Genomic DNA, 53,860 nt, shown 5'->3' with positions numbered 1-53,860 from the left:
GGGACGCCGTCTCGCCGACGGCGAACTCCAAGCCCGCGCGGGATCGCCGATGAGGAGCCCGACGGGCGCGTCGAGGCAAAGCCATCTCAGCGCAAGCGACTGTTTAATCCGGACTGGAAAGTGGACGAGAAGTGAGGACCCCACGTGGATGAACTGAGCAGCGGCGGCGGACGGAGCCATGGCAGGAAGGCACTGGATTCCAACAACCAGCGTATCTTCGACCTCATGGCGAGCGTTCGCAGCACATACTTCAAGACGAAGAACGATGACGAGCTGCTGGTGAAGCTCCGGCGCCTAGAGCGTGGTATCCAAGACGAGCGCGCGCCCGGCCACGCCCTTATCATCATGGGCGAATCCGGCACTGGCAAGAGCGCGATCGTTGAGAAGGCGCTCAAGTCGCTCGACACCCTCCAGAACTATGACGACGGCTACGGCAATCTGATGCGCCCGATCCTCCACGTGATCGCGCCACCTGGATGCACCATGACCGACCTCGCGGTAGAGATCCTGGAGCGCCTCGGGTACGAGAGCACGGTTATCGGTCGGGGGGCTTCCGTGTACAACAAACTCCGCCGGAGCCTACAGAACTACGGCGTTCGGCTCCTCGTGATCGATGAATTCCAGCATGTTCTGGAGGCACCCAAGATCAAGGGTCCCGCCTTTGTGGCCAATTCAATGAAGAATATGCTGCAGGACAAATCATGGCCAGTTCACCTCGCTCTGGTCGGGCTCCCGGAAATTGAGGCCGTGATCGAACGGGATCCCGCAGAGCAGATGGAGCGGCGCACGGACCCCTTGGTGGTGGCAAATCCCACGTTCGAAGAAGATGCTGCTTACGTGGAGTGGATCGTGAACACTCTTGTCGAGGATCGCGCGGGGCTGAGGATGTCGTCCGATCAGCCCCACGAATTCATCGAGCGGCTCATGCACGGCGCCCGCAGCCGCTTTGGCATCATTATGCAGATTATCTACTATGCGATCGAAGATGCCCTCGAGATGGGACAGGACGAAGTCTGCACGGAGAACTGGATCGAAGCCTACGCGCGCATGGCGAAGAGCAAAGGAACCGATGACAACGTCTTCGCGGAACCCGCCTGGCGCAACATCATTCGTCCCGTCAATCGAGACGGCAGTCTCGGTCCAGTTGCGCCAGTCAAATCATCGAAGAAGGGACGGAGGTGATGCGGCTATTCAACGTCCCGTTGATGGAGGACGAAAGCCTGACGAGCTTCACTTCTCGCTTTGCCTGGGCAAACGCCAGGACCGCGATGGAGTTCTGCCAGGACTTCGGTTTTTCCTTCAGGTCGGTCATCGCAGGGAACGATGACGCTGTCACGAGGCTCTCCGAGCTTTCAGGCATCGAGCGTCAATTGCTCGATAGCGCCGCGGTAAAGCGCTGCGGCGAGAAGACAGTATGGGTCGCGGGTGAAGAGACCCCTTTCATGTTCTACATGCGCGGAGTGCTGAAATTCTGCCCGGCGTGCTTTGCCGAAGACGAGCTGCGCCATGACATCAAGCCCCGGTCGAGAAAGTACATCAGGAAGTCGTGGTATTCGCGCTTCATCCGAACCTGCCCTGTGCATTGTCAGTCCTTGGCATCCGCGGGAACGCACGGTCAGCCGGATCATATCCATGATCTGTGCTGGTCGCTCGACTACCTCAGGCGCGATGTTGCGATGGCGAGCAGGGAAATCCGGCAACAGCCGTTCACAGCATTTGAGGAGTACGTCAGAACAAGGTTGCATGGAGGAAGGCCAGGAAACGACCTGCTCGACCCGTTGCCTCTTTTCGTCGCCGGAGACGTCTGCGAGCTCGCGGGAATGGTCTTGCTCCACGGCAAAACCGTGACGATCTCGGATAAATCCGACCGTGATCGCTGGGAAGCAGGAGCGAAGGGATTCGACATGTTCAAGACCGGGACCGTCGGACTGCACCGCTTCATCGATGATCTCTTTCGTCAGCACGACAGCGTCCGAGCCAGTCACGGCGGCAACGAGCTGTTCGGCAAGTTTCATGAAGTTCTGGCGAACAATAAAGCCGACCCCGCCTACGAGCCTCTGAAGGATGCGATCAGATCCTATGCATTCGAAAACCTGCCGCTGACGGACACCACGGTCCTTTTCGGCAAAGGGGGCGAGGCAAAGTTCATCAGCTTGAATTCGGTTCAGAAGCGATATGGTGTTTCGGAACGGCTCCTTAAGAAATACCTGCAGACGGCCGGCGAACTCAGCACCCTGCCGGGGACCGACATACCAGTCGTTGCGGCCGCTGACGTCGAACGGCTAGTGACCTTTCTGAACGACCTTGTTCGAGCCACCGAGGCCGCGAAGATCATCGGCGTCACCATCACCGCATTCAACCTTCTCGTCGACAGTGGGCTCCTGTCAGCCGCTGTCCCCAAGGATGAGGAGGCCGAAATGTCGGAGAGATATTCCCGCCGTGCTCTGCATGAATTCCGAGACTCGCTGCTCGCGAAGGCGAACATCACAGACAGTGACGGTCTCATGTCCATCAAGGCCGTCAGCCGTTCGCTGCGTGCGAGACTAATCTCTATTCTCCACGTCCTCATCCGGGGAGAGCTGAAGTCCGTCGGGATCGACAGCACCCAGTCAGGGATCATGTCGTTGATGTTCGCCATAGACGAGGTCGAGACAGCGCTTATGCCAGCGAGGCCGACGGAACCAGAGCACGATCACCTCACGGTGACAGAAGTCAGCGATCGACTCCAAGTCTCCCAGAACTCGATCTACAAGTTCATCGCCAGAGGTCTGATCGAGGTCGAAACCGTTCGGAATGCCACGACGAATATTCCTCAGAGAGTGGTCGCGCCGATGGTGGTCGACGCGTTCCGCAGGCGCTACGTCAGTCTTGCAGAATGTTGTCACCGCTCGGGACTTCACTCTGCTTCCGTGAGGCACATTTGCACGGCAGCAGGATTGGAACGGGTCTTTCCTCGAGAAGAACTAAGGGAGGTACTTTACCTCAGGGCAGAGGCAGAGCTGGCCTTGAGAGAGGCCGTACCCGAGTGGAGTCGGATCGAAACCGTCGGCTCCGCCAAGCTAGAAGGAGAACTCGATTTGATGACTCGAGAGTGACGATTCCCGGCGCCATACCCAGGCATCGAACTGGCGGCGCGAAAGCGATAAGAGGTCGGCAGCGCAGCAGAATACGGACTTGAGAAAATCGTAGTCCTCGTTGATGACCCCTACCCTCCTTGCAAAGGTTCTGACGTGCCTATCGACGGCAACGGAATCCAACCCGACAAGGCAACCCATGTAGTCGACTGTCTTGGGGCCGACCCCTCGCACCTCCCGAAGGAGCTCGACGAATCGAGGCTGATTCAGCTCTTCTCCGAGATCCGATACCGTCTCGATAGCGTTGCAGTCCAAGAACCTGACGAGCGCCTCGAAGCGTCCGATCTTTTCCGAATGTGTCCAGTTGAGAAAAGTCGCGGCCTGCCCATCGATCACCACCGGGAGAAGCTCGCTTGTCCTGTCACACTCCGGGAACTGCGCGAGGATCGCTTCTACTCTGGGTCGGACGACGGAGTTGTAGTTCAAGCCAGCTTGCAGGACAGAGTCCGCCAGGAGAGCGCCCATGTGGTCGTAGACTGGTCGCGTCTCCTGTCTCTCGGTGTCAGCGCCCAGTTCTCTGGCGTAGTCGGCGACAAGACGTGCCGCAAGCAGCATTTGCACCGTCGTTGACTGCATCCTATCCAACCCTTGCATTGAGACCGGCGTCCTCTAGCGCATCGAGGCGATCAACACAATTGGGACAAGCGCCACAAGGAAACGTGCTGGCCGCCTGGCAGGAATAGGTCCTTCCGATCGGAACGCCCAGTCGAACCGCCTCGCGCACAACCTCAGTCTTCGTTGAAAAACGGAAGGGCGACGTGAAGCGGACCGGACCGATGTTATCGATCAGGTTGTCCAGGCCGTTCATGAACTCCGAGGTGCAGTCGATTTCCTTGGCGTGATTGCTGTTGATGAATCCGGTGTAGACCTCAAGGATACCCATCGTCTGCGCCCTCGCCGCGGCCGCGGCGAAGAACAGCATCGTTCTGTAAGGGACATACAGGTCCACGTCGCTCACCTCCTCCTCCCAGAGATCAGCCTCCTTTATGAGACGTGAAGGTGATCCCCGGAAGATGTCCGAAATGTCAAAGCGTTCCGGAGTGCGGACGGCAGACGGAAGGACCTCGTTGACACGGCTCCACTCCATTTCCACGCAATGCTGCCCGTAGTCGAAGAAGACCGGATGCACGTCGATGTTCTCGTTCGACAGCGAGTATGCGACGGTCGTTGAGTCCAACCCGCCCGATGCCAGCAAAATGACCTTCTTCATCGTGAAGCCATCCAGAGTTTCGATATTTCGATGAACAACCCATTGATGCAAATATCCAGATCATCAGAGTAGGCCGCGCTGCCGCCGGCCACCATCGTATTGTTGTTCTCCCGTCTGGGATCGAATGTGATGACCGGCTTTTTGCTTGCCATCGCGATCCCCATCTCGACCAAGGTTCCGGGATCACGTTCCAAAGGAACAGCAAAGATCACCCTGCAATCTTCAAGCAGCGCGATGTCCTTCGCGAACATTGCCCGCAACACGGATGGCGAACTTCCACGCGGAAGCTCGCCGTTCTCCTCGATCGGACGACGAACGGTGAAGTTATGGTACTGCAGGGCTTCGACGGCACGATCCACCTCCGGCTTGTCCACGTAGGAGAAATCCGGTGCCGCAAGATAGATATCGAAGCTGGGTCGGGCATGCCATGGAAGCGTGGTTCCACCCAGGTCCCGCATCTCCTCGAGCGATAGGGCGAGTTCACGCCGCACGTCCTCTCGGAAATCGTCGGGATACGTTGTGACCGCATACGAGGTCGCCGCCCTCGCGCCCCGCCAAGCCGCTTCCCTCCAGCCCCGTTGCCGAAACCCGACCATCACGGCCGAGTAGACATCCCCGACACCGACGGAGTTCGCGGTGGCGGACAGGATCGCGGGCACGCTCTCAACTTCATGCGTGCGCAGGTCGAAGAGGCGGCTGCCGCCGCGATTTTCCTTTAATAGAAAGACCTCTGCGCCCAGCGTGGTGGCGGCTTCGATCATTGGGTCGATATCGACCGCACCAACGCGGGCGAAAAGCGGCGACGACGTCGAGATGGCAACCGCTCCTACCCGACCCGCAAAGCATTCGATCGACGAGAAATCTTCGGTGTCGTAGGCGACGTCGAAGCTTACGCGCGCGCTCGCGGAAAGAAGCCTCGTGATCTCGGAAAGGTCGAACTTTCCCGGAAATATCAAGACCTCGGAGAATGACTTGAGCGCGCGCCCCACTTCCAGGAACTCGACAGACTTTTCCTCCCGAAGGAGATCTTCATATCCTTGATCGGAGACCTCGGTCGCATCACCGATTACGATGACGTTTGGACTGCCCTTCACTTCGCCTAGCCAGACGAATTCATTGCATCCATGGGCAGCGAGGAACCGCTGAGCTTGATCAACGATGTATCTCGGGCAAACAGCCGCGATGGAATAGGGTATGCCGCACGCCCACAATCCGCGCGCAGCATGCACGATCCCGCCGAGTCTGAGCTTGCACTCGGCGCCGGGTCTGGCGACCGTGAAATCGACGATAATCTCACCGACGATAAGGATCGGAGTAGCGCTGCTCGCGCTCATTTCGGTGTGAACACTGCTGACACGAAAGGCATCGGGGTCGAGCCCGACGCGGTGACGGCGCCAACGTACGAATAGCCTGCCTTGATGCATGCCGCGATGTAATTGTACGCCGTCGGAAGCGCGCCCACCTTCAAGCCGTCGGGAGCGACCGCAAAGATCCTGCGCTCAAGCACGAGTGTCAATTCAGTGCCCACAGGCGGTACGGTAGCATGCGTTGTGAAGTAGTCGCACTGCGCCACGTCTTCCAGCGAACAATCGAAGGACTGCCCGCAGCGATCGACCCCGCTGGTACCTCCGGTGCCGTTCGAGTTCTTCACGCCACTATAGTCCGTGAGACGGCCAGATGTCCTGCTGCCCATTGATCGAAATCCCCCCGATGCAGATTGCGTCTACGCAACCTGAGGTGATTCTCAGATCCCTGCAACCACCATCCGAGACATGCGCGAAACGTCCCACACCCGTTCCGGAAAACGTCCCTCGACAATTTGCCCCCGAAGATCGTCGCCTGACGGCGCGCAAGGCAGAACGAAGGAGTTCGAACGCCATACCAGCGAGGCATCGTAGGCACTCAATGACATCCATAATGGCGTAGTGACATTTCCAGTGGCGCGAGCGGGTTTTTGGGTGATTGATTTTAAATGCTTATTAGCATCGTTGAATGACAAACCTAGTGGCGCGGCACAACCAGTTGTCGCGTCCAAACAAGAAACCCGCCGGGAGGCGTTTACTCTGGATAATCCATTGAAAACGCCTCCCGCACGAAACTGAATACAACATTTCAGGCGGCCAGTCCGCCTGAAAGTAGTCAACAGAACAAAACACGAAACAAACGCACGGGTTGGAATCACCCACACAGTTCACGCGTGCTAGCGAGGTCGAAGTCATGAACGTGCATGTCAATACGATCGAAGCGTTTCTCGAAGCACTAATCGCTGAGCTGGAGATTCCTGAGCACCGCTACGAACAGGCGGACCGAAGCTTCAAGTCGTTCGGCGAATGGCTGCATCGCGAGGAGAGTTCGGTTCGCCTCTTCGACCCTCAAGTCTATTGCCAGGGATCCTTCAGGCTCGGAACGGCCATTCGTCCCCTTACCGAAGAAGAGGAATACGACGTCGACTCCGTCTGCGAATTTCGTCTCCTCACCAAGCAGCACTTGTCGCAGTTCGCACTGAAGCAAATGCTTGGCGCCGAGGTCAGGTCCTACCATGACGCCAAGGCCATGACGAAACCTGTCCGCGAGGGCAACCGTTGCTGGATTCTCGACTACGCGGATGGCGCCCAGTTCCACATGGACATCGTCCCGGCGCTGCCAAACTCCGCAGAGCAGAAACGCCTTCTCGACGCCATCATGCATGACGGCCGCTGGTCCGAGACCGCCATCTCGATCACGGACCGCCGTCTGCCGAACTACAAGGAGAAGACGGACTTCTGGCCAAGGTCGAACCCGAAAGGGTATTCGAACTGGTTTGCCTCTCGACAGGCCGAGGTTCTCGTTCGCCGCAAGCGGGCGAAGGCCGAAGCCCTCAATCGCCAGGGTTTCCGCGCGAGCGTGGAAGACATCCCCGACTTCAAGGTAAAGACACCTTTGCAGTCGGCGGTCATGATCCTGAAGCGGCACAGGGACAACATGTTCGCACGCGAGCCCGACATCCGGCCGATTTCCGTTATCATCACCACTCTGGCCGCACATGCCTACGAAGGTCAGGAGACGATTTCCGGCGCGCTGTTTGCGATTCTGCAGCGCATGGATCAGTTCATCCAGCACGATGGTCAAAAGTACGTAATCGCCAACCCTACCGACCCATATGAAAATTTTGCCGACAAGTGGCAGGCGGAGCCCGAAAAGGCGGACGCGTTCTTCAGATGGCTCCGCACCGCTCGAGCCGACTTCAACGCGGCAGCCCAGGCAGTTTCCTTCCAGGAGATGGCGGACGCTCTCACCCCTCGGATGGGCTACCGGCTGTCGACGAAGGCGGTGGACCGCCTGACCGGCGGCAATCGTCTTCTTCGCGCTGCAAGCGGAGCTTCGGCCGGCGCGGCGGCGGCGACAGCGCCAAGCTTCGCGAATGCCGCCCGACAGCCTACCAAGCCGCAGGGGTACGCATGATCTGGTGGCTGGCCGACGCGTCGCGGGCGCGCCTGGAAAAGGCTGCGCTCGTCGCTCTCCAAGAGGAGCACGACTGGCTGACAAGCGTGCGCGTTCGCTTTCTCGACAACCTTCAGCTCTGCGTCGACGTCGAGGTCGCGCACGGTGGGGAGAAGTTCCCGCTTGCCGTCATCTACCCGATCAACTTCCCGGACACTCCCCCGATCGTCATGCCCCACGGCGATCGTCGGCTCTCGGAACACCAGTACGGGGCCGGCGGCGAGCTTTGTCTCCAGTGGCGCCCGGACAATTGGGACGCGGCGGTCACCGGGGCGATGATGGTCGAAAGCGCGTTTGGGCTCATCGCCGCCGAGCGCGCGCCGGACGGAAGGACGGGTGCCGTACTTTCGGACCACCGGACTTCTCTTGCGGCGGAGCTTCGGTTCGAAACCTGGCGTCTCATGGTGCCGGAAGGCGCCTGGGCTTCGCTCGACGGACACCTTTCCGAGATGGTCGTCAAGATCTCTCTGTCGACGACCGCGAGGCGTGTAAACCGCGTGGCGCATCTGACGGCGATAGGGGCGCCTGGCAACGAACTTTGGATTTCGCCGCAACCGAAGCTCAAAAACGCAGGAACGCGGACGGGCTATCTGCTGCGGACAAGGCAGGACATGAGCGCTCTGGCACAGTATGGCGGCGGAGAGATCGACGATCTGGCGAAGCTCGTTCCAGATCTCGCGCCGCTTCTCGGCAAGCAGGAGCTTCCTTTTCTGATCGTCCTGGAAGAAAGCGGTCGCCACACGGCCTACGACGTCCAGTGGAGCATAAACAACCTGCCGCTTCTAATCCCTTATCGGATCATCGAGGAAGGCGAGCTCGCGGAACGGTCTGCCTCCAACAGGGACGCCATTTCAACCAGGTACGTGGCGATCGTCGGCTGCGGCTCGATCGGCTCCAAGATCGCGGCGTCGCTCGCCCGATCAGGCGTGCGCAAGTTCCTGCTCGTCGACGAAGACGTTTTCCTTGCGGGAAACCTTGTACGCAACGAACTCGACGCTCTGGCCATCGGATGGCACAAGGTCGACGCGCTCGCCGACAGGATTCAGCGGATCGTAGCGGATGCCGACGTCGTGACTCGCAAGGTCGCGCTTGGTGGCCAGACTTCCGCCATCGCTATGGATACCACCATCGAGCTGATCGGAGAGTGCGACCTTATTATCGATGCCACCGCGAATCCTACGTCGTTCAATCTTTGCGCCGGCACGTCGAAGCGAAATCGCAAGCCGATGGTCTGGGCCGAGGTGTTCGGCGGAGGCATTGGTGGAATCGTTGCTAGAGTCCGGCCCGACACCGATCCGCCGCCTCTGGAAGCTCGGAACCAGATTACGACGTGGTGCGAGGATCACAACAAGCCTTGGGAAGCCGCCCCGAAAGGTCGGTACGAGGCGAACCCGAAGGAAGGGCCGCCCTTCATCGCCGACGACGCCGACGTGGCCGTCATCGCGGCTCATGCTACGCGCTTCGCGATCGATATTCTTGAAGGCGGCGAGACGGCGTTTCCTTCCTCGGCCTATGCCATCGGCTTGAAGAAGGCGTGGATATTCGAAGCTCCGTTCGATACATGGCCTGTCGACCTTCGCGGCTCGGGGCCATGGGAGGTCGACACAGGCTTGGCATCGAGCGACGTCATCGGAGGACTGATGGCGGAGCTCGTCGGCGGAGACGCCCAGTGACAGTTCAACTGATGCTTCCTCGACCCATCCGCCTCAAGATGATGGGCGCCCTCGCCCGCGCGGAGCAGCGAGAAATCGGCGGCGTCCTGATGGCTCGCCAGATCGAACCGGGCATCTTCGAGATTGTCGATTTCTCGGTCGACGAGGTTTCCGGGGAGCGGGCTCATTTCGTTCGCGACCACGCCTATCACAACAAGTTCCTCGAGGCGTTCTTCGAGAAGACTGGACGAGACTACGAGACCTACAACTACGTCGGCGAATGGCATTCGCATCCGCGTCTTCCGATCCTTCCAAGCGTCACGGATCTCGAATCCATGGAAGGACTCGTGAACGGGGAGCGCGACATCCCTTTCGCCGTGCTTCTCATCGTCCGCTCCGACGTCCCGTCCGAGTTCATCGCAACATCGACCTTCCACCAACGCGGGGCGGCTCCGACACCCGTACAAATCAGAGCGGAGAACTGAGGAAGCATGTACCGAGAAACTGCGGATTGGGCCTTTCGCGAATTCATAAAATACCTCTTCAGACCGAAAGGATTCGAGGTCAGATTTGCAGGCTTTTGCGCTGCTGTTCTCGTGGCCTTGCTCGGCGGAAACTGGCTTGTGAAGGCGACACTTCGGGGCGAATATTCCTTCGAGATCGGCTCGACCAACATCATCCCCGAGTGGGCCCAATGGTCGTTGGCGGCGATCTTCAGCGTGATGTTTATCCTCTGCTTCGTGGTCGGCTGGGAGCGTTTCACCCGCGAGAACGAACTCCGGAACCGGAAGAAGGTCATCGTCATAGAAGGCCGCGGCCTACGCGAGGATGATGGCTCTCCGCTCACGGCGGCGGTCCCGTCCGACATCGTCGGCCATCGGCTTGGGGTCTCCCTGGATCTTCGTCAGAAGAGAGACGGCGTCATAATCGACCCAGATGCGCTTCTGCCCGAGGTCGATGCCGCGCGCCGGATGGTTCAGCAGTATGCACGACAGAATGACCGGCAGGACGTCACTCTGGTCTACGGCGGCCTAACGCCGGTGCCGATGACCTTCCTAACGGGCGTCGTGTTCGACGACGAAGGCAGCATCGTCGTGATGGACTGGGACAGGACCCGCGAGTCCTGGCGGGTCCTGGACGGCCATGACGACGGTCAGCGTTTCATTGTCACCGGCGTCGACGCCGTGAAAGATTCGCCAGAAGTCGTGCTTGCCGTTTCCGCCTCCTATCAGGTCAGGGACGAGAACATCGACACGACGTTCAAACTTCCGGTGGTCCGCATGTCGCTTCCGGCATTGGACTCATCCCACTGGTCCCAGGCGAAGCAGAGCGCGCTCGCGCAGCAGCTACTCGATACGGCGAAGGTTCTTGAGGCGAAGGGAGTCACCACCATCCATCTCCTTCTGGCCTGCCAGAACAGCGTCGCGTTCAATCTCGGTCGGCGATACGACAAGCGCAATCTGCCCGGCGTCGTCGTCTATCAGTATGAGGCGAACGGCGCGAAGAAGTTTCCTTGGGGCGTCCGCATGCCCGTTGCCGGCATTGCGGCGCCGTCGATCGTCGGGACGTAGGGGAACCGAATGAACAAGGTTCTGATTCGCGAATGATGCCTCAATGAAAATTCCCTCTGCAGTCCGCCACCATATGATCGCCAATGCCCGTGCGGCGATCGACCATGGCCTGGTACTCGGCAACCCCATGGGAGTTCGCGCTCCTAGGACCGAACCCGGACTGGTCGCCGCGGTGACGACGTACGCCATTCCGCGCATTGCGCGCGACTGGCGCCGTATTTTGAAGCCGTTGCGAACCCATATCGAAATCAGCGCTGTGTTCACGCATCAAGCGCCCAAGGTGCGGTTCGCGAGCGGGATCAAGGCGCGGGCAACGTGCGAACTCGCCGATCTTCTTATCGTCGTTGACGATGCCCGCACAGGTAGACGACAGGCGGCGCTGATCCAAGCGAAGATGGCAGCTCAACGCGGCACGGTCCAAATCTCTCGGCAGCAGGACAAGCTTCAACTTGAGTTATTTCAGAAATGGCCGAGGTTTGACTTCGAGGAGCCGATCTACAATCTGGCCAGCGTCGATTTCCATTCCGGCGGATCCGCGGCAGAGTGTGGTCGTTATGGAGTGATCGACCGTCACCTGATCACTCCGCCCATTTGGTCGCAGATGCGACCGTCCAAGGTTCCAGGAAAAACGCTCGCTTCGCCTATACTCGCCGACTTCATTGTCGGCCTCGTTTTGAACCGCGTCGGCAGAGAAGCCACTCCATCGCTCGGGTCGGATTGGAGCAAGACCGTCGAAACACTGATGAGGGTCACATATGGTCGGTTTTTTCACCAGAGACAATCGCTAGGTCCAGTCGCCTTCCCGAGGGGAAACACAACCCTCGCCTTTCTGCTGCAGGGAAGTGTGATCCAGACTTCCGTCTCGACCGACGGGCTACTGCCGATCGATGCAGAGCCAGAGCCGGTTTCCATCGACGAGGAGCCTCCGAACCGGGCGCTCAGCGTCATCCGCATTGGTCTAACTGAGTAGCTGGGGGCGCCATGAGATTCACACCGCACGGTCCATCGATCCCTGACGAACTGCTCCTCGCTCGTGACAGGGGCGAAGTCGTTTTCTTCTGTGGGGCCGGCGTTTCTCTTGCTCGTGCTGGTCTGTCGAACTTCACCGACCTTGCGCGTGAAGTTATTCGGAAACTGGGCGCCTCCACATCAAGCCCGGCTCGGAAGTTGCTTGAGGCTGCATCGACTCTGAAACCCATAGACGGCGTCGGTTCGTTCGTCGCGACCGATCGTGTCTTTTCGCTTCTTGAACGAGAGTTTGAAACGAAGGACATCCATGCTGCCGTCGCCGCAGCTTTGAAGCCCTCTCCGCAGGCTGACCTCTCTGCCCACAGGACCTTGCTCGATCTAGCGGGGGCGAAGTCGGGAAACGTCCGATTGGTAACTACCAATTTCGATCTCCTTTTCGAAGCCTGCGATCCAGACGTTCGATCAGTCGGACCTCTTCACCTTCCGGATCCGAAACGTGCAGATTTGAGCGGCGTAGTTCATCTGCACGGACGTGTCGACGCAGAATACGTCAGCTCGGATGAGGAGGGATTCGTGCTCTCGAGTGGCGACTTCGGTCGCGCCTACTTGGCCGACGGTTGGGCGACGACGTTCATTCAGTCGCTGCTCGGCAAGTTCATCATCGTTTTCATTGGATACTCGGCGGACGATCCGCCTGTACAATACCTTCTTGAAGCTTTGAAAGGTACGGACACTGCTGGGAAAATGTATGCCTTTCAGTCAGGAACGAGCGCGGCAGCAACGTCCCTGTGGGAGAACAAGGGCGTCCACGCCATCGCCTACTCCGACGCTGACCGTCATGAAGCGCTCTGGTCGACGCTTTCCAAATGGTCGCACCGCGCCACGGACGTTGACGGTTGGTACGAGACGGTTCTCGGCAAGGCAGAGGCCGGCCCGCAGTCGCTGGCACCCTTCGAACGGGGCCAGGTCACGCATATCCTGTCGTCGACAGAGGGAGTGCGCAGGGTATCGAACATGGTCGGCGCCCTTCCTTCTTCTTGGATACAGGTGATCGATCCAAGAGAGCGATATGGCGAGGCGCACACCGATCCTTCCAAAGGTCGCATTGACCCGTTCGATCAGTATGGGCTGGACGGCGACGCGCCGCCACCGCCTCCGAACCCGAAAGAGGACCCACTAGCCTATCTCGCTCGCCCTCGTGAAGTCCCTGAGGGAAGCTGGAACGGATTTGATTTCTACCCCGTCGATGGAGCTCGCCCGGAGCGCCGTCCCGCAATCTTCTACGGACCCGCGGCGGCATCTTCCGAAGCGCTCCCGGAAAGGATTCAACTCCTTGGGAGCTGGTTCGTGCAGACCGCCCACGAGAGCGAAGCGTTCCAATGGGCGCTCAAACAAGGCGATCTTCACCCGGCGATCAAGTCGCATCTGCAGTCGAGCCTCATGCAGGATGCCAATCGCTTCTCTGCTGAGATTGCGAAAGGCTGGCGGTATCTTCTCCGTACATGGAACGACAAGCGTCCGGACGCAAACCAGGTCGCGTTTTCCGTCTCTGCTGAAGTACAGGCAGCGGGATGGTCGGATGACCTGGTTCGAAGGCTTATCGGAACGAGACGGGCAAGGCTTGAAGTCGAGACGCCGATCCGAGGCCAGGAAGACAGAGAGGCGCGGGCATTCGCTTTAGGCGTCGAGTATCCGAGACCCCATATCGAAATTGAGATACCGACGGAGATGCTTCCCATCGCCGTCTCGCGCTGTCGCGATAACCTCGAATATGCGAGGTCTCTTGAAAGAGAGGTTCATGGAAACGACTGGATCTATCTCCCTACGACATACGAGACGGCCGATGCTCGCCTCAACTTGCAGGACCAGTACGGACTTGCCGGTCCCGTCCTCGAACTTCAAAGGCTGACTGGTCGGTTGGCCGCTCACGATCCGGCGGCCGCGCGGTCCGAGTTTTTATGCTGGCCGAAAGACGATGACGGTATCTTCGCGCGGCTTCGGATATGGGCTGTGGGTCAGACTGCCATCACTGATGGCGAGGAAGCCGCTGCGGTTGTTACAAGCTTGTCCGACAAGGCCTTCTGGAGCGACCTGCATCAACGCGACCTGCTGCTGACGATCCAGCGTCGATGGAATGAATTCCCCGCGGAAGGTCGCGCCGAGATCGAACGAAAGCTTCTCGAGACCTCTTACCCATGGACGAACAAAGAGCTCGCGGAAGAGCACAGCGCGCACTACCGACTTGAGCGGCTCCGCTGGTTCATGGCGGAGGGTCTTCCACTGTCCTTCGATGTTAATGCGATGGTCGAGTCACTTTCTGCCCGGCTGGGCCGAGACCTTCCCCCTGCCGATGTGGCGGTCGAAGACAACCAGCCGAAACTCTTTTCGATCGGAACCGACAACGACCCGACAACACTTCTGTCGCTCCCCATTCGGGATATCCTTACGACTGCGATCGCGCAGCCTGAAACAGACTATCGAGCTCGAATTCATCGAGACCCTTTCGCTGGTCTTATCGAATCTCGACCCGTACGCGCTTTCTCCGCCCTCTCGCATCTCTCGCGGGGTGGGATTGTCCACGCCGAGGGCTGGAGCTCATTTCTTCGTTCGAAGGCACGTGAGCAGGATTCGAGGCGAATGATGGCGTCGATCGCTGCCAGACTCGGCCAGATGACCGCTGCTCATTTGTCCGAAATACTCTACGCTGTCGCCGACTGGATGAAACGTCTCGCTTCACGGCTTCGAAAGGACGTATCTGACCGATTCGATGTTCTTTGGTGGAAGGCCGTCGAAGCGGCCAGAGCGCTGCCGGCGCCTGAAGAGCGGTACGCCGAGCGGAGTTGGGCTGACGAAGGCCTCAACTCCCCGGTGGGGAAACTTACGCAGATACTGTTGGAAGACGATGCGCTGAAGGGAGGCCGTGGCGTCGCGACGCTAAGCGCCGACTGGAAGCACAAGATGGGATCGCTCCTCGACTTGCCGGGAAATCTGCGGCGGCACGCACTGGTCTTGGTGTCCTATCAGTTCGTGTTCTTCTGCTCGATAGATCTGAAGTGGGCAGCCGCGAACATCATGCCAAGCATGGATTCAGACGGACAGGATGCCGATGCTTTTTGGGACGGTTTCCTCTGGGCCAACAAGGTGCCGTGTCCGCCGCTTTTCAGGAAGATGAGACCTTCCTTCCTGCGACGGATCGCTGAAGGATCAAGCCGTAAGCCGATCCGGGACGGCTTGGCGGACATTCTGCTCTACGCGTGGTTGGCTTGGTCCGATTGCCGGCTTCCTCCTCTCAGCAACGAGCACCTCCGCGAAGCCATCGTCGAGGGCGGCGCGGAATTCGCTGTTCAGGTCATCTGGAACCTGGGCAGGAAGCTGAAGGGAGGCCAGCTTGCCGACCACAAGATCGTTGAATTCTTCGGTGAAGTATGGCCGCTTCAGAAGGCGCTCAGGGTGCCGGAGACATCGCGCGCACTTAGCAGCTTCGCCTTCGACGCCGGGACGCTTTTCCCCGAGGTCGTCGAGCTGACCGGCCGGCACCTCGTGGCATGTGAAAATTTCGAGCTGTATTCCGTTCAATCCGCTGGACCCGGTGGAATCGTGGGAGCGTATCCGGAAGCTCTGCTCGAAATCCTTGTCCGTCTCCTTCCAGACGACGTCCGCAGGTGGCCCTATTACACCAGGGAGATACTCGACAAGCTCAAGAAGGATCCTCGCACCTGCAGCGATGAACGCCTGCTTCGTCTCAGAAGGCGACTTGGCCTCCCCTCGGCTCTTCAAGCTGAATAGTAGGGCTGATCAGCGATGGACGGAATATGCTGGTGGGCCAGCGGTTGAGCCTCTGAGCATTCGCGCTGCCATCTCCGCAGGCGCGCAGGCCATTACGATCTGAGGGTATCCACCGGCTTTTGACCCGGCCGGAGTAGTCCTAGTGTCCCTCGTTGGCCGAGACCTTGTATTGCCCGGATTGCGTGGCCGTAACGGTAATCGTCCCTTCCCAGCCGGTTCCATAGATTGCCCTACTGACAGGGAACTCTTTGGGCGGCTTCTTGGCCCCGGGAGATCCCCAAAAGGTCTGCGTCGTCGACCGCATGTCGCCGACGGTGACCGGGTCGTCCTGCAGGATCGAAAGGCTGTCCAGCCTGGGATGCCCATGCTTCCAGGCGGACTTGGATCCTGTCGACGCCTTGTCCCCCATCGAGAGGATCGCAATCCTGGGTGAGATAATGTTCAGCAGCTCGTCACTAACTCCGTTCTCGGCACCATGATGCGCGAGCTGGAGGACGTCAGCTGTGGCCCGTTCGAAAGCAACTGGATCTTGCCAACTGGCATAAACATGCTAATCTTCCGCCAAAAAGAGAGGATGCCATGCAACTTCAACCCATTGCTTCAACTCCCTTCAACCGAACCTCAACGGAAATCACCGATGAGGAAGCAGGGGCGCTTGCTCGTACCACCGTGAACCTCTTCAACGCCTGGAAGCTCACAGACGCGCAGGCTTGCACCTTGCTTGGCGGTTTGTCAGCTCGAACGTGGGCACGTTGGAAAGAAGGCAGCGTCGGACGTATTGATCGAGACCTGAAAATGCGGATGGCTCACCTGATGGGTATCCATAAGGGGGTGCGACATCTGTTTAAGGATCCGACAAGGGGATATGAGTGGATCAAAGCGCCAAATACGGCCTTTGGCGGCAAGTCGGCGCTGGACGTGATGCTGCAAGGCGAGCTTTCTGATCTTGCCGTGATGCGTGAATGGCTCGATGCGGAGCGCAGCGCTTGGTAAGTGGCCTTGCTGTCCGTTCCCATGTGCGCTGGCCAAAGACCTACCGCATCATTCGATCGATCTACCCACCCATCGATTTGTTCGAGGACATCGCCGATCCCCGCGACTGGGAGGCCCTTGCTGCCGTCGAGGCAAAAACCAATCCGCGGATTCGTTTTGAAGTAGGCGATCTAGGCAAGGTGCCCGCCAACCGTCGCGTTTCTGGCCCCGGCGCGAGTTACGTAATGGCCCCATTCGTCCATTGCTCAACAGGGCGGCCAGGACGCTTCACGGATGGAAGCTATGGCATCTACTATGCAGGCGAGAGTGAAGACGTCGCGCTGGCCGAGACAATCCATCACCAACAGAAATTCATGAGTTCGACGCCCCAGCCTCCAGGATGGACATCGGACTTTCGTGTCCTGGTGGGCAGCGTTGACCGGGCACTTGACGACGTGAACGCGGTGCCTGAGGTTCTGCATCCGGACGATTACACCGCTTCGCAAGTTGAGGGACGTAGACTTCGGGCGGCTGGAAGCGATGGCCTCCTGTGGAACAGCGTTCGAAAGCCTGGTCAACGCTGTATCGGCATCTTCTGGCCGGATACCATCCCTGTTCCCGTCCAAGGGCGGCACTACTGCTATCACTGGAACGGTACTCGGGTAGATTTCGTGCGTCAATACGACACTGGAGCGGTACTTGCAGTCACTTAGCTGGTGGCTTGTGGCGCTTGTTCCACAATACCGTGATACCTGCACTCGATCACTAACCGTTAGAGCGCGAGTTGAACACACGCAGGGAAAGTTATCTCTTCTTGCCCTCATTTAGGCTGTTGTTCGGGAGTTAAATTAGGAGTCTGCCATAAAGCGTAATAGGTAAACGCCGCATCAAAAGTCGCACCGCTCGCAGTCTCAACCTCAATGAGAAACCTGGGACTGTTGATTGCCACTGAGAACTGACCCGGCATTTCCACCGAGAATTCTCAATGGAAATATTGGGCTGCGACAGGTCAGTTCTCAGCGGCAATCAACACCGGCCAGAACAACCGAGATCGTAGCGGCGTTGCGGGTCGCCGATCCCGCAGTCGCCGGTGCGGCACTTATTGCCGCCAGAACGCCTGCATCTCCTCGGGCGTTACCTTGCCGTCCTTGTTCGCATCAACGCTGTCGAAAATCCGCTTGTGGACCGCCGTCACCTCCTCGAAGGACAGGGCACCGTCCCCGTCGGTGTCGGCGATTGCGAACATGATCTTCATCATCTGCCCGCGCATGCCCATCGGCGGCATGCCCCCCATCATGCCGGGCTGCATCATCATGCCCCGCCCCATCATTCCGCCCGGCATCATGTCGGAGCCCAGCGTCCCCTGCCCCTGTCCGGTCACGCCCTCTGTTCCCGAGGGCGAGGCCGCCTGCGACGAGTCCGCCGGATGATGCGGATCCGCTCCGCTTGTCTGCGCGAGGGCGAAGCCTGCACTTCCGACGGCGATTGCCGCGGCCAGCAGGACCGCGGCTGGAATTGTTGTCGTTCTCATCTCGTTTCTCCTTTGGCTTGGCTTGGTCCCTTCAAGGCCGATCTCAAGGTCATCGCGGTCAATCCGGAAGGCACGGCAAGAGCGTTGGCAATGGGCGCGGCTTAAAACAATCCCGCCGGCGACTGCATGCCCCACCCCTACTCCGGCAGGCAGCGTTTTTCGATGTCCTGTGCCGCAAATGCCCCGGCGCGCCGCCAGGCCTCATCGGTATCGCCCCGGTAGCTCAGAAACCGGTCGCAGGTCGGCTTGTTGCTGACCAGGTCGAGCACCGCGAATTTCACCCCGCCGACCAGCGTACTCATTTTCTGAACCTCTCCGACCAGCAGGTATCTTGCCCCGGCTTCTCTGGCCTGGACGGATAGCGCTTCCAGTCCGGCGGTTCTTGCCGTGCATTTGCCGCCCCCACAGGTCAGCGGGACAACATTCATCCTCGCGCTGGTGGAGAGACCTTCCTGCAGCGCAGTTCCCAGCACCTTCAGCCGCTTCGCGTGCTCGGCACGCTGGTCCCTGGCTTCTCCGGACGTGTCCCTGAAATCGAAACCGGATGTCGCCAGAGTGACCGGTTCCGCGGCATCGGCGAAACCGGATGCAGCACCTCCGACGATACCAGCGGACGCCATCAGAAGCGCGCAACATGCAGGAAGATACGAACTTGGCATGGGCAGGTGTCGCATTTTCTCCTCCGGCCGGAAAATGGCAGCCGGAATTATAACGCGAACATGCCGTCTCGTCATGCGTGCAGCGAACGGGAAGCGATCGGGCGGGCAGCAGGCTCGGCAACAGCCTGAGCGCCTCCCTGCGAAGACAGTCTCCGGACACCGCCGCCGACCTTCCTTTTGATGAGAGAGGCTTGGCAAAACCCCTCTCCCATCAGACCAAAGTCCTCCCGGGGCCCGACCTTGGTCCCGAGATCTGGATATTTGGTCCCATGCCCATGGATTTGTCCCGACCGCTGCGCCAGACTTACGTAACGGAATGGAGGCGCGAAGCGATGAGCGTCGATTCGTTTTCGCAAGGAGCGTGTGGAGGAAAGCGATGAAGCTGAAGAACTTCCTGAAGAACGGCATCGTGGCCATGGGGCTCGTGGCAGCTTCCGTCGGCGGAGGTGTGGCCGGATTTGCCGACATCGCATTCGCCAAAGGCGGTGACGGCGGTGGCGGTGGAAACGGTGGCGGCAATGGCGGCGGCAATGGCGGCGGAAACGGTGGTGGCAATGGTGGTGGCCATGGGGGCGATCGTGGCCACGGCGGAGGCCGTGACAATGCCTCGGACCGCAGCAATTCGGTCAAAAGCCGCTCGGCATCCGCCGATCGCGGTTCCGGCAAGGAACGGGTCAGGAAGGACACGCCCCGTCAGGCTTCGAAAACGGTGCCCGTGCCGACATCGAAGCCGGCAGCATCCACGCTCGCCGGTCTCAACTCGCTGCAGCGGAACTATCACGCCTATCTCAACACCAGCGATCCGCGCATGGCCTCGCTTTCAGCCTATGTGACGGCCTATGCGGAATATGAGCTCGCCAACGGCATAGATCCGGCCGTGACGGACCCCGCGCTTGGCGAACTGGCGCTGCGCGATGCGCTGGAAGATTTTTCCGGTGCGCCGGTGAGTGACGAAACATTGTCGTGGGCGCAGGATGTTCTGGGCGTCGGCCCTGCGGTCGGCAAGATTGACGAGGTCCGCGAGGATATGACCGTCCAAGCGGCCGCCGAAACAGTCATCGAGGACTGATCCACAAAACCAGCGGCGCTGCATCCCCGTTCAGGCATGCAGCGCCGTCATCTTCAATCCCCGAAATCTGCCTTCGATCCGGACCGGGACCGAAGGCCTCGGCTCAGAACCGGTAGTTCACGCCGGCCTTGAGCACCTGGTCGCGCACGTCGGTCTTCGAGCTGACGCCGCCGGTGGTGCTGCGGACATCGTTGGTCATGGTATAATTGTACTCGAACCGGGCCGAAAGATTGTCGGAAAGCTTCTGCTCGACGCCGGCGCCCACGATCCAGCCCGGCTTCCAGCCATCGGGACCATCGGTGCCCCGATGATCGCCAAAGCTGGTGAGCGCGACGCCTGCGGTGCCATAGACGAGCGTCTGGTTGATGCCGACACCGGCCTTGGCCTTCGCGGCCACGCGGCCCTGTTCCTTGATATTGCCGCCCGGAACGCGACTTTTTACGTTGCCCAGATGGGAAGCCTCGATTTCGCCGCCGATGACGCCGGAATCCAGGTCCATGTTGTAGCCGCCATGGACGCCGAGAACCAGGCCCTTGTCGCCGTCGAAGGGGTTGAGCTTGCGGGACGACATGCCGAGATCGCCGCCGACATAGGCACCGCCCCAGCCGGAGGACGGCGTGGCCGGCTCGTTATAGGCCGGCGGTTCGGAATAGGACGTCAGGTCGGCAGCCCAGACGGGCGTGGTGGAAAATGCGGCGATCAACGCCAGGGCGAAGGGCTTCGCGTTCATGGTATGCTTTACTCCGTACAGCGCCTGCGGATCAAAAAGCGCAAGCAAATTTACTCAGGTTACAAGCGCTGCGCGGCCGTCCCGCCCGTCCTCAGACTTCCCGTACAGCGACGCCGCATCAACGGCGGCTCCCTCTCATTTTCATGAATCTATAAACACTTCCTTAACCGGAGCCCCAGTTGGAGCAGGCAAGCGAAACTGCGAGAGTAACGATTGCGCGAGCACGCCTCACACCCTTTCTGACGGGCCGGGGAAGGCACTACCAGCGGCTATCGGAAGCATAAGCTCGCGGCAGCTGGAATTTCGCCTGCGCTGACAGGCTCCGCCGTTAAGCTGACGTGGGTGCTTGGATTACAAAGTTATGGTGGGGGATCAAAGAGGCCCGGTCGGTATCGGCTCGTGTCAGGGAATGCGACATCTCATGCCGCTTGGCGGACACGTCACGAAACGTCACATGCTTCGCTTTGCAACGTGTCAATCTTGCCGTAGCAAATCTCGCCCCCGCGCGCACTTTCTCGGCGCACGCTACGGCATTTTTACGAGGCGCTCTTCGCAGCTTATCCGGACGAGCGACTGCAGAACCTTTATGCGTTCGATCAGCCAGCGAAGTTCTTCCTCCGTGATTTCATAATGCGGCGAATACCTTGCATCGACGTAGGCCCGATCGAGCCGCTCGAAAGAACGACGCGCGAATTTGGTATCTCGTGGCCATGCCTCGATCAGGCGCGGGTCGATCCGCTCGGCCGAAGAGCGTAGGAATTTCAGGCGATGCGACTTTGGCGAGTAGAGGGTAAGGACGAGCAGGACGCAGTGATACGCTTCTTCCGTCGCCTGATGCAGCATAAAGGAGCCATGTCGCCATATATCCTTGGCGAGCGCAAGTTCAGCCACTTCAAGGGCTTGGTTAGAAAGCTTGAACCACTGCTCGAAATAACCCTCAGCCTCCTTCCTCGCGACTTCTTCGCTGAGCGGCTTCGGTGCCACGAATGGATGGCCTTCCTTCTCGTAGAGCATGATGCCGTCGCGGATGATGTCGATAAAAAACGGCCGTCCGCGTGCCAGCTGGTCGTTCACGTCCTGCAGCGTGTGAACGATGATGTTGACCGGCGTCTCGATTTCCTTGGTGATCGTCAATTCGCGCAGGAAATGATCGGACACGTCGTGCCAGAGATCATTGTCTTCCCCGACGCTCTTCAGGTTGACGACAACGAGAATGTCGTAGTCGGAGCGGTAACCGCTCTTGCGATCGTCCACCCAGTCGCCGCGGGCGTGCGAACCAAAGAGGATGACTTTCAATATCCGTCCGGCTTTCTTCTTTTCGGAAAGCTTCGACTGCTGCGCCGCCTCGAATTCCTCGAAGATGATTTTCAAGGCGCGCGAAAGCTCCCGCTGCTTGCGCTCCGGAAGATGGCCGAGGCCGTCATTGTTGTCCGTCACCAAAACACCCGTGTCCATGGTCTGCGTCGCACCTTCACTCGTAGCTGCAACTTACGCGCTCGGATCCGATTGGCATTCAACATTCACCTCGGACTATCCCCGCCGTCAAGGTCAGAAGAGCGGTAGGCAGCCGATCAACGCGGGCTTTGACCGTCGCGAGAGCCATGTCGCCCGCAAAATGTCCCACATTCACCGGAGCCGAAATTCCGATGAGACCAATCGAGAAAGAAAGATGGAAAACAGTGGCCGAAGACAAAATAGTAGGCTCGATGAGTCTCTAAAGGAAGGCTCATCTTCGTCCTACGGCCTGACTGCACGGATATGCAGGAAGATTGGCGCGACGCGGGTGTCGGCCACAATCGGTTCGGCCGCCGCCACCTCCTCTGAGGCCATCGGCTCGCCAAAGGCCTCGATGACAAGCCCGGCGCCGACGATCATCGATACCCAGGTTGACAGCGTGCGGTGGAAGCGGGGGATCGAAAATGGCGTCAGCCTCGCCCGCTCCTCGGCCGGAATGTCAGAAAACAGCCAGCGCTCTATGCGTCCCTCGGTCTCGTCGAAGTAATCGGCCACCTGAACGGCCACCGCCTCGCCCCGTTCGTCGCGGATATTCCTGCGTGTCGGCGGCACGAAACAGGGATGCAGGATCGAAAACTGCAGGAATCCGCCGGGTTTGAGCACCCGCGCCACCTCCTTCAGCACACCCTGCTGGTCGGCCATGTCCATCATCGACATGAAGGCGGTGACGAAATCGAAACTTGCATCCGGAAAACCGATCGTCTGGCCGTCGCCGAGCACATAATCGATACCGAGTGGATCCTGCTCCTCGGTCTCGCGACCGTAACGCAGAAAGGTCGGCGCAATGTCGAGGCCGGTCATCCTTGCGCCGAGCCTTGCGACGGCGCGGGTGTTCGTCCCCTCCCCGCAGCCGAGATCGAGCCCCTTCAGGCCTGCGACCGGCGGCAGCATTTCCAGAAAGGCCGGCGTGTTTAGCGCATCCCGGTACTTGTCGTGGCCTGCCCGCGAATAGATCGTCCAGGTCTCGGCATTGCCTTCCCAGTGGGCAGCGACAGTTTTCGCGTCCATGCTCGTGCTCCTCGCGCTGATGAAATGGGCGGCGAGCTATATCCGCGGTCGATGACAATGAAAAGACGAAAACACCTTCCGAAGGCAAAACCTCCGGAAGGTGCTGGTCGAAACGGCTCGGCGGGCCTAAAAACCCGGACGGCGGCTGCGGTGGAATCTGGAGACCTCTTCGCGGAAGCCGATATCGCGAAGAAGATGCTCGTCAAACAGGAAGCGGTTGCGGAGTTTTGCCCGGGCGTGCTCACCATCGGTGGCATCCGTGTCATAGGGCGGATTCAGCCAGCGGCCGGAAACACCGAAGATTGCCGCCATTAAACCTCTCCTCAACATCGGCGCCCCTCCCCTTCAGGCCGCCGCGGCCGGAAGGCAGGCGTCGCATATCGCCTGGAGATGCCGGTGATCCGTGCCGCAGCAGCCTCCGAGCACCCGCATTCCCGGATAATTCTTCCGAAGCGTCCGGTAGCGGGCACCGAGGTCAAGCGGATCGCCGATGTCGAGTTCCGGCGCTTCATCGAGCTCCTGATGGCTTTTCACCGACGCGTTGGCGCGGATGCCGGCGATCCGCTTCACCCAGGCTTCACCGCGGGAAAGCGCATCTTCGAAATGGCTCGGATGGGCGCAGTTGACCATGTAATAGGCCGCATATCCGTCAGTTGCCGCGTCCGTCTCCTCGATCGCCGCCTGCAGCGTCTTGCCGTTGACGAGCCTGCCGTCCGTCTCCACGGTGAAGGAGACGACACAGGGCATTCCGACGCGTTTCGCGGCGCGGGTGATACCGACCGCCTCGCCGATATTGTTCATCGTAATCGCCGAGATCATGTCCGCCTGGCTTGCGGCAAAGGCCTCCGCCTGGAAGGCGTGATAGTCCTCGGCCGCCAGCGGGTCCATGTTGCCGTCCCTGTAGCCATCGCCGCGCGGACCGATGACACCGTTCAGGACGACCGGGGCGCCCGGCTTTTCCCAGGCCTTGCGCAGTTCCGCGATGAAGTCGACCGAGCGGATGTTGATCTCTCGGAGCGTCTCGATATCGTAGCCGAGCTGCGGTCCCCAGTCGGCATTCGCCCGCCAGGTGGGCGTATCGAGGATGAAGCCGAGGCCTCGCTCGCGGGCGATCGCAAGATAAGTCTCATAGTATTCCGTCAGTTCCTCACGGCCCTTTCTGTCATCCAGAAGTGGAAAGGCGGCGAATGCCGGAAGATCGATGCCGCGATGAAAGACAAGTGTCGTTTCAAGACCGCCATCGGTAAGGAAATCGCCGCTTTTTAGCTGCGGCAGGTTATGGCGATATTTGGCCATTGTCCGTCTCCTGTGGTAAAAGAAGATCATGGGCGGCCGAATATTGCTCCTGGCCTCCCGGGGAATGGCCGATTTTTCGCAGAAGAACGGGCATCTGCTCTAGTGAGCGCGTGGTACAGCCGCGCGATATTTCGGAAATGCCAAGCGATATCGGGAGGTTAGCATGTCTCCGAGAGAAGAGATGCTTGAGGAACCCGTTTCAGGACGGGGAGAAACTGTACCGGTGGTCAAGTTTTCTGAACCACGGGACACGCGCAAGGGAGCTGCGACCCGTGACCGCATCATGGAGATCGCCCAGGCCGCGGTCCTTGCCAAAGGTTTTGCCGCGACTTCGATCGAGGAAGTCATTGCCGAAGCCGGTATCACCAAGAGCGGTTTCTTCTACCATTTCCGGGACAAGAACGAGCTGGCGCGCGAAATGCTGCGCCGCTACGTGGCCGAAAACGACCGGATTTTCGACGAGATTTTCGGCCGCGCGCGCGAACTCAACGACGACCCGCTGCAAGCTTTCCTGCTGGGACTAAAGCTGCTCAGCGAACTGGCACGCGACCTGCCGGGCGGGCATCCGGGCTGCCTCATCGCCTCGATCTGCTATCAGGAACGGCTCTTCGATCGCGACATCCATGAAACGAACGCCAATTCGGTCAAGGCCTGGAACGCCCGTTTCCTCGGCTATATCGAAGAGATCGTCGCCGTTTATCCACCACGCGATCCGGTCAACCTCGAAGACGTGGCGAACATGCTCTCCTGCATCTTTGACGGCTCGATCATCATGTCGAAGGCGCTCAAGGATCCGGCGCAAATGGAGCGGCAGATTCTGGCCTACCGCTCCTACATCAAGCTGCTGTTTTCGAGTTAGCCGGGCCGCCTATTGCAGGGTGCGGTAGGCCGCCTGCGTGCCGGCCGGAACCTCCGGGGCGGCCGCGATCTCGCCGCCGTCGAGGCCGGTCGCCACGACCGAGACGCGGAACTTGCCGTCGAGATTGCGGTCGAAGATCGCGCCGACGACGATATCGGCATCATCCATGACCTCGTCGCGGATGCGGCTTGCCGCCTCGTCCACCTCGAACAGCGTCATGTCGGAGCCGCCGGAGATCGAGATCAGCACGCCTCTGGCGCCCTTCATGGAAATCTCGTCGAGCAGCGGATTGGCGATCGCCGCCTCCGCGGCGGTCAGCGCCCGCTGGTCGCCGGAAGCTTCGCCGGTGCCCATCATCGCCCGTCCCATGCCCTTCATCACCGATTTCACGTCGGCGAAATCGAGGTTGATCAAACCTTCCTTGACGATCAGGTCGGTAATGCAGCCGACACCGGAAAACAGAACCCGGTCAGCGGTCATGAAGGCGTCGGCGAACGTGGTTTTTGCGTCGGCGATGCGGAAGAGGTTCTGGTTCGGAATGACGATCACGGTATCGGCCGCCCGGCGCAGCTCCTCGATGCCGGTTTCGGCCGTCTTCATGCGGCGGTTGCCCTCGAAGGTGAAGGGCTTCGTCACCACGCCGACCGTCAGGATGCCGGCGTTGCGGGCAGCCTGGGCGATGATCGGCGCAGCACCCGTTCCCGTGCCACCGCCCATGCCTGCGGTCACGAAGCACATGTGCGAGCCGGAAAGATGGTCCATGATCTCGTCGATCGATTCCTCTGCCGCCGCGCGGCCGATCTCCGGCAGCGAACCGGCACCGAGGCCTTCCGTCACATGCGCTCCGAGCTGGATGCGGCGCGAGGCCTTCGATGTCGCGAGCACCTGCGCATCCGTATTGGCGGCGATGAAATCGACGCCTTCCAGGTTTTCGGCAATCATGTTGTTGATGGCGTTGCCGCCGCCGCCGCCAACGCCGATCACGGTGATCTTCGGCCGCATTTCGGTAATCTGGTGTCTATTGCCGTCCGTCATCGCAATCTCCTTGGCATCGGCTGTGCCGGCGGGGTCGCCCCATCGGCCCCCGAATCAGTTTGTATTTTAGCTGCGCAAGAAGGCAGAGGCTTGGCGAAAGAACAAGCTCCGCGCGGGTGTGGATCGGCAGGCGAGATTTTCCACAAGTAGCGAGGAACTTTTTTCGGGCACCACAATTGTAAAGAATCGATCAAAAAAGAGAGAGGAGCACTGCGTCCCATGCCCACGTCTGCCGCATCCACGTCCGTCGCATCGCCGGATGACCACATCCTCACGGCGCAGGAGGCACTCGAGCCGCTTTTCCTGGCGCTTGAAGAAGAAGCTGAAGTCAAGATGGTTGCCGCTGCGCTGCGTGCCGGATGGTCCGCCGAGGCCGCGGTCGCCGCCATCGATGAGCTGCGCCGTGCGGAGCTCGTGCCAGGCAACCGTGCCCGCCATTGATTCATCACAAAAACTCGTTCGCCTCATAGCGCCGGATGGCCTAAGTCTACCGCATTGCACAAAGCGCAGACGAGGAAGGTCATGACGATCAGGAATATTTGCATCTACGGCGCGGGCGCGCTTGGTGGAGCGTTTGCTGCAAGGATCGCAAGCGGGCTCGGTGAAGAGGTGAACGTGTCCGTCGTGGCACGCGGCGCGCATCTGGCGGCCATCCGTGAAAAGGGTTTGACCGTTGCGAAGGGCGGCAGCGACGCCCCACCGCTTCATGTGCGGGTCGCCGCCACCAGCGATCCTTCGGAGCTGCCCAAGCAGGACCTCGTCATTACCGGTCTCAAGGGCCATCAGCTTGCCGAAGCGGCGGAAGGCCTTGCCGGCCTGACCAAGGACGGCACGCGCGTGATCATGATTCTCAACGGCATTCCGTGGTGGTATTTTCACCGGGACGAGGAAAGCGGTCATGCGGAACGCCAGCTTCCCGAGCTCGATCCGGACGGCGAGCTCTGGCGGCTCGTCGGGCCGGAGCGGGTGCTCGGCTGTGTCGCCTATCAGGGCGCAGAAGTGATCGCGCCCGGCACCGTCCGGCTCAACGGCGACGGCCGCTTCTTCCTCGGAGAGCCCTCCGGCGATCTTTCCAGGGACCTCGTGACGATTGCCGACCTCTTCGGCCGCGCAGGCCTCACCATCATCCCGACCCAGCGCATCCGCGATGCGATCTGGACGAAGCTGATGGGCAATGCCGCCTACAACCCGATCAGCGCGCTCACCCGCGGCCTTATGAACTCCATCATGGAAAATCCGCCGCTGGTCGAACAGATCGGCAAGGTCATGGCGGAAACCAAGGCAGTCGGCGAAGCTCTCGGCGCGGTCTTCAGCAGTGGCGTTCAGGAGGAATTGGGGCGGTCGGGAGGGTTCGGCCCGGTCCGGACTTCAATGCTTCAGGACCTCATCGCCGGCAAGCCGCTGGAAATCGTGCCTCTCACCGGCATGGTGGTCGCGCTCGGTAAGCTCGCAGGCGTTCCAACTCCGACCTGCGAGACCGTGCTGGCGCTCACCGTCCAGCTCGATCGCGAAAACCTCAAAAAATGAATCAACCTCCTCTAATTTAGGATAAGGAAATTGGTGTAAGCATTTGAAGAATAACCAATGCCGATTTCCAACCGGCATTGGTTCCGATGAGGATCTTCACTTTTTCACCTGTTCCGCCCAGTTCGGCGCATTGCTCTTGCCATCCAGGAAGGGCAGCACGGTCGGAACCATAACCGGAGATGCGAAGGCCTCGTAGTGGGTGAGATCGGGCAGTATCGCCAGCCGGTTCTTCGACATGTTCTCGCGCATCCAGCCGGCGTCCTTCAACCCGCCGCCAAGTTTCTGGTAGAACTCGACGATATGTTCGGGACGGATCATGTCGCTGTCGCCATAGACCAGCATGACCGGCATGGTCAGCTTGGCAACCGCTTCCGAAAAGTCGTAGTCGCGACGCATCAGGTCACCCATGGCGTCGAGCAGCCGCGGGAACTCCGAAACGTCCGGCGCCACGGCCTTGTAGGAGAGGAACATCGGCGTGTTCTTCATCATCTCGGCCATTGCGGCGCTGACAGATTCCTGCTGCGGGATCATTTCCGGAAAGAAACCGTTTTTGGCGAAGGGAGCCGAAGCGATGACGAGCCGCCGCACCTTCTCCGGCGCCTGTGCCGCCATTTGCAGAGCGACACCACCGCCCATGGAATAGCCCAGCACATCGACCCGGCTGTAGCCGAGTTCTGAGACAATCTTGCCCATATCGGCGCCGATCGCTTCCAGCGTGATCGGCCGCTTGCCCAGAGGCGTGCGGCCATGACCCTGAAGGTCGACGCCGATCACCTGCCGGTGTTCGGTGAGCGCCGGCATGATCGGCGCAAACATGTCGATCGAGCCAAGACCGCCATGCAGCAGCAGCAGCGGTTCTCCCTCGCCACGGACCTCGTAATAGTAGCTGATGCCGCCTGCCTCGATATGTCCTTTCTTCGATGGCTCAACGACAATGGCCTGGGGCGCGGCAGGCTTGGATTCCTGCGCTATGGCAATAGCGGGAATCATCGATGCAGCAGCGACAGCGATAAGGGTCGCAAACATTCTGATTGGCATGACTTCCTCCTCAAAGGATCGGTTCGTGATGCCCCAAGGACGGTGAACCGGGAGTAAGGCCGACAAAGCCATCCAAAAATTCTTTTCACGAAAGAAAAATCCCGCCGCGAGAGACGGCGGGATATCAAGTCAGGAGGTCAAATATTATTATTGCTCGGCGGCTGCAGGGGACGAAAGCCGCCTGATTGAACTCCGGCACAGCACCTCTTTCGTGCCAGCGCAGAATTCGAAGTTCACAGGAACTAACCCTCAGGTAACCGTAAGGTTCCACCATTCGTTAACGACGTACCGCTAGCATTAATGAACTTCGATGCAGGCATGAATGAGGCAGGGATGGCCGCCCCGAATTTCCGCTTTACCCACTACGATCTGAAACCGCAGCGCGCGGGCACGACGATCGAGGTGACGCTGAGTGCGGTCAACAACGTGCGCCTGATGACGGCCACCAATTTCCAGCGCTTCACCGAACGGCTCGATTTCAAATATGTCGGCGGCGTCGCCAAGCGGTCACCGATCCGGCTGGTCATTCCGGAAAACGGCCATTGGCATCTGATCGTCGATATGGAAGGCCATAACGGACTTGCGGAATCCTCCGTCAAGCTGATTGCCGCCCCCGCCAATGCACTGAGCCAGAAGCAGGCATCGTGAGCGTTCCAAGCCGCGGCCGTGCGCGCACCCCTATTCCGCGTTCCGCTCCTTTCGCAGCTTGACCCACCAGTCGAGCCGCTTCCTGATCTCACGCTCGAAACCGCGTTCCGGCGGATCATAGAAGGTCTTCCGCCCCATCTTTTCGGGGAAATAATCCTGACCGGAGAAGGCGTCCGGCTCGTCATGGTCATAGCGATAGCCTTCGCCGTAGCCCTCGCCCTTCATCAACTTGGTCGGTGCGTTGAGAATGTGCTTCGGCGGCAGAAGCGAGCCGTTTTCCTTGGCGGCCCGTGTCGCTGCCTTGAAAGCGGTGTAAACCGCATTCGATTTCGGCGCGGTCGCCAGATAGACGCAGGCCTCGGCGAATGCCAGCTCACCCTCGGGTGATCCGAGATAATCGTAAGCATCCTTGGCGGCGTTGGCGATGACGAGCGCCTGCGGATCGGCAAGCCCGATATCCTCCACCGCCATGCGCACCAGCCGCCGGCCGAGATAAAGAGGATCCTCCCCGGCATCGAACATGCGCGCAAGGTAATACAGCGCCGCATCCGGATCGGAACCGCGCACCGACTTGTGCAGCGCGGAGATGAGATTGTAATGGCCGTCCTGCGCCTTGTCGTACACCGGCGCGCGGCGTTGGACGATCTCCGTGAGACCTGCCGTATCGAAGATTTCCCCTTCCCTCGCCGCACGCCAGACTTCTTCGGCAAGCGTCAGCACGGCGCGTCCGTCGCCATCCGCCATGCGGATCAAGCTCGCGCGTGCATCGCCATCAAGCGGCAGCGGCTTGCCCTCGGCATGCTCGGCACGCTTCAACAGCTCTTCCAGGCTCTCCTCGTCATGCGAGCGGAAGGTGAGCACCCGGGCGCGGGACAGAAGTGCGGCATTGAGTTCGAAGCTCGGATTTTCGGTCGTCGCACCGACCAGGATGACCGTCCCGTCCTCCATGACCGGCAGAAAGCTGTCCTGCTGGGCGCGGTTGAAGCGGTGGATCTCATCGACGAAAAGCAGCGTCTGGCGGCCGTCCATGCGGCGCATGCGAGCTGCCTCGAAGACCTTCTTCAGGTCCGCGACGCCGGAAAAGATCGCCGAGATCTGCTCGAAGGCAAGCCCCGCTTCGCCCGACAGGAGCCGCGCCACCGTGGTCTTGCCGGTGCCGGGCGGTCCCCAGAAGATCATCGATCCGAGCGAACCGGAAGCGATCATGCGCCGCAGAACGCCGTCCTCGCCGGTCAGATGCGGCTGGCCGGTGACGTCGGCGAGCGTCTTCGGGCGCAGCCGATCGGCGAGCGGCCGCCGGTTGGCGACCTCTTCCGGAACCTTTGGCGCGAAGAGATCACTGCTCATCGAAAAAATTGCCTTATACGCTGTCCGTCGCGTTCAATCTCGACCCGCCAGAAACCCGGATCATCATCCAGCATGGTTTCCAGTGCCTTCGTCGTCGTGACGGTCGTGCCGTTCAGAGAGATGACAATATCCCTCGGCGCAAAGCCGTAGCGGGCGGCCGGAGAGCCGCGCATCACATCCGTCACCACCACGCCCGCCTTTTCCGCCGGGATATGCAGTTCCGTTGCAAGCCTCGGCGAAAGATTGGCAACTCTCAGGCCGGCAAACGGATTGCGACCTTCGAGCAGCCGCTCATCCCTGGGGATCGTCTCCGGCGCCGTGTTGAGCGCAAGATCGATCTGCCGTTCGCCGTCGCTCGTCTGGACCGTCAGGGCGGCCTGCTTGCCGAGACCCGCAGTCGTCAGGCGGTAACCGAGCGCATCCGGGTGCTCGACCTGGACGCCGTTGACCGCCGTCACCACTTCCCCCGGCTTCAGCCCAGCCCTGTCGGCAGGCCCGCCTTCGACCACCCGGACGACCAGCGCGCCACGGGCAGCCTTGAGGCCCAGGGCCTCGGCAACGTCGGAGGTCACCGCATCGAACGTCGCCCCGACATACGGCCGTTCGAATGTCGTCCTGCCTTCGGCAGCCGCAGCCAGGAATACCTTTACCAGGTTCGCCGGAATGGCAAAACCAACACCGTTCGAACCGCCGCCGCGTGAGAAGATCGCGGTATTGATGCCGATCAGCTCGCCATTCATATTCATCAGCGCACCGCCGGAATTGCCAGGGTTGATCGATGCGTCGGTCTGGATGAAGAAACCGAAATCCCCGGTGGTTACCTGATTGCGGGCAAGTGCGGAGACGATGCCGCTTGTCACCGTCTGACCGACACCGAACGGGTTGCCGATCGCGAGCACCAGGTCGCCTACTTCGACGCGGTCAGAATCGCCGATGGTCAGGACCGGAAAATGCTCTTTCGCCTTGATCCGCAGCACCGCGAGGTCGACGCTTTCATCCTTCAAGACGACATCGCAGGGGAATTCGCGGCCGTCGGCCAACGCGATCTTGATGTCATCAGCGCCCTGGACGACATGATTGTTGGTGACCACCAATCCATCTTGCGAAAGGATGACGCCAGACCCCAGCGAAGACTGCTTTTCCGTGCGGTTCGGCATGCGCTGGCCGAAGAACTGCTCGAAGAAGGGATCACCCGCAAATGGATTGAGTCGCTGCACGACGCGCTCGGCATAGACATTCACGACCGCGCCCGCCGTCTGCTTGACCAGCGGCGCAAAGGAGAGCTGCATCTCCTGCCGGCTCTGCGGTACCGTCTTCTGCTCCTGGCCAAGGGCCGTGACGGGCATTACGAGAGTGAGGGCGAGAAGACCTGTCGACACGCGTTTCAGCACGCTCAGCATATGATTCCTCTTTGCTAAATCCGGAACGATTTGTAGCGCGGGACGCTAGAAAGGAAAGGTGGCGGAACCGCGGAAACTACGGCGAAAACCATCAGGATCACCGTGCTATATAGGTGCGATACGGGGAGTAAGCTATGGGATTTGTGGCAAAGGCGAAGGGCTGGGCGAAAAGCCTGAAGCGCGACATCGTGGCGCTGTGGCTTGCTGCCCGCGACGAGCGCGTTCCGCTCCGTGCCAAGCTCGTCGCGGGCGCGGTGGCAGCTTATGCGCTTTCGCCGATCGACCTCATCCCGGACTTCGTCCCAGTGCTCGGCTATCTCGACGACCTGCTGATCGTGCCAGTCGGCATCCTGCTGGCAATCCGGTTGGTTCCCGAAGAACTGATGGCGGAGTTCCGTGTGAAGGCGGCCCACCGGGTGGAGTGCCCCGTCAGTCGTGGCGGTCTCGCCTTCATCCTTGCCATCTGGCTGTTCTGCCTCATCTTGCTCCTTTGGAGCCTCCAAAGGCTGATCTGACCTGCCGGCTCCGCGCATCGAAATCGAGGATAAGCTGGCATGAAACATATCGTCACAACAGTCGCATTGAGCGGATTTCTGTTCGCAATGGCACTCCCGACGCTCCCCCGGAATGCTTCCGCCGCGAGTTTCGATTGCGATCGTCCGGACCTAGCCGCGGACGAAAAGGTCATCTGCGATACACGCGCGCTCAACGATGACGACGTGAAAATGGTGACCACTTTCGAGCTGCTTTCGGGCCTTCTTGCGATGGGATCGAGGGGCGCGATGCAGGACGAACAGGTGGAGTGGCTGAAAAGGCGCCATGCCTGCGGCGGGGATGCGGATTGCATCCGCGCTGCATATCAGGAGCGGTTAAAGCAGTTCGATGAGGTTTATAATAACCTTAACCGGCCGCTTTGAACAAAACCGTTACGGTGGGTTAAGCAGGCCGTCCTCTTTAAGAGCGCGTAATGCCTCCGACAGGGTCAATCCCTCATGGCGCTTCCACCACTGACCCGTATGCCTGTACCAATGCAGGTCAAAGCGATCTGGCCCCATACGATCGAGCCTCGCGAAAGGCGCGTCGAACTCTTCGCCCTTGTTGTGCTGCATGCCCGAGCGATAGCGCTGCACGAACCGGTAGCGGCCGCCCGACCAGCGGCCGGCAATGTCGACGACATAGTTCCATTGCGTCGGCCTGATCTCCGGCAGGAAACGCGGCTTCAAAAAAGTGTCGATAAAGTCTTCACATGCCGCGTCGATCCGCCGCTTTTCGGCGGCTTCGGGCTTTACGGGTCGGTCGGGACTTCGCACCCATATGCCTTTTCTACCCGCCATGATATCTCCCAACCAACAGTGCTCGCGAGTCCAGCGCATGAAACTGCAGCAACATCATATAAGCACTCTCTTCGATCAGCGGTATATCGATCGCGGCAAGGCCTATTTCGAGGAGGGCCTGGTCGAGATCATCTCGTTCCAGGCAGACAAGGTCACCTCGCGCTGCGCCGGAACGAGACTGTACAGGGTCGAGCTCGTCATGAAGGACAGCCAGTTGACCGGCCAATGTACCTGCCCCGCCTTTTCCGACTTCGGCCCCTGCAAGCATATGGCTGCGACCGCATTCGCGGCGACGGTCCATACCCGGGATACCTATCGCCCGAGCGCCGTTTATATCGCGCGCCGGGACAAGTTCGAGGCCCTAAAGCGACAGCTTCGACGCATGACCAAGGCCGAACTCATCGACATCATTGCCCAACATCTCGGTGATGACGAGGAACTGACGAATTCCATTCTAGCTTCCGAAGAGGAACGGGAGTAATCGCCGCCGCGTCTATTCCGGCAAAATCCTCACCGCGCCCTTGTCGGCACTGGCGGCGAAGGCTGCGTAGGCCTTCAGGGCTGTCGTGACGTTGCGCTTGCGGGGCTTTTCCGGCTTCCAGCCGAGCTTGTCCTGCTCAGCGCGACGCTCAGCCAGTTCGGCATCGGAGACCTTCAGGTTGATCGTGCGGTTCGGGATGTCGATCTCGATCGTATCGCCCTGGCGCACCAGGCCGATTGCGCCGCCCTGGGCCGCTTCCGGCGAGGCATGGCCGATCGACAGGCCCGACGTGCCGCCGGAGAAGCGGCCATCGGTGATGAGCGCGCAGGCCTTGCCGAGGCCCTTCGATTTCAGATAGCTGGTCGGATAGAGCATTTCTTGCATGCCCGGCCCGCCTTTCGGACCCTCGTAGCGGATGACGACGACATCGCCGGCCTTGACCTCATTGTTGAGGATGCCCTTCACGGCGGCGTCCTGGCTTTCGAAGACGACGGCGGGGCCGGAAAACTTCAGGATGGATTCGTCAACGCCGGCAGTCTTCACGATGCAGCCGTCGAGCGCGATATTGCCGTAGAGCACGGCAAGACCGCCATCCTTGGAGAATGGGTGGTCGACCGAGCGAATGATGCCCTTCTCGCCGTCGATGTCGAGTTCGTCCCAACGCGACGACTGGCTGAAGGCGACCTGGGTCGGCACGCCGCCGGGCGCCGCCTTGAAGAATTCGCGCACGGTCTCGGAATTGGTCCGGGTGATGTCCCAGCGGTCGATGGCATCGCCAAGCGTCGCCTCGTGCACCGTGTAGCAATCGCGGTTGATCAGGCCGCCGCGATCGAGCTCGCCGAGAATGCGCATGATGCCGCCGGCGCGGTGGACGTCCTCCATGTGCACGTCGCTCTTGGCCGGCGCGACCTTGGAGAGGCACGGGACCCTGCGCGACAGGCGATCGATATCGTCCATGGTGAAATCGACGCCGCCCTCATAGGCCGCCGCCAGGATGTGCAGCACGGTATTGGTGGAGCCGCCCATGGCAATATCGAGCGCCATGGCGTTTTCGAAAGCCTGCTTGGTGGCGATCGAACGCGGCAGGACGCTTTCGTCCTCCTGCTCGTAATAGCGGCGGGCGAGATCGACGATCAGGTGGCCGGCCTCGACAAACAGCCGCCTGCGGGCGGCATGGGTGGCGAGCGTCGACCCGTTGCCGGGCAGCGACAGGCCGAGCGCTTCCGTCAGACAGTTCATCGAATTGGCGGTAAACATGCCCGAGCACGAGCCGCAGGTCGGACAAGCGGAGCGCTCGATGACCTTGACGTCCTCGTCGGAAACCTGATCGTCGGCGGCCGCGACCATGGCGTCAACCAGGTCGAGTGCAACCTTCTTTCCGTGCAGGACGACCTTGCCGGCCTCCATCGGGCCACCGGAGACGAAGACGGCCGGAATGTTGAGCCGCATCGCCGCATTCAGCATGCCGGGAGTGATCTTGTCGCAATTGGAGATGCAGACCATGGCATCGGCGCAATGGGCATTGACCATATACTCGACGCTATCGGCGATGATCTCGCGCGAGGGCAGCGAATAGAGCATGCCGTCATGGCCCATGGCAATGCCGTCGTCGACCGCGATCGTGTTGAACTCCTTGGCGACGCCGCCGGCCGCTTCGATCTCGCGGGCGACAAGCTGGCCGAGATCCTTCAGATGCACGTGGCCGGGCACGAACTGCGTAAACGAATTGACGACGGCGATGATCGGCTTTCCGAAATCACCGTCCTTCATGCCGGTGGCACGCCACAGTCCGCGTGCGCCGGCCATGTTGCGGCCATGGGTCGTGGTTCTGGAGCGATAAGCAGGCATGGTGTCGTCCTCGATGTCCTTCGGGCCTGCAACAGTCTACCGCTTTCTCGGAGGCCGCGCAAAAAGCCCTTGTTTTGCGGCCTTCCTACCGCAAACGGCAGAGGGTGTCACTATCACGACAGGTCAAAGCGGTACGGTTGAACAGCTATCGCTCACGCAACTCGTCCGGATGAACACCAAAATGGTCAAGGATGATCTGCAGGTTCCGCCGGTGAGATTTGAAGAACAGGTCGAAGACGTCGCCTGCCAACGGGACGCTGCCGAGAACGGAGTCGACGGCGATATTGCCAAGCATCGGCACCAGCTTTGCCGACGGCAGACCGAGCCGGCGGGCTTCATTGACGATGTAAAGGCCGACCAGAGCACCGCCCGCATCGCCTATGACCGGAATCAGGCCGAAAACCGAATCTGCGCCGAACCGGATGCCGGTGCCCGGAATTCGCACCGCCGTATCCATCAGCCGCGCGATCGCCGCAAGACGGCGCAGGCGCCGCAACGCCTCAACCTTCTCGATCGGATCTGCAAAACGTTTATCCATCCATTCATTCCATATTCCTGCCGCATCCCCACGCCTGCGGCAGGGTTAAGCATTCCAGCCACGAAGAAATGTGTAGAGGGAAGTAGAGTTCCCCCTGCCGATTTATTCCATCAAGAGGACACACGATTTTTCACGCAAACGTGGCTTGCGGTAATCTTTGCGCCGCTGTGAAACCTTTTCGATCGGCATTACGTATAAAGAGGAGAGGCACATCTTGCCTCAGAGGAGATTTCGCCATGGCCGCCTATCGTCCGCTGCATATTCCCACGTCCGAAATCACACCGCGGGAGATCTATATGTCGCGCCGCAGCTTCCTGGGGACGGCGGCCGCGGGACTGATGCTCGCCGGCTCCGGCAACGCACTGGCAGCGCCGCTCACGGCCTCGCCCAGCGCCTTCAAGGTGGACGAGCCTCTGACGCCGAAGGAGGCGGTGACCACCTACAACAATTTCTACGAATTCGGCGTCAACAAGGAAGATCCGTCGCAAAATGCCGGAGCCTTCAAGCCGACACCGTGGTCAGTCAAGGTCGAGGGCATGGTCGGCAAGCCGAAAGAGTTCGGCCTTGACGAACTCATGAAGATGCAGCTTGAGGAGCGTACCTACCGGCTGCGCTGCGTCGAAGGCTGGTCCATGGTGATACCGTGGATCGGCTTTCCGCTCTCGGCCCTTTTGGATCAGGTCGAGCCGCTCGGCAGCGCCAAATACGTGGCCTTCGAAACGGTCGTGCGACCGGAGGAAATGCCGGGGCAAAGCGGCTTTTTCCAGCCGCTTTCCTGGCCCTATATCGAAGGGCTTCGCCTCGACGAGGCCCGGCATCCGCTGACCATTCTTGCCGTCGGTCTCTACGGGGAAACGCTGCCGAACCAGAACGGCGCACCGATCCGTCTCGTCGTTCCGTGGAAGTACGGCTTCAAGAGCATCAAGTCGATCGTGAAGATCTCGCTCGTAGAAAAACAGCCCGAAACCACGTGGAAGAATGCCAATGCCCGCGAATACGGCTTCTATTCCAACGTCAATCCCGCGGTCGATCACCCGCGCTGGAGCCAGGCGACGGAACAGCGGATCGGCGAAGGCGGCTTCTTCGGTGCGGCCAGGCGCCCCACATTGCCCTTCAACGGCTACGCGGACCAGGTGGCCAGCCTCTATTCCGGCATGGACCTGAAGGCGAATTATTGACCATGGTCGGTATTCCCGCCCTGCCCCGCCGCTACCATTCAGCCAGCATCTGGGCGCTCTATGGGATCGGCCTGTGCCCGGCTGTCTGGTATTTCTATCTGGCCGCGACCGGCGGGCTCGGGTTCAACCCGGTCAAGGAGTTCGAGCATCTTCTCGGCATCTGGGCGCTTCGCTTCATCATCGCGACGCTTGCCATTACCCCGTTGCGCGATCTGCTGGGCGTCAACTGGATCCGCTATCGCCGAGCGCTTGGGCTTCTCGCCTTCTATTACGTGCTGATGCACTTTACGGTCTATGCGCTGCTCGACCTCAGACTCGATCTCGGCGCGGTCGGAGGCGACATCGCCAAGCGGCCCTATATCACGATCGGCTTTGCCTGCCTGCTGCTGCTCATCCCCCTCGCGGTCACCTCCAACAACTGGTCGATCCGCAAGCTGCAGCAGGGATGGAACAGGCTCCACAAGCTCATCTATCTGATCGCCGCCGGCGGCGCATTCCACTATGTCCTTGCGGTCAAATCGGTCACCTTCGTACCGTTCATCCATGTGGCATTGATTGCGCTGCTCATTGCCTATCGCCCGCTACGCCGGCCGATCCTCAGCTGGAAACGCGGCAAACCTAAAATGGCGCAAGCAACACGCTGAAATCGGGCAAGATATGGAAAGACCGGGCACAAGGCCCGGTCTTCGTTGGACCGCGGGAAATCGGTCCTTCTGCGCCCTTGGGGAGGAAGCGCAGGTAGCTTGAGCGGCCGAAGCCGCACAGGAAACGACGTCAGCAGACCGCATTCCCTGAAAATCGTCGTTGATCCAAATCAAACAGTCCGGACCTTGCCGGGAGGCAAACGCAAAAAAGCCGGGCTCTTCCACCCGGCTTTCCGATCCGACGGCGCGGATGATCTTCAAGCGGCTTCGGCAGCTTCCGCTTCGGCGGCAACGCGAGCCTTGTCGGCTGCGCCCTTCGCGTCGACATCACGCTCGACGAACTCGATGACCGCCATGGCGGCGTTGTCACCCTGGCGGAAGCCAGCCTTCATGATACGCAGGTAGCCGCCATTGCGGTTGGCGTAACGCGAAGCGATCGAGTCGAACAGCTTGCGAACGGCATCCTGGTCCTGGATCTGCGAGATCGCCTGGCGACGAGCATGCAGGTCACCGCGCTTGCCGAGGGTGACGAGCTTCTCGACGATCGGACGGATTTCCTTCGCCTTCGGGAGCGTGGTTACGATCTGCTCATGGGTGATGAGCGAAGCAGCCATATTGGCAAACATTGCCTTGCGATGGCTTGCGGTGCGGTTGAGCTTGCGGCCGGCTTTTCCGTGGCGCATGTCTGGTCTCCTTCACTTGCAGGCATTCGCCTGCAGTCTGATTAGTTAGTATTGGTCTTCGTAGCGCTTGGCGAGGTCTTCGATATTTTCCGGCGGCCAGGCGGGAACTTCCATACCCAGATGGAGGCCCATGGATGCCAGAACTTCCTTGATCTCGTTCAGCGACTTGCGACCGAAATTCGGAGTGCGCAGCATTTCCGCCTCGGTCTTCTGGATAAGGTCGCCGATATAGACGATGTTGTCGTTCTTCAGGCAGTTGGCCGAACGGACGGAAAGTTCCAGTTCGTCCACCTTCTTGAGGAGCGCCGGGTTGAACGCCAGTTCGGTGACCGATTCCTCTTCGGTTTCCTTCTGCGGCTCGTCGAAGTTGACGAAAACGCCGAGCTGATCCTGAAGGATACGCGCTGCGAATGCGACCGCATCCTCGCCGGAAATGGAACCGTCGGTCTCGATCGTCATCGTCAGCTTGTCGTAATCGAGAACCTGTCCTTCACGGGTGTTCTCCACCTTGTAGGACACTTTCTTGACCGGCGAATACAGGCTGTCGACCGGAATCAGGCCGATCGGCGCGTCTTCTGCACGGTTACGCTCGGCAGGCACATAGCCCTTGCCGTTGTTGACCGTGAATTCCATGCGGATCTCCGCCCCCTCATCGAGCGTGCAGATCACGTGGTCGGGGTTCAGGATCTCGATGTCGCCAACCGTCTGGATGTCGCCAGCGGTGACCGAACCCGGACCCTGCTTGCGCACGACCATGCGCTTGGCATCGTCGCCATCCATCTTGATGGCGATTTCCTTGATGTTGAGCACGATATCCGTCACATCTTCCCGAACACCGGGGATGGAGGAGAACTCGTGCAGCACGCCGTCGATCTGCACGGCGGTGACGGCTGCACCCCGCAAAGACGACAGAAGCACGCGGCGAAGCGCGTTGCCGAGCGTCAGGCCAAAGCCGCGCTCAAGCGGTTCGGCAACCAGGGTTGCCTTGGTACGGCCGGAAGAGGTGAATTCCACCTTGTTCGGCTTGATCAGTTCCTGCCAGTTCTTCTGGATCATGTTCAAATACCTTCCGTTCGTTACCACCATCCAATCGTGGTAACCGAGCATGAGGAGCGCCGAGCGGATCATCCATTCCCATCGGGGACTGATGGCCATCGGCGATACGGGTAAAGCCGCCGAACCCCCATGGGAGGATCAGGCGGCCATGCCCGAGTTCACGACAGAGGCCGCCTTGCGGCAGCCTCCTGAATTCCGACGATCAGACGCGGCGCTTCTTGCGCGGGCGGCAACCATTGTGCGGGATCGGGGTCACGTCGCGGATCGAGGTGATCATGAAGCCGGCAGCCTGCAGCGCGCGCAGAGCCGATTCACGGCCGGAACCCGGACCGCAAACTTCGACTTCCAGCGACTTCATGCCGTGCTCCTGCGCCTTCTTGGCGCAGTCTTCAGCAGCGATCTGAGCGGCGAACGGGGTCGACTTGCGCGAACCCTTGAAACCCTTCGCACCGGCCGACGACCAGGCAATCGCATTGCCCTGCGCGTCGGTGATGGTGATCATCGTGTTGTTGAAGGTAGAATTGACGTGGGCAACGCCCGACGTAATATTCTTGCGCTCGCGACGGCGAACGCGGGTGGCTTCCTTGGCCATATTGTCCCTTTCGTTGATCTCTGCACCGCCGTAATTCCAGCGGCTCCACCTTGGAGTGGGCGACCCCAGCAGCGAGCAGAGCTACCCCTACTCAACCGCCATCACCCACCCAAAATTACTTCTTCTTACCGGCGATCGCCTTGGCCGGACCCTTGCGGGTGCGGGCATTGGTATGCGTGCGCTGACCGCGGACCGGCAGGCCGCGACGATGACGCAGACCGCGGTAGCAGCCGAGGTCCATCAGGCGCTTGATGTTCATCGCGGTTTCGCGACGAAGATCACCCTCGACCTGATAGTCACGGTCGATGGTTTCGCGGATCTGAAGGATCTCGGAGTCCGTCAGCTGATGGACGCGCTTGTCAGCCGGGAGACCGACCTTGTCCATGATCTCCTGAGCGAATTTCGAGCCGATCCCGTGAATGTAGGTCAGCGCGATGACAACGCGCTTCGCAGTCGGGATGTTGACGCCAGCGATACGTGCCACGCCTATTCTCCTTGGTTCCAGTTGCCATCCGGCAAGTGGTACTTTCTTCCATGAAAGCGGCTCACCAGCCGCCAGTTCAAACGTCATCCGGAACAGGTCAAAACGACCGGTCCCGGATGTCCTTTCGGGAAATCCGCGCCGATCGCTTAAAGCTGTCGCGAGTTGGCGCGGTGTTTAGCGGAATCGGCGCTGAAATGCAACCGCTCCGCCCAAGATTCTTTAACAGATCGATGACGGTCTGCTTTTGCGCATGTCTTTGTCCCAAAACCGGTTCCCGCTTTTGGGAGACATGCGCTAGAGCGCCGCCAGGATTTCTTCGATATCGGCAGTGACCTTGTCCATCTCTGCCATTCCGTCCACCACCTTGAGCTTGCCCTTGGCGTAGTAATAGCCGATCAGCGGCGAGGTTTCCTTGTAGTAGACCTCGAGGCGCTTGGTCATGGTCTCGGCATTGTCGTCCGGACGGCGCTTGAAATGCGTCGATCCGCACTTGTCACAGACGCCTTCCTTGGCCGGCTTCTTGTCCGTGTCGTGATAGACCGTCCCGCACTGGGCACAGGAATAGCGGCCCGAGACACGCCGGATGAGTTCCTGGTCGTCGACACGAAGTTCAACGACGACCGAGAGATCCAGCCCCTTGGCCGCCAGCATCTGCTCGGTCGCATCCGCCTGAACCAGGGTGCGCGGAAAACCGTCAAGGATAAATCCGTTCGCGGCATCCGGCTGGTCGATACGCTCGGAAACGATCGCGTTGACGATTTCGTCGGAGACGAGGTTGCCGGCATCCATGACGGCCTTGGCGCGCTTGCCGACTTCCGTCTGGGCGGCCACCGCCGCGCGCAACATGTCTCCGGTGGAGAGCTGCGGTATGCCGTGCTTCTCCACGATCCGCTGGGCCTGGGTCCCCTTGCCCGCACCCGGCGGCCCCAAAAGAATCAATCTCATCGTCCCCTCTTTCCTCCGCGCAATTTCGACTTCTTGATCAGGCCCTCATACTGCTGTGCGATGAGGTGTCCCTGAATCTGTGCAACCGTATCGAGGGTTACACTGACAACGATCAAAAGCGAAGTACCACCAAGGGCTAATGGAACGCCTGTACGAGCCACCAGGAATTCCGGCAGGATGCAGACGAAAACCAGGTAAATCGCGCCGATGACCGTGATGCGGGTCAGCACATAATCGATGTATTCGGCAGTCCGCTCACCCGGACGGATGCCCGGGATGAAGCCGCCATGCTTCTTCAGATTGTCGGCGGTGTCCTTCGGATTGAAGACGATCGCCGTGTAGAAGAAGGCGAAGAACGCGATCAGCAGGCCGTAAAACAGCATGAACAGCGGCTGGCCATGGCCGAGCGACGAGATGATCATGGTCGCCCAGTTCGGAAGCTCGCTCGTGCCGGCAAAGCCTGCGGCCGTCGCCGGCAGAAGCAGGAGCGACGAGGCAAAGATCGCAGGAATGACGCCGGAGGTGTTGAGCTTCAGCGGCAGGTGCGACGTATCGCCCTGGAACATGCGGTTGCCGACCTGACGCTTCGGATACTGGATCAGCAGCCGACGCTGTGCCCGCTCGACGAAGACGATCAGGGTAATGACTGCGATCGCCACGACGATGACGGTCAGGATCAGCGCCGTCGGAAGCGCACCGGTGCGGCCAAGTTCGAGCGTGCCGGCGAGCGCGGTCGGCAGACCGGCGGCGATGCCCGAGAAGATGATCAGCGAAATGCCGTTGCCGATGCCGCGCGACGTGATCTGCTCACCGAGCCACATCAGGAACATGGTGCCGCCAAGCAGCGTCACGACGGTGGACAGGCGGAAGAACCAGCCTGGCTCGGTCACGATCCCCTGCCCGCTTTCAAGACCGGCGGCAATGCCATAGGCCTGCAGCGCGCCGAGGATCACGGTGCCGTAGCGGGTGTACTGGTTGATGATCTTGCGGCCCTGCTCGCCTTCCTTCTTCAAGGCTTCCAGCGAAGGCACGACCGAGGTCATGAGCTGCACGATGATCGATGCGGAGATATAGGGCATGATGCCGAGCGCGAAGATCGCCATGCGCTCCACGGCGCCGCCCGAAAACATGTTAAAGAGGCCGAGGATGCCGCCAGATTGGCCGCGGAAGGCCTGCGCATAGGCTTCGGGGTTGAGGCCCGGAAGCGGAATATGGGTGCCGAGGCGATAAACGAGCAATGCTGCGAGGGTGAACCACAGCCGCTTCTTGAGGTCCTCCGCCTTGGCGAAGGTGGAAAAATTCAGATTGGAGGCAAGTTGTTCCGCTGCAGAAGCCATGCAATTCTCCGCCTGACCAATTCTCCGGCGGCGGGAAGAGTGCCGGACCCGGAAAGCAGTCTCTCAAATTCTGGTTCAAAAAACCGGGCGCGGAGATTGCGGGCGCAATCAGATGCCTCACCCTGTTTTCCGTGTGATCCCGGCCCAGCGACCGGCAGATCGCATCGGGATCGTGAGGCTCACATATGGAGATAAAATCGCCCGGTGTGAAGCTCAAACCGGGCGATTCTCAAACGATTTATTCCGCGGCAGCTTCGACTGCGGCGAGCAGCTTCACAGAACCGCCAGCCTTCTCGATCTTCTCGACGGCAGCCTTGGAAGCGCCGGCGACTTCGATCGAAACCTTGGCCTTCAGTTCACCGTCCGCGAGGATGCGAACGCCATCCTTCGGGCGGCGGATGACGCCGGCAGCCTTGAGCGCTGCGGCATCGATCGTTGCCTTGGGATCAAGCTTCTTGGCATCGATCGCGGTCTGGATACGACCGAGCGAAACGGTGACGTATTCGGAAGCGAAGATGTTGGTGAAGCCGCGCTTCGGCAGGCGACGATAGATCGGCATCTGGCCGCCTTCGAAGCCCTTGATCGCAACGCCGGAACGGGCCTTCTGACCCTTCACGCCGCGGCCGCCGGTCTTGCCCTTGCCGGAGCCGATGCCGCGACCAACGCGGATACGCTCCTTGGAGGCGCCTTCGTTGTCCTTGATCTCATTCAGTTTCATGGTCAATTCCTCCGTCTCACTTCTCGTCGACAATGCGGACGAGATGCTGGACAGCCCGGATCATGCCACGAACGGAAGGCGTATCTTCCAGGGTGCGGGTCCGGTGCATCTTGTTGAGGCCGAGCCCGATCAGCGTCTTGCGCTGGACTTCCGGGCGGCGGATAGGCGAACCGATCTGCTCGATCGTGATCGTCTTGTTGGCGGCTTCTGCCTTCTTGGCCATAATCCGCTCTCCTTATTCTTCCGAGGTGACACCGGAAGAAGCACGGCGGGCCTGAAGCGTTGCATACTTGATGCCGCGCTGGGCTGCGATGTCCTTCGGGTGAACCTGGTGCTTCAGGGCGTCGAACGTGGCGCGAACCATGTTGTACGGGTTCGACGAACCGGTCGACTTGGCGACGACGTCATGAACGCCGAGGGTCTCGAAAACGGCGCGCATCGGACCGCCGGCGATGATACCGGTACCGGCCTTGGCCGCACGCAGCAGAACTTTGCCGGCGCCGTGACGACCATTGACGTCATGATGCAGCGTACGGCCGTCACGCAGCGGTACGAAGATGAGATCACGCTTCGCGCTTTCGGTCGCCTTGCGGATGGCTTCCGGCACTTCGCGCGCCTTGCCATGGCCGAAGCCGACGCGGCCCTTCTGGTCGCCGACGACGACGAGAGCTGCAAAACCGAAACGACGGCCGCCCTTGACGACCTTGGCGACGCGGTTGATCGCGACCAGCTTGTCGACGAATTCGCTATCGCGCTCTTCACGGCTCTGGCGATCGTCGCGCGAGCCTCTTCTTTCCTGTGCCATTGTCCTTTTCCTTTTTCTTTTCCGGGTGCAATCGGCAGATTACAATTTACGTCCACGCAATTCGGGACGGAAAGCCGCCTGGCGCCTTTCCTGGAATTGCCCTGGATCCGGAAGGATATTCCGGAGGTTGCGGCAAACCGCATTTCGCCCGGCCCCCCTTGTTCCGGGAGACCGGGCGAAAACTCTTAGAAGCTCAGACCGCCTTCGCGGGCAGCATCGGCAAGCGCCTTGATGCGACCGTGATAAATGAAGGCGCCGCGATCGAACACGACTTCCTTCACGCCGGCCTCGGAGGCGCGCGCGGCCACCAGCTTGCCGACAGCGGCGGCCGCCGCAACGTCAGCGCCGGTCTTCAAAGACGAGCGCAAACCCGCATCGAGCGTGGACGCGGCAGCAAGCGTGCGGCCGGCCACATCATCGATGACCTGAGCGTAGATGTTCTTCGACGAGCGATGAACCGACAGGCGCGGACGGCCGTTGGCGACCGCCTTGAGCTGGCGGCGCACGCGGCTCGCGCGCTTTGCAAGTGCTTCTTTCCTGCTAGCCATATCGCGTAATCCTTACTTCTTCTTGCCTTCCTTGCGGACGATCCGTTCCTCAGCGTACTTGACGCCTTTGCCCTTGTAGGGCTCCGGACCGCGGTATTCGCGGATTTCCGCGGCAACCTGACCGACCTGCTGCTTATTGATGCCCGAGACGACGATTTCCGTCGGCTTCGGCACGGCAATGGTAATGCCCTGCGGCGGCTCGTAGACAACGTCGTGGGAAAAGCCGAGCGCGAGCTGCAGGTTCTTGCCCTGCATCGACGCACGGTAACCAACGCCGTTGATTTCGAGCTTGCGCTCGTAGCCGTCCTTAACACCCTTGAAGATGTTCTCGATCATCGTGCGGGACATGCCCCACTTCGAACGAGCATCCTTGGTTTCGTTGACCGGGGTCACCGAAACCGCATTGTCTTCGAGCTTCAGCTTGATCTCGTCGTTCGCGACAAAGAACAGCTCGCCCTTCGGGCCCTTCGCAGTCACCTTCTGGCCATCAACAGAGGCCGTAACACCTGCAGGAACCTGAACGGGCTTTTTACCGATACGAGACATTTTTCAATCCTGTCTGTTCGTTATGGAGTTCCCCTGCTTAGGCCTTAGAAGACCGAGCAGAGAACCTCGCCACCAACGTTCTGTTCGCGAGCCTGGTGATCGGCCATCACGCCCTTCGGGGTCGAAAGGATGGTGATGCCGAGGCCGTTCGCGACCTGCGGAATGGACTTTACCGAGACATAGACCCGGCGGCCCGGCTTAGATACGCGGCCGATCTCACGGATCACCGACGCGCCTTCGTAATACTTCAGCTCGATTTCAAGCTCGGACTTGCCGTTGCCGTAATCGATTTCCGAATAACCGCGGATGTAACCTTCGGCCTGCAGGACGTCCAAAACGCGGGCGCGCAGCTTGGAAGCAGGCGTCGTCACGGTCGACTTGCGGCGGGAAGCGCCGTTGCGGATACGGGTGAGCATATCGCCCAAGGGATCAGTCATGGTCATCTAACGATCTCCTTACCAGCTCGACTTGACGATGCCCGGCACCTTGCCGAGGTTACCCAGCTCACGAAGCGCGATACGCGACATCTTGAGCTTGCGATAGAAAGCGCGCGGGCGACCGGTGACTTCGCAACGGTTGCGGATACGCGTCTTCGAGCCATCGCGCGGCAGTTCCGCCAGCTTCAGAGTGGCCTTGAACCGCTCTTCGATCGGCAGTTCCTGGTTCATGATGGTCGCCTTCAGGACAGCGCGCTTGGCGGCGTGCTGGGCAACGGTCTTGCGGCGGCGCTTGTTCTTTTCAACTGCGCTGGTTTTCGCCATATCGGAGTTCCTTTTTAACGCTCGTCGTTACGGTTACTGACGGAACGGGAAGTTGAACTCTTTCAGAAGAGCCCGCGCTTCGTCGTCGTTGGTCGCCGTCGTGCAAACGATGATGTCCATGCCCCACATCTGATCAACCTTGTCGTAGTTGATCTCCGGGAACACAATGTGTTCCTTGAGGCCCATGGCGAAGTTGCCACGGCCGTCAAAGCTCTTCGGGTTCAGGCCGCGGAAGTCGCGAACGCGCGGCAGCGCGATGTTGATCAGGCGGTCCATGAATTCGTACATGCGGGCGCCGCGCAGGGTGACCTTCGCGCCGATCGGCATGTTCTCGCGCACCTTGAAGCCTGCGATCGAATTGCGTGCCTTGGTGATGACCGGCTTCTGGCCGGCGATCGCCGCCAGGTCGGCAGCAGCCACCGTGGGCTTCTTCGAATCAGCGGTCGCCTCGCCCACACCCATGTTGATGACGATCTTGTCCAGCCTGGGGATCATCATGTCGTTCTTGTAGGAGAACTGTTCCTTCATCGCGGCACGGATGCGGGAAACGTATTCCTTCTTGAGCCGCGGCTCGTACTTTGCCTCAGCCATCGATCACATCTCCCGTACGCTTGGCCACACGCACCTTCTTGCCGTCGACGACCTGGAAACCGACGCGGGTCGGCTTGCCGTCCTTGGCGACGATCGCAATGTTCGACAGGTGAATGGATGCTTCCTTGTTGATGATGCCGGCTTCCTGCGTCTGGGTCTGGCGCTGGTGGCGCTTCACCATGTTGACGCCACGCACAACGGCACGATCTTCCTTCGGCAGGACCTGGACAACTTCGCCCGTGCGACCCTTGTCCTTGCCGGTCAATACGACGACGTTGTCGCCCTTCTTAATCTTCTGCATGTGTCCCGCTCCCTCTTACAGAACTTCCGGAGCCAGCGAGATGATCTTCATATGGTTCTTGGCGCGAAGTTCGCGCGGAACCGGTCCGAAGATACGGGTGCCGATCGGCTCTTTCTTGTTGTCGATAAGGACCGCTGCGTTGTTGTCGAAGCGGATGACGCTGCCGTCCGGACGACGGATATCCTTGGCGGTACGCACAACAACCGCCTTCATCACATCACCCTTCTTGACGCGGCCGCGCGGGATCGCTTCCTTGATCGAAACGACGATGATGTCGCCGATCGAAGCGTACTTGCGCTTGGAGCCGCCCAGCACCTTGATGCACATGACACGACGTGCGCCGGAATTATCCGCCACGTCGAGGTTTGTTTGCATCTGAATCATGTCAGGTCGCCTTTTTCTAATGACCGAACCAAAGGACGCAAAGACGCCCTGTTTCGGCTTATGGACAGAATTTCGATGTGCGCGGGATGGGTCTTGCCAAGGTGGTTTCCCTGAAAGGGACCTTCCCTGCGCTCAAAGCAAAAGAACGCCCGTTGCCGAGCGTCCTGCGCCAATGCGCTGCTTCATACAGATATTTCAGCCAGACGCAAGGGCCTGGCTGCATTCTCTGCAAATTAAGCCTGGGCGGAAACGACCGTCCAGCGCTTGTCCTTGGAGATCGGCGCGCATTCCTCGATGGAAACCACGTCGCCAACCTTGTACTGGTTGTTCTCGTCATGCGCTTTGTACTTCTTGGAACGGCGGACCGTCTTTTGAAGCAACGGATGCGCGAATCGGCGCTCTACCCGGACAACAACGGTCTTCTCGTTCTTGTCGGAAACGACTACGCCCTGCAGAATGCGTTTCGGCATATTGTTCTTCCTTAAGCCTTGGCTTCTGCCGCCTTCTGGCGGGCAATGGTTTTCACGCGGGCGATATCCTTGCGGACTTCGTTGATGCGCGAGGACTTTTCGAGCTGACCGGTCGCCTTCTGGAAGCGCAGATTGAACTGCTCCTTCTTGAGGTCGGCAAGCTTGTCCTTGAGCTGGTCGGCCGTGAGGCCGCGTACGTCTTCGGCTTTCATCGTGCCTTCTCCTTACTCTGCGATGCGCTGTACGAAGCGCGTCTTGACCGAGAGCTTGGCGGCGCCGAGGCGAAGCGCTTCACGCGCCGTGTCTTCCGGAACACCATCGATCTCGAACATGATACGGCCGGGCTTGACCTTGCAGGCCCAGTATTCGACCGAACCCTTGCCCTTACCCATACGCACTTCGGTCGGCTTGGCGGTGACCGGAACATCCGGGAACACGCGGATCCAGACGCGGCCGGCGCGCTTCATGTGACGGGTGATCGCGCGGCGGGCCGCTTCGATCTCGCGGGCATTGACGCGGTTGGGCTCCTGTGACTTCAGGCCGAATTCGCCGAAGGCCAGATCGAAGCCGCCCTTGGCCACACCCTTGATGCGCCCCTTGAACTGCTTGCGGTACTTGGTACGCTTTGGCTGCAACATTTTCTTACTTCTCCGAGCTTATCTTTCGCCAGCGCTTATCAAGCGTTTTCGCGTTCGCGGCGACGATCGCCACGATCGCGGTCACGGCTTGCCGGACCCTGCGCATCGCCTTCCAGCGCGCGACGTTCGGAAGCCATCGGGTCGTGCTCAAGGATTTCACCCTTGAAGATCCAGACCTTGATGCCGCAAATACCGAATGCGGTTTCGGCTTCAGCCGTACCGTAATCGATGTCGGCGCGCAGCGTGTGCAGCGGAACGCGACCTTCGCGATACCATTCGGTACGGGCGATTTCCGCACCACCGAGACGGCCGGCGCAGGTGATCTTGATGCCTTCGGCGCCGAGACGCATGGCCGACTGAACGGCACGCTTCATCGCACGGCGGAAAGCCACGCGGCGCTCGAGCTGCTGGGCGATCGACTGAGCGACCAGCGTCGAGTCGATTTCCGGCTTGCGCACTTCGACGATGTTGAGGTGCGTTTCCGAGTTGGTCATCGTGGAAAGCTTCTTGCGGAGCTTCTCGATGTCTGCACCCTTCTTGCCGATGATCAGGCCCGGACGAGCCGAGTGGATCGTGACGCGGCACTTCTTGTGCGGACGCTCGATGACAACCTTTGCGATGCCGGCCTGCTTCAGCTCCTGCATCAGGTAGGCGCGGATCTTCAGGTCCTCGTGGAGGAGCTGGCCGTATTCGGCGTTATCGGCGAACCAGCGGCTGTCCCAGGTACGGTTGATGCCGAGGCGGAAACCGATCGGATTGATTTTCTGGCCCATTATGCGGCCTCCCCTTTTTCCTCGACTTCGCGAACGACGATCGTCAGATGCGCAAACGGCTTCTCGATCCGCGAGGCGCGACCGCGGCCACGGGCGTGGAAGCGCTTCATCACGATCGACTTGCCGACATAGGCTTCGGAGACGATCAGCGAGTCGACGTCGAGGTCATGGTTGTTTTCGGCATTGGCGATCGCAGACTCGAGCGTCTTCTTCACCGTGCCGGCGATACGCTTGCGCGAGAACTCAAGCTCGGCGAGCGCGCGATCGACCTTCTTGCCGCGGATCATGGCGGCAACGAGGTTCAGCTTCTGGGGGCTGACACGGAGCGTGCGCGCAACTGCCTGCGCCTCGTTATCCTTCAGCCGGCGTTCGGTCTTAGCCTTCGCCATGATTACTTCCTCTTCGCCTTCTTGTCCGCGCCGTGACCATAATAGGTCCGGGTGGGAGCGAATTCACCGAACTTGTGTCCGACCATGTCTTCGTTGACGCTGACCGGGATGTGCTTCGAGCCATTGTAGACGCCAAAGGTCAAACCAACGAACTGCGGCAGGATGGTGGAACGACGGCTCCACATCTTGATCACTTCACTGCGTCCGCCTTCACGTACCTTCTCAGCCTTCTTGAGAAGATAGCCGTCAACAAACGGACCTTTCCAAACTGAACGAGCCATTGAACGACTTCCTCTCTTACTTCTTCACGTGGCGCGAGCGCATGATGAACTTGTCTGTCGACTTGTTCGAACGGGTGCGCTTGCCCTTCGTCGGCTTGCCCCACGGGGTCACCGGGTGGCGACCACCCGAGGTACGGCCTTCACCACCGCCGTGCGGGTGGTCGACCGGGTTCATGACGACGCCGCGGTTATGCGGACGCTTGCCCCGCCAGACGGTACGACCGGCCTTGCCGTCATTGATGTTGCCGTGATCGGGGTTCGATACAGCACCGATCGATGCAAGGCAAGAGCCGTGCACCAGGCGCTGCTCGCCGGAGTTGAGGCGCAGGATCGCCATGCCCTGGTCGCGGCCGACGAGCTGAACATAGGTGCCTGCAGAGCGGGCGATCTGACCACCCTTACCCGGCTTCATCTCGACGTTGTGAACGATGGAGCCGACCGGGATGTACTGCAGGGGCATGGTATTGCCCGGCTTGACATCGACCGCCTTGTTGGAAGCGATCACCTTGTCGCCGGCAGCCAGACGCTGCGGAGCGAGAATGTAGGCCTGCTCGCCGTCCGTATAGGTCACGAGCGCGATGAATGCCGTGCGGTTCGGGTCGTATTCCAAACGCTCGACCGTGCCCTCGACGTCGAACTTACGACGCTTGAAGTCGATCAGGCGATAGGTCCGCTTGTGACCGCCGCCGATAAAGCGAGCGGTGATGCGACCGTTGTTGTTGCGACCGCCGCTCTTGGAGAGACCTTCCGTCAGCGTCTTGACCGGCTTGCCCTTCCAGAGGCCCGAGCGGTCGACGATGACCAGCTGGCGCTGGCTCGGGGTCGTCGGATTGTAGCTTTTCAATGCCATTGTCTTATACCTCAGAGACCGGTGGAGACGTCGATCGTCTGACCTTCGGCCAGGGTGACGACAGCCTTCTTGACGTCCTTCTGCTTGCCGATGAAGCCGCGGAACCGCTTCACCTTGCCCTTGCGGACAAGCGTGTTGACGGCCGTGACCTTCACGCCGAACAGCGCCTCGACGGCAGCCTTGATCTCCGGCTTGGAAGCAGTCTTGGCAACGTTGAAGACGACCTGGTTCTGCTCGGATGCCAGCGTCGACTTTTCGGTGATCGCAGGAGAAACGATCACATCATAGTGGCGAAGATCGGTCACTTGAAACGCTCCTCTAGAGCTTCCACAGCAGCCTTGGAAAGCACGAGCTTGCCGCGGCGCAGGATGTCGTAAACATTGATGCCCTGAACCGGCAGAACATCGACATTCGGGATGTTCTGGGCAGCGAGCTTGAAGTTGCTGTCGAGTTCGACACCGCCGATGAACAGCGCATTGGTCAGGCCGAGCGTCTCGAAGGAGCCGGCAAGAGCCTTGGTCTTGGCTTCAGCGGCGACCAGGTTGTCGACGATGATCAGATCTTCAGCCTTCATCTTGGCAGAGAGAGCGTGACGCAGAGCCAGCGCACGGACCTTCTTCGGAAGATCATGCTCGTGGCTGCGGACGACCGGACCATGGGCCTTGCCGCCACCGCGGAACTGCGGAGCGCGAGCGGAATGGTGACGAGCGCGGCCCGTACCCTTCTGCTTGTACATCTTCGAACCGGTGCGGGCGATTTCCGAACGGCCCTTCGACTTGTGAGTGCCCTGCTGCTTCTTGGCGAGCTGCCAACGAATCATGCGGGCCAGAATGTCTTCACGGGGATCGAGTCCGAAAATCTCATCCGACAGGGAGACCTTGCCGGCGTCTTTTCCCTCGAGGGTCTTGACGTTATATTCCATTGTAGCTGGCTCCCTTACTTCGCGGCCGACTTGACGGCGTCGCGAACGACGATCCACGAGCCCTTGGAGCCGGGAACGGCACCCTTGACGAGGATCAGGCCACGGTTTTCGTCGGTGGAGACGATTTCGAGGTTCTGGGTGGTGACGCGCGTCTGGCCCATGTGACCAGCCATGCGCTTGCCCTTCCAGACCTTGCCCGGATCCTGGTTATTGCCGGTCGAACCATGCGAGCGGTGCGAAACGGACACACCGTGCGTGGCGCGCAGACCGCCGAAATTGTGGCGCTTCATGGCACCGGCAAAACCCTTACCGATCGAGGTGCCGGTGACGTCCACCAGCTGGCCGGCCTGGAAATGGGCGGCCGTCAGCTCGGTGCCGACATCAATCATGTTGTCTTCGGAAACGCGAAACTCGACGAGCTTCGCCTTCGGCTCGACATTGGCGACGGCAAAGTTGCCGCGCATCGCCTTGGACGTGTTCTTCACCTTGGCCGTGCCGGCGCCCAGCTGAACAGCCGTATAGCCATTCTTCTCGACGGTGCGCTGCGCGACGACCTGGCAGTTGTCCAGCCGCAATACGGTTACCGGGATATGCTCGCCGGCGTCGTTATAGACGCGGGTCATTCCCACCTTCTGTGCAATTACACCCGAACGCATCGGTTCAATCCTTCTCACTCAGTCTGAAACCCTGGCCGAAACCAAGGTCTCAGAGCTTGATCTCAACATCGACACCGGCGGCGAGGTCGAGCTTCATCAGCGCGTCCACCGTCTGCGGCGTCGGGTCAACGATATCGAGAAGGCGCTTGTGGGTGCGCATCTCGAACTGCTCGCGGCTCTTCTTGTCGATGTGGGGGGACCGGTTAACCGTAAACTTCTCGATGCGGGTCGGAAGCGGAACGGGGCCCCGGACGCTAGCACCGGTGCGCTTCGCCGTCGACACGATCTCGCGCGTGGAAGCATCGAGAATCCGGTGATCGAACGCCTTCAGGCGAATGCGGATATTTTGGCCGTTCATTCGACGTTATCCTTGTTGTCTGTTATCCACGTGCCCAAACGAAACGGCACGGGTTGTTCTTCTTCCTAAGGCGGACCACCGGTTTCAAAGATCGAAGGGGACGCCGCAACCGGCATCCCTTTCCAGTCTCCAGGCCCTTAAGGCCCACCTTATGTGTTTGATTTCTGCCTCGAAGCGAAGCAGGAGCAAATCGCGCTGGCGCGCCATTTGCTACATTTTTATGTCATAAGCAAGCGGCTATCCGCCGCTTGCTTAAAAAGATCACTCGACGATGGATGCGACGATGCCGGCGCCGACGGTGCGGCCGCCTTCG

The 53,860-nt window shown here is 60.1% G+C and carries 66 protein-coding genes; 20 read left to right on the top strand and 46 right to left on the bottom strand.

Translation table 11 applies throughout. From position 1 onward, the window contains the following. The first annotated feature begins 144 nt into the window (after nucleotides 1-144). Complete coding sequence (locus tag JL39_RS13665) at nucleotides 145-1,182, top strand: TniB family NTP-binding protein (protein WP_037151235.1); 1,038 nt, start codon at nucleotides 145-147, stop codon at nucleotides 1,180-1,182. Next, the gene (locus JL39_RS13660) at nucleotides 1,182-3,095 is read left to right on the top strand and encodes a TniQ family protein (RefSeq protein ID WP_037151233.1); all 1,914 of its coding nucleotides are present in this window, start codon (nucleotides 1,182-1,184) and stop codon (nucleotides 3,093-3,095) included. The genes JL39_RS13665 and JL39_RS13660 overlap by 1 nt, the downstream gene beginning before the upstream one ends. Here the strand turns inward: JL39_RS13660 and JL39_RS13655 are convergent. From JL39_RS13655 to JL39_RS13640, 4 genes are read right to left on the bottom strand one after another with little or no spacing between them, the layout of a single operon-like run. Further along, nucleotides 3,060-3,689 (bottom strand): hypothetical protein, encoded by a 630-nt coding sequence (locus JL39_RS13655; protein ID WP_200883953.1) that lies wholly within the window; start codon nucleotides 3,687-3,689, stop codon nucleotides 3,060-3,062. The genes JL39_RS13660 and JL39_RS13655 overlap by 36 nt on opposite strands. Nucleotides 3,690-3,711: 22 nt before the next feature. Then, entirely contained in the window at nucleotides 3,712-4,329 is a 618-nt protein-coding gene (locus tag JL39_RS13650; RefSeq protein ID WP_244446886.1) for a 7-cyano-7-deazaguanine synthase, read from the bottom strand. Nucleotides 4,330-4,340: 11 nt separating this feature from the next. Next, nucleotides 4,341-5,678, bottom strand: coding sequence for a nucleoside 2-deoxyribosyltransferase (locus JL39_RS13645; protein WP_152601126.1), 1,338 nt, complete (start codon nucleotides 5,676-5,678; stop codon nucleotides 4,341-4,343). Continuing rightward, nucleotides 5,675-5,995, bottom strand: a complete 321-nt coding sequence (locus JL39_RS13640) for a hypothetical protein (protein ID WP_037151276.1) — start codon at nucleotides 5,993-5,995, stop codon at nucleotides 5,675-5,677. The genes JL39_RS13645 and JL39_RS13640 overlap by 4 nt, the downstream gene beginning before the upstream one ends. Nucleotides 5,996-6,561: 566 nt before the next feature. On the opposite strand from JL39_RS13640, the gene JL39_RS13635 reads away from it, so the two are divergent. The 6 genes from JL39_RS13635 to JL39_RS13610 are packed head-to-tail and all read left to right on the top strand — an operon-like array spanning nucleotide 6,562 to nucleotide 15,802. Beyond that, complete coding sequence (locus tag JL39_RS13635) at nucleotides 6,562-7,785, top strand: nucleotidyltransferase (RefSeq protein WP_037151225.1); 1,224 nt, start codon at nucleotides 6,562-6,564, stop codon at nucleotides 7,783-7,785. Next, complete coding sequence (locus tag JL39_RS13630) at nucleotides 7,782-9,497, top strand: ThiF family adenylyltransferase (RefSeq protein WP_037151222.1); 1,716 nt, start codon at nucleotides 7,782-7,784, stop codon at nucleotides 9,495-9,497. The genes JL39_RS13635 and JL39_RS13630 overlap by 4 nt, the downstream gene beginning before the upstream one ends. Next, nucleotides 9,494-9,961 (top strand): Mov34/MPN/PAD-1 family protein, encoded by a 468-nt coding sequence (locus JL39_RS13625; RefSeq protein ID WP_200883952.1) that lies wholly within the window; start codon nucleotides 9,494-9,496, stop codon nucleotides 9,959-9,961. Before JL39_RS13630 ends, JL39_RS13625 begins: the two co-directional genes overlap by 4 nt. 6 nt (nucleotides 9,962-9,967) lie before the next feature. Then, nucleotides 9,968-11,047 carry an SAVED domain-containing protein gene (locus tag JL39_RS13620; protein WP_052182853.1) on the top strand — a complete coding sequence of 360 codons (1,080 nt, stop codon included), beginning with the start codon at nucleotides 9,968-9,970 and terminating at the stop codon, nucleotides 11,045-11,047. Nucleotides 11,048-11,090: 43 nt separating this feature from the next. Beyond that, nucleotides 11,091-12,017: a hypothetical protein gene (locus tag JL39_RS13615; RefSeq protein WP_152601125.1), complete on the top strand. Its 927-nt coding sequence runs from the start codon at nucleotides 11,091-11,093 to the stop codon at nucleotides 12,015-12,017. A gap of 11 nt (nucleotides 12,018-12,028) precedes the next feature. Continuing rightward, nucleotides 12,029-15,802 (top strand): SIR2 family protein, encoded by a 3,774-nt coding sequence (locus tag JL39_RS13610; protein WP_037151215.1) that lies wholly within the window; start codon nucleotides 12,029-12,031, stop codon nucleotides 15,800-15,802. Between the two features lie 139 nt (nucleotides 15,803-15,941). On the opposite strand, the gene JL39_RS13605 is transcribed toward JL39_RS13610, so the two are convergent. Continuing rightward, on the bottom strand, nucleotides 15,942-16,211 hold the full coding sequence (locus JL39_RS13605) for a hypothetical protein (protein WP_037151212.1): 270 nt from the start codon (nucleotides 16,209-16,211) through the stop codon (nucleotides 15,942-15,944). 170 nt (nucleotides 16,212-16,381) lie between these two features. Between JL39_RS13605 and JL39_RS13600 the strand changes: the two genes are divergently transcribed. Both JL39_RS13600 and JL39_RS13595 read left to right on the top strand, forming a co-directional pair. After that, nucleotides 16,382-16,795, top strand: a complete 414-nt coding sequence (locus tag JL39_RS13600) for an MbcA/ParS/Xre antitoxin family protein (protein ID WP_037151210.1) — start codon at nucleotides 16,382-16,384, stop codon at nucleotides 16,793-16,795. Next, entirely contained in the window at nucleotides 16,789-17,487 is a 699-nt protein-coding gene (locus JL39_RS13595; protein WP_037151207.1) for an RES family NAD+ phosphorylase, read from the top strand. The genes JL39_RS13600 and JL39_RS13595 overlap by 7 nt, the downstream gene beginning before the upstream one ends. Nucleotides 17,488-17,873: 386 nt before the next feature. On the opposite strand, the gene JL39_RS13590 is transcribed toward JL39_RS13595, so the two are convergent. Together JL39_RS13590 and JL39_RS31945 are read right to left on the bottom strand one after the other, a co-directional pair. Continuing rightward, on the bottom strand, nucleotides 17,874-18,305 hold the full coding sequence (locus tag JL39_RS13590; protein ID WP_037151204.1) for an EF-hand domain-containing protein: 432 nt from the start codon (nucleotides 18,303-18,305) through the stop codon (nucleotides 17,874-17,876). A gap of 137 nt (nucleotides 18,306-18,442) precedes the next feature. Beyond that, nucleotides 18,443-18,925, bottom strand: coding sequence for a DUF2380 domain-containing protein (locus JL39_RS31945; RefSeq protein ID WP_037151271.1), 483 nt, complete (start codon nucleotides 18,923-18,925; stop codon nucleotides 18,443-18,445). Nucleotides 18,926-19,340: 415 nt separating this feature from the next. Here JL39_RS31945 and JL39_RS31580 point away from each other — a divergent pair, with 415 nt between their 5' ends. Continuing rightward, on the top strand, nucleotides 19,341-20,033 hold the full coding sequence (locus JL39_RS31580) for a hypothetical protein (RefSeq protein ID WP_037151201.1): 693 nt from the start codon (nucleotides 19,341-19,343) through the stop codon (nucleotides 20,031-20,033). Between the two features lie 103 nt (nucleotides 20,034-20,136). Here JL39_RS31580 and JL39_RS13575 read toward each other — a convergent pair whose 3' ends face one another. The 5 genes from JL39_RS13575 to JL39_RS13555 all read right to left on the bottom strand — a co-directional run bounded on the left by JL39_RS13575 (nucleotide 20,137) and on the right by JL39_RS13555 (nucleotide 24,582). Further along, the gene (locus tag JL39_RS13575) at nucleotides 20,137-20,763 is read right to left on the bottom strand and encodes an outer membrane protein (RefSeq protein WP_052182855.1); all 627 of its coding nucleotides are present in this window, start codon (nucleotides 20,761-20,763) and stop codon (nucleotides 20,137-20,139) included. Between the two features lie 525 nt (nucleotides 20,764-21,288). After that, nucleotides 21,289-22,218, bottom strand: coding sequence for a HEPN domain-containing protein (locus JL39_RS13570; protein ID WP_037151199.1), 930 nt, complete (start codon nucleotides 22,216-22,218; stop codon nucleotides 21,289-21,291). Nucleotides 22,219-22,500: 282 nt separating this feature from the next. Further along, nucleotides 22,501-23,286, bottom strand: coding sequence for a class I SAM-dependent methyltransferase (locus JL39_RS13565; protein WP_037151196.1), 786 nt, complete (start codon nucleotides 23,284-23,286; stop codon nucleotides 22,501-22,503). A gap of 126 nt (nucleotides 23,287-23,412) precedes the next feature. Continuing rightward, nucleotides 23,413-23,598 (bottom strand): hypothetical protein, encoded by a 186-nt coding sequence (locus JL39_RS13560; RefSeq protein WP_037151193.1) that lies wholly within the window; start codon nucleotides 23,596-23,598, stop codon nucleotides 23,413-23,415. 33 nt (nucleotides 23,599-23,631) lie between these two features. Continuing rightward, entirely contained in the window at nucleotides 23,632-24,582 is a 951-nt protein-coding gene (locus JL39_RS13555; RefSeq protein WP_037151191.1) for a homocysteine S-methyltransferase family protein, read from the bottom strand. A gap of 283 nt (nucleotides 24,583-24,865) precedes the next feature. Here JL39_RS13555 and JL39_RS13550 point away from each other — a divergent pair, with 283 nt between their 5' ends. Beyond that, entirely contained in the window at nucleotides 24,866-25,441 is a 576-nt protein-coding gene (locus tag JL39_RS13550; RefSeq protein ID WP_037151264.1) for a TetR/AcrR family transcriptional regulator, read from the top strand. 9 nt (nucleotides 25,442-25,450) lie between these two features. Here the strand turns inward: JL39_RS13550 and ftsZ are convergent, their stop codons facing one another. Next, nucleotides 25,451-26,476: a cell division protein FtsZ gene (ftsZ, locus tag JL39_RS13545; RefSeq protein WP_037151188.1), complete on the bottom strand. Its 1,026-nt coding sequence runs from the start codon at nucleotides 26,474-26,476 to the stop codon at nucleotides 25,451-25,453. Between the two features lie 219 nt (nucleotides 26,477-26,695). Between ftsZ and JL39_RS13540 the strand changes: the two genes are divergently transcribed. Further along, nucleotides 26,696-26,917 (top strand): hypothetical protein, encoded by a 222-nt coding sequence (locus tag JL39_RS13540; RefSeq protein WP_037151184.1) that lies wholly within the window; start codon nucleotides 26,696-26,698, stop codon nucleotides 26,915-26,917. A gap of 81 nt (nucleotides 26,918-26,998) precedes the next feature. Continuing rightward, nucleotides 26,999-28,003 (top strand): 2-dehydropantoate 2-reductase, encoded by a 1,005-nt coding sequence (locus JL39_RS13535; protein ID WP_037151182.1) that lies wholly within the window; start codon nucleotides 26,999-27,001, stop codon nucleotides 28,001-28,003. A gap of 96 nt (nucleotides 28,004-28,099) precedes the next feature. Here the strand turns inward: JL39_RS13535 and JL39_RS13530 are convergent, their stop codons facing one another. Then, nucleotides 28,100-29,041 (bottom strand): alpha/beta fold hydrolase, encoded by a 942-nt coding sequence (locus JL39_RS13530; protein WP_037151179.1) that lies wholly within the window; start codon nucleotides 29,039-29,041, stop codon nucleotides 28,100-28,102. Nucleotides 29,042-29,374: 333 nt separating this feature from the next. On the opposite strand from JL39_RS13530, the gene JL39_RS13525 reads away from it, so the two are divergent. Beyond that, the gene (locus JL39_RS13525; RefSeq protein ID WP_037151261.1) at nucleotides 29,375-29,689 is read left to right on the top strand and encodes a DUF1883 domain-containing protein; all 315 of its coding nucleotides are present in this window, start codon (nucleotides 29,375-29,377) and stop codon (nucleotides 29,687-29,689) included. A 30-nt stretch (nucleotides 29,690-29,719) separates the two neighbouring features. Here the strand turns inward: JL39_RS13525 and JL39_RS13520 are convergent, their stop codons facing one another. Both JL39_RS13520 and JL39_RS13515 read right to left on the bottom strand, forming a co-directional pair. Beyond that, on the bottom strand, nucleotides 29,720-31,036 hold the full coding sequence (locus tag JL39_RS13520; RefSeq protein WP_037151176.1) for a replication-associated recombination protein A: 1,317 nt from the start codon (nucleotides 31,034-31,036) through the stop codon (nucleotides 29,720-29,722). Then, entirely contained in the window at nucleotides 31,033-32,436 is a 1,404-nt protein-coding gene (locus JL39_RS13515; RefSeq protein WP_037151174.1) for a DegQ family serine endoprotease, read from the bottom strand. The genes JL39_RS13520 and JL39_RS13515 overlap by 4 nt, the downstream gene beginning before the upstream one ends. Before the next feature lie 134 nt (nucleotides 32,437-32,570). Here JL39_RS13515 and JL39_RS13510 point away from each other — a divergent pair, with 134 nt between their 5' ends. After that, complete coding sequence (locus tag JL39_RS13510) at nucleotides 32,571-32,951, top strand: YkvA family protein (RefSeq protein WP_037151171.1); 381 nt, start codon at nucleotides 32,571-32,573, stop codon at nucleotides 32,949-32,951. An 87-nt stretch (nucleotides 32,952-33,038) separates the two neighbouring features. Continuing rightward, nucleotides 33,039-33,353 carry a hypothetical protein gene (locus JL39_RS13505; protein WP_081952836.1) on the top strand — a complete coding sequence of 105 codons (315 nt, stop codon included), beginning with the start codon at nucleotides 33,039-33,041 and terminating at the stop codon, nucleotides 33,351-33,353. A 9-nt stretch (nucleotides 33,354-33,362) separates the two neighbouring features. Here the strand turns inward: JL39_RS13505 and JL39_RS13500 are convergent, their stop codons facing one another. Further along, nucleotides 33,363-33,770 (bottom strand): hypothetical protein, encoded by a 408-nt coding sequence (locus tag JL39_RS13500; protein ID WP_037151169.1) that lies wholly within the window; start codon nucleotides 33,768-33,770, stop codon nucleotides 33,363-33,365. Nucleotides 33,771-33,807: 37 nt separating this feature from the next. On the opposite strand from JL39_RS13500, the gene JL39_RS30535 reads away from it, so the two are divergent. Then, nucleotides 33,808-34,251: an SWIM zinc finger family protein gene (locus tag JL39_RS30535; protein WP_052182851.1), complete on the top strand. Its 444-nt coding sequence runs from the start codon at nucleotides 33,808-33,810 to the stop codon at nucleotides 34,249-34,251. Between the two features lie 12 nt (nucleotides 34,252-34,263). On the opposite strand, the gene ilvD is transcribed toward JL39_RS30535, so the two are convergent. Both ilvD and JL39_RS13485 read right to left on the bottom strand, forming a co-directional pair. Continuing rightward, nucleotides 34,264-36,099: a dihydroxy-acid dehydratase gene (gene ilvD, locus JL39_RS13490; RefSeq protein ID WP_037151166.1), complete on the bottom strand. Its 1,836-nt coding sequence runs from the start codon at nucleotides 36,097-36,099 to the stop codon at nucleotides 34,264-34,266. Between the two features lie 145 nt (nucleotides 36,100-36,244). Beyond that, nucleotides 36,245-36,637, bottom strand: coding sequence for a DUF4112 domain-containing protein (locus tag JL39_RS13485; RefSeq protein ID WP_037151164.1), 393 nt, complete (start codon nucleotides 36,635-36,637; stop codon nucleotides 36,245-36,247). Between the two features lie 236 nt (nucleotides 36,638-36,873). On the opposite strand from JL39_RS13485, the gene msrP reads away from it, so the two are divergent. After that, nucleotides 36,874-37,815, top strand: coding sequence for a protein-methionine-sulfoxide reductase catalytic subunit MsrP (msrP, locus tag JL39_RS13480; RefSeq protein ID WP_037151162.1), 942 nt, complete (start codon nucleotides 36,874-36,876; stop codon nucleotides 37,813-37,815). Nucleotides 37,816-37,817: 2 nt separating this feature from the next. Then, nucleotides 37,818-38,459: a protein-methionine-sulfoxide reductase heme-binding subunit MsrQ gene (gene msrQ, locus JL39_RS13475; RefSeq protein ID WP_037151159.1), complete on the top strand. Its 642-nt coding sequence runs from the start codon at nucleotides 37,818-37,820 to the stop codon at nucleotides 38,457-38,459. Between the two features lie 257 nt (nucleotides 38,460-38,716). Here msrQ and rplQ read toward each other — a convergent pair whose 3' ends face one another. The 27 genes from rplQ to rpsJ form a co-directional block, all read right to left on the bottom strand. After that, nucleotides 38,717-39,142 carry a 50S ribosomal protein L17 gene (gene rplQ / locus JL39_RS13470; protein WP_037151152.1) on the bottom strand — a complete coding sequence of 142 codons (426 nt, stop codon included), beginning with the start codon at nucleotides 39,140-39,142 and terminating at the stop codon, nucleotides 38,717-38,719. Between the two features lie 45 nt (nucleotides 39,143-39,187). Then, nucleotides 39,188-40,198 (bottom strand): DNA-directed RNA polymerase subunit alpha, encoded by a 1,011-nt coding sequence (locus JL39_RS13465; protein WP_037151252.1) that lies wholly within the window; start codon nucleotides 40,196-40,198, stop codon nucleotides 39,188-39,190. Between the two features lie 202 nt (nucleotides 40,199-40,400). Beyond that, on the bottom strand, nucleotides 40,401-40,790 hold the full coding sequence (gene rpsK, locus JL39_RS13460) for a 30S ribosomal protein S11 (RefSeq protein WP_007766864.1): 390 nt from the start codon (nucleotides 40,788-40,790) through the stop codon (nucleotides 40,401-40,403). Nucleotides 40,791-40,905: 115 nt separating this feature from the next. Further along, on the bottom strand, nucleotides 40,906-41,274 hold the full coding sequence (gene rpsM, locus JL39_RS13455; protein ID WP_037151149.1) for a 30S ribosomal protein S13: 369 nt from the start codon (nucleotides 41,272-41,274) through the stop codon (nucleotides 40,906-40,908). 294 nt (nucleotides 41,275-41,568) lie between these two features. Continuing rightward, nucleotides 41,569-42,219 (bottom strand): adenylate kinase, encoded by a 651-nt coding sequence (locus JL39_RS13450; protein WP_037151146.1) that lies wholly within the window; start codon nucleotides 42,217-42,219, stop codon nucleotides 41,569-41,571. Then, a complete protein-coding gene (gene secY / locus JL39_RS13445) occupies nucleotides 42,216-43,556 on the bottom strand; it encodes a preprotein translocase subunit SecY (protein WP_037151143.1) in 1,341 nt (446 codons plus the stop codon). Before secY ends, JL39_RS13450 begins: the two co-directional genes overlap by 4 nt. 238 nt (nucleotides 43,557-43,794) lie before the next feature. Continuing rightward, nucleotides 43,795-44,274, bottom strand: a complete 480-nt coding sequence (gene rplO, locus JL39_RS13440) for a 50S ribosomal protein L15 (protein ID WP_037151140.1) — start codon at nucleotides 44,272-44,274, stop codon at nucleotides 43,795-43,797. Between the two features lie 16 nt (nucleotides 44,275-44,290). Then, nucleotides 44,291-44,497 (bottom strand): 50S ribosomal protein L30, encoded by a 207-nt coding sequence (gene rpmD / locus JL39_RS13435; protein WP_037151137.1) that lies wholly within the window; start codon nucleotides 44,495-44,497, stop codon nucleotides 44,291-44,293. 12 nt (nucleotides 44,498-44,509) lie between these two features. Continuing rightward, complete coding sequence (gene rpsE, locus JL39_RS13430; RefSeq protein WP_037151134.1) at nucleotides 44,510-45,079, bottom strand: 30S ribosomal protein S5; 570 nt, start codon at nucleotides 45,077-45,079, stop codon at nucleotides 44,510-44,512. A gap of 185 nt (nucleotides 45,080-45,264) precedes the next feature. Further along, the gene (rplR, locus tag JL39_RS13425) at nucleotides 45,265-45,627 is read right to left on the bottom strand and encodes a 50S ribosomal protein L18 (RefSeq protein WP_037151131.1); all 363 of its coding nucleotides are present in this window, start codon (nucleotides 45,625-45,627) and stop codon (nucleotides 45,265-45,267) included. Nucleotides 45,628-45,639: 12 nt separating this feature from the next. Beyond that, a complete protein-coding gene (gene rplF / locus JL39_RS13420) occupies nucleotides 45,640-46,173 on the bottom strand; it encodes a 50S ribosomal protein L6 (RefSeq protein ID WP_037151128.1) in 534 nt (177 codons plus the stop codon). A 44-nt stretch (nucleotides 46,174-46,217) separates the two neighbouring features. After that, nucleotides 46,218-46,616, bottom strand: coding sequence for a 30S ribosomal protein S8 (gene rpsH, locus JL39_RS13415; RefSeq protein ID WP_037151125.1), 399 nt, complete (start codon nucleotides 46,614-46,616; stop codon nucleotides 46,218-46,220). 12 nt (nucleotides 46,617-46,628) lie between these two features. Beyond that, a complete protein-coding gene (gene rpsN / locus JL39_RS13410; RefSeq protein WP_037151122.1) occupies nucleotides 46,629-46,934 on the bottom strand; it encodes a 30S ribosomal protein S14 in 306 nt (101 codons plus the stop codon). 33 nt (nucleotides 46,935-46,967) lie between these two features. Next, complete coding sequence (rplE, locus tag JL39_RS13405) at nucleotides 46,968-47,525, bottom strand: 50S ribosomal protein L5 (protein WP_037151110.1); 558 nt, start codon at nucleotides 47,523-47,525, stop codon at nucleotides 46,968-46,970. Continuing rightward, a complete protein-coding gene (rplX, locus tag JL39_RS13400) occupies nucleotides 47,518-47,826 on the bottom strand; it encodes a 50S ribosomal protein L24 (RefSeq protein WP_037151108.1) in 309 nt (102 codons plus the stop codon). Before rplX ends, rplE begins: the two co-directional genes overlap by 8 nt. A 15-nt stretch (nucleotides 47,827-47,841) precedes the next feature. Beyond that, nucleotides 47,842-48,210, bottom strand: coding sequence for a 50S ribosomal protein L14 (gene rplN / locus JL39_RS13395; RefSeq protein WP_007770138.1), 369 nt, complete (start codon nucleotides 48,208-48,210; stop codon nucleotides 47,842-47,844). A 233-nt stretch (nucleotides 48,211-48,443) separates the two neighbouring features. Then, entirely contained in the window at nucleotides 48,444-48,680 is a 237-nt protein-coding gene (gene rpsQ, locus JL39_RS13390) for a 30S ribosomal protein S17 (protein ID WP_003495195.1), read from the bottom strand. 11 nt (nucleotides 48,681-48,691) lie between these two features. After that, on the bottom strand, nucleotides 48,692-48,892 hold the full coding sequence (rpmC, locus tag JL39_RS13385; RefSeq protein WP_037151107.1) for a 50S ribosomal protein L29: 201 nt from the start codon (nucleotides 48,890-48,892) through the stop codon (nucleotides 48,692-48,694). A 12-nt stretch (nucleotides 48,893-48,904) separates the two neighbouring features. Then, on the bottom strand, nucleotides 48,905-49,318 hold the full coding sequence (gene rplP / locus JL39_RS13380; protein WP_037151105.1) for a 50S ribosomal protein L16: 414 nt from the start codon (nucleotides 49,316-49,318) through the stop codon (nucleotides 48,905-48,907). Between the two features lie 38 nt (nucleotides 49,319-49,356). Further along, entirely contained in the window at nucleotides 49,357-50,091 is a 735-nt protein-coding gene (gene rpsC / locus JL39_RS13375; RefSeq protein ID WP_037151102.1) for a 30S ribosomal protein S3, read from the bottom strand. After that, nucleotides 50,091-50,480 (bottom strand): 50S ribosomal protein L22, encoded by a 390-nt coding sequence (rplV, locus tag JL39_RS13370; RefSeq protein WP_037151099.1) that lies wholly within the window; start codon nucleotides 50,478-50,480, stop codon nucleotides 50,091-50,093. The genes rpsC and rplV overlap by 1 nt, the downstream gene beginning before the upstream one ends. 2 nt (nucleotides 50,481-50,482) lie before the next feature. Next, nucleotides 50,483-50,761, bottom strand: a complete 279-nt coding sequence (gene rpsS / locus JL39_RS13365; RefSeq protein ID WP_029620128.1) for a 30S ribosomal protein S19 — start codon at nucleotides 50,759-50,761, stop codon at nucleotides 50,483-50,485. A gap of 16 nt (nucleotides 50,762-50,777) precedes the next feature. Continuing rightward, complete coding sequence (rplB, locus tag JL39_RS13360) at nucleotides 50,778-51,611, bottom strand: 50S ribosomal protein L2 (protein WP_037151096.1); 834 nt, start codon at nucleotides 51,609-51,611, stop codon at nucleotides 50,778-50,780. Between the two features lie 11 nt (nucleotides 51,612-51,622). Continuing rightward, a complete protein-coding gene (locus JL39_RS13355; protein WP_037151093.1) occupies nucleotides 51,623-51,916 on the bottom strand; it encodes a 50S ribosomal protein L23 in 294 nt (97 codons plus the stop codon). After that, on the bottom strand, nucleotides 51,913-52,533 hold the full coding sequence (rplD, locus tag JL39_RS13350; protein WP_037151090.1) for a 50S ribosomal protein L4: 621 nt from the start codon (nucleotides 52,531-52,533) through the stop codon (nucleotides 51,913-51,915). The genes JL39_RS13355 and rplD overlap by 4 nt, the downstream gene beginning before the upstream one ends. A 14-nt stretch (nucleotides 52,534-52,547) precedes the next feature. Continuing rightward, on the bottom strand, nucleotides 52,548-53,189 hold the full coding sequence (gene rplC / locus JL39_RS13345) for a 50S ribosomal protein L3 (protein WP_037151085.1): 642 nt from the start codon (nucleotides 53,187-53,189) through the stop codon (nucleotides 52,548-52,550). Between the two features lie 49 nt (nucleotides 53,190-53,238). After that, on the bottom strand, nucleotides 53,239-53,547 hold the full coding sequence (gene rpsJ / locus JL39_RS13340; RefSeq protein ID WP_003547547.1) for a 30S ribosomal protein S10: 309 nt from the start codon (nucleotides 53,545-53,547) through the stop codon (nucleotides 53,239-53,241). Between the last annotated feature and the right edge of the window lie 313 nt (nucleotides 53,548-53,860).

The sequence above is a fragment of the Rhizobium sp. YS-1r genome, assembly GCF_000757525.1.
Classification (GTDB): domain Bacteria; phylum Pseudomonadota; class Alphaproteobacteria; order Rhizobiales; family Rhizobiaceae; genus Neorhizobium; species Neorhizobium petrolearium.
Note: the sequence above shows the minus strand (reverse complement) of the source record. Positions and strands in the feature narration are given on the sequence as shown.

Coding starts and splice junctions, on each gene's coding strand:
- JL39_RS13660 (WP_037151233.1), top strand. CDS start 1,182: ATGCGGCTATTCAACGTCCCGTTGATGGAGGACGAAAGCCTGACGAGC.
- JL39_RS13655 (WP_200883953.1), bottom strand. CDS start 3,689: ATGCTGCTTGCGGCACGTCTTGTCGCCGACTACGCCAGAGAACTGGGC.
- JL39_RS13645 (WP_152601126.1), bottom strand. CDS start 5,678: ATGAGCGCGAGCAGCGCTACTCCGATCCTTATCGTCGGTGAGATTATC.
- JL39_RS13635 (WP_037151225.1), top strand. CDS start 6,562: ATGAACGTGCATGTCAATACGATCGAAGCGTTTCTCGAAGCACTAATC.
- JL39_RS13630 (WP_037151222.1), top strand. CDS start 7,782: ATGATCTGGTGGCTGGCCGACGCGTCGCGGGCGCGCCTGGAAAAGGCT.
- JL39_RS13620 (WP_052182853.1), top strand. CDS start 9,968: ATGTACCGAGAAACTGCGGATTGGGCCTTTCGCGAATTCATAAAATAC.
- JL39_RS13615 (WP_152601125.1), top strand. CDS start 11,091: ATGAAAATTCCCTCTGCAGTCCGCCACCATATGATCGCCAATGCCCGT.
- JL39_RS13610 (WP_037151215.1), top strand. CDS start 12,029: ATGAGATTCACACCGCACGGTCCATCGATCCCTGACGAACTGCTCCTC.
- JL39_RS13605 (WP_037151212.1), bottom strand. CDS start 16,211: ATGGGGGACAAGGCGTCGACAGGATCCAAGTCCGCCTGGAAGCATGGG.
- JL39_RS13600 (WP_037151210.1), top strand. CDS start 16,382: ATGCAACTTCAACCCATTGCTTCAACTCCCTTCAACCGAACCTCAACG.
- JL39_RS13590 (WP_037151204.1), bottom strand. CDS start 18,305: ATGAGAACGACAACAATTCCAGCCGCGGTCCTGCTGGCCGCGGCAATC.
- JL39_RS31945 (WP_037151271.1), bottom strand. CDS start 18,925: ATGGCGTCCGCTGGTATCGTCGGAGGTGCTGCATCCGGTTTCGCCGAT.
- JL39_RS31580 (WP_037151201.1), top strand. CDS start 19,341: ATGAAGCTGAAGAACTTCCTGAAGAACGGCATCGTGGCCATGGGGCTC.
- JL39_RS13575 (WP_052182855.1), bottom strand. CDS start 20,763: ATGAACGCGAAGCCCTTCGCCCTGGCGTTGATCGCCGCATTTTCCACC.
- JL39_RS13570 (WP_037151199.1), bottom strand. CDS start 22,218: ATGGACACGGGTGTTTTGGTGACGGACAACAATGACGGCCTCGGCCAT.
- JL39_RS13565 (WP_037151196.1), bottom strand. CDS start 23,286: ATGGACGCGAAAACTGTCGCTGCCCACTGGGAAGGCAATGCCGAGACC.
- JL39_RS13560 (WP_037151193.1), bottom strand. CDS start 23,598: ATGGCGGCAATCTTCGGTGTTTCCGGCCGCTGGCTGAATCCGCCCTAT.
- JL39_RS13555 (WP_037151191.1), bottom strand. CDS start 24,582: ATGGCCAAATATCGCCATAACCTGCCGCAGCTAAAAAGCGGCGATTTC.
- JL39_RS13550 (WP_037151264.1), top strand. CDS start 24,866: ATGGAGATCGCCCAGGCCGCGGTCCTTGCCAAAGGTTTTGCCGCGACT.
- ftsZ (WP_037151188.1), bottom strand. CDS start 26,476: ATGACGGACGGCAATAGACACCAGATTACCGAAATGCGGCCGAAGATC.
- JL39_RS13540 (WP_037151184.1), top strand. CDS start 26,696: ATGCCCACGTCTGCCGCATCCACGTCCGTCGCATCGCCGGATGACCAC.
- JL39_RS13535 (WP_037151182.1), top strand. CDS start 26,999: ATGACGATCAGGAATATTTGCATCTACGGCGCGGGCGCGCTTGGTGGA.
- JL39_RS13530 (WP_037151179.1), bottom strand. CDS start 29,041: ATGCCAATCAGAATGTTTGCGACCCTTATCGCTGTCGCTGCTGCATCG.
- JL39_RS13525 (WP_037151261.1), top strand. CDS start 29,375: ATGGCCGCCCCGAATTTCCGCTTTACCCACTACGATCTGAAACCGCAG.
- JL39_RS13520 (WP_037151176.1), bottom strand. CDS start 31,036: ATGAGCAGTGATCTCTTCGCGCCAAAGGTTCCGGAAGAGGTCGCCAAC.
- JL39_RS13515 (WP_037151174.1), bottom strand. CDS start 32,436: ATGCTGAGCGTGCTGAAACGCGTGTCGACAGGTCTTCTCGCCCTCACT.
- JL39_RS13510 (WP_037151171.1), top strand. CDS start 32,571: ATGGGATTTGTGGCAAAGGCGAAGGGCTGGGCGAAAAGCCTGAAGCGC.
- JL39_RS13505 (WP_081952836.1), top strand. CDS start 33,039: ATGGCACTCCCGACGCTCCCCCGGAATGCTTCCGCCGCGAGTTTCGAT.
- JL39_RS13500 (WP_037151169.1), bottom strand. CDS start 33,770: ATGGCGGGTAGAAAAGGCATATGGGTGCGAAGTCCCGACCGACCCGTA.
- JL39_RS30535 (WP_052182851.1), top strand. CDS start 33,808: ATGAAACTGCAGCAACATCATATAAGCACTCTCTTCGATCAGCGGTAT.
- ilvD (WP_037151166.1), bottom strand. CDS start 36,099: ATGCCTGCTTATCGCTCCAGAACCACGACCCATGGCCGCAACATGGCC.
- JL39_RS13485 (WP_037151164.1), bottom strand. CDS start 36,637: ATGGATAAACGTTTTGCAGATCCGATCGAGAAGGTTGAGGCGTTGCGG.
- msrP (WP_037151162.1), top strand. CDS start 36,874: ATGGCCGCCTATCGTCCGCTGCATATTCCCACGTCCGAAATCACACCG.
- msrQ (WP_037151159.1), top strand. CDS start 37,818: ATGGTCGGTATTCCCGCCCTGCCCCGCCGCTACCATTCAGCCAGCATC.
- rplQ (WP_037151152.1), bottom strand. CDS start 39,142: ATGCGCCACGGAAAAGCCGGCCGCAAGCTCAACCGCACCGCAAGCCAT.
- JL39_RS13465 (WP_037151252.1), bottom strand. CDS start 40,198: ATGATCCAGAAGAACTGGCAGGAACTGATCAAGCCGAACAAGGTGGAA.
- rpsK (WP_007766864.1), bottom strand. CDS start 40,790: ATGGCCAAGGAAGCCACCCGCGTTCGCCGTCGCGAGCGCAAGAATATT.
- JL39_RS13450 (WP_037151146.1), bottom strand. CDS start 42,219: ATGAGATTGATTCTTTTGGGGCCGCCGGGTGCGGGCAAGGGGACCCAG.
- secY (WP_037151143.1), bottom strand. CDS start 43,556: ATGGCTTCTGCAGCGGAACAACTTGCCTCCAATCTGAATTTTTCCACC.
- rplO (WP_037151140.1), bottom strand. CDS start 44,274: ATGAAACTGAATGAGATCAAGGACAACGAAGGCGCCTCCAAGGAGCGT.
- rpmD (WP_037151137.1), bottom strand. CDS start 44,497: ATGGCCAAGAAGGCAGAAGCCGCCAACAAGACGATCACGATCGAGCAG.
- rpsE (WP_037151134.1), bottom strand. CDS start 45,079: ATGGCACAGGAAAGAAGAGGCTCGCGCGACGATCGCCAGAGCCGTGAA.
- rplR (WP_037151131.1), bottom strand. CDS start 45,627: ATGGCTAGCAGGAAAGAAGCACTTGCAAAGCGCGCGAGCCGCGTGCGC.
- rplF (WP_037151128.1), bottom strand. CDS start 46,173: ATGTCTCGTATCGGTAAAAAGCCCGTTCAGGTTCCTGCAGGTGTTACG.
- rpsH (WP_037151125.1), bottom strand. CDS start 46,616: ATGACCATGACTGATCCCTTGGGCGATATGCTCACCCGTATCCGCAAC.
- rpsN (WP_037151122.1), bottom strand. CDS start 46,934: ATGGCGAAAACCAGCGCAGTTGAAAAGAACAAGCGCCGCCGCAAGACC.
- rplE (WP_037151110.1), bottom strand. CDS start 47,525: ATGGCTGAGGCAAAGTACGAGCCGCGGCTCAAGAAGGAATACGTTTCC.
- rplX (WP_037151108.1), bottom strand. CDS start 47,826: ATGCAGAAGATTAAGAAGGGCGACAACGTCGTCGTATTGACCGGCAAG.
- rplN (WP_007770138.1), bottom strand. CDS start 48,210: ATGATTCAGATGCAAACAAACCTCGACGTGGCGGATAATTCCGGCGCA.
- rpsQ (WP_003495195.1), bottom strand. CDS start 48,680: ATGCCGAAACGCATTCTGCAGGGCGTAGTCGTTTCCGACAAGAACGAG.
- rpmC (WP_037151107.1), bottom strand. CDS start 48,892: ATGAAAGCCGAAGACGTACGCGGCCTCACGGCCGACCAGCTCAAGGAC.
- rplP (WP_037151105.1), bottom strand. CDS start 49,318: ATGTTGCAGCCAAAGCGTACCAAGTACCGCAAGCAGTTCAAGGGGCGC.
- rpsC (WP_037151102.1), bottom strand. CDS start 50,091: ATGGGCCAGAAAATCAATCCGATCGGTTTCCGCCTCGGCATCAACCGT.
- rplV (WP_037151099.1), bottom strand. CDS start 50,480: ATGGCGAAGGCTAAGACCGAACGCCGGCTGAAGGATAACGAGGCGCAG.
- rpsS (WP_029620128.1), bottom strand. CDS start 50,761: ATGGCTCGTTCAGTTTGGAAAGGTCCGTTTGTTGACGGCTATCTTCTC.
- rplB (WP_037151096.1), bottom strand. CDS start 51,611: ATGGCATTGAAAAGCTACAATCCGACGACCCCGAGCCAGCGCCAGCTG.
- rplD (WP_037151090.1), bottom strand. CDS start 52,533: ATGGAATATAACGTCAAGACCCTCGAGGGAAAAGACGCCGGCAAGGTC.
- rplC (WP_037151085.1), bottom strand. CDS start 53,189: ATGCGTTCGGGTGTAATTGCACAGAAGGTGGGAATGACCCGCGTCTAT.
- rpsJ (WP_003547547.1), bottom strand. CDS start 53,547: ATGAACGGCCAAAATATCCGCATTCGCCTGAAGGCGTTCGATCACCGG.